This is a genomic window from Streptomyces sp. NPDC014801, from assembly GCF_043082085.1.
In the GTDB taxonomy this organism is placed as follows: domain Bacteria; phylum Actinomycetota; class Actinomycetes; order Streptomycetales; family Streptomycetaceae; genus Streptomyces.
On the sequence record NZ_JBIBXG010000005.1, the window covers coordinates 57672 to 114257 of the forward strand.

A 56586-nucleotide genomic window follows, 5' to 3' on the forward strand; every position below is an offset into this window, starting at 1 on the left:
GGAACAGGTCTCCGGTTGTGCGTCAACTGACGTGAGACGTACGGCTCATAGTGTGGACACCCTTGACAGCGAGGGGAAACCGGCCCGTACAGTCGTGCGACGGCCCTGCTGAGGGGCTCGGCCGTAACGCGCCCCGCGGCGCGTCCCGTGTGAAGGCACCACCCGTGTTCGACCCATCTGGTCACGGAGCCTTCGCATGTCTTCCGACACCCTCGCCCAAGCCCCCGCCGCCTCCGGCATCCCCGAACAGGCCGACGTCCCGCGGATCGTGCCGCGGCGCCGCTACGGCCAGTGGACGGCGGCCGCCGCCGTCCTCGCCCTGCTCGGCCTCGCGCTCACGTCCGTCCTGCGCAACGACGCCTTCCAGTGGGACGTCGTCGCCGAGTACTTCACCACCGCCTCCGTCCTGCGCGGACTGTGGCTCACCCTGTGGCTGACCGCCGTCGTCATGGCGCTCGGCTTCGCCCTCGGCACCCTGCTCGCCGCGGCCCGCATGTCCGCCAACCCCGTCCTGCGCTGGGTCGGTTGGGGCTACGTCTGGCTGTTCCGGTCGATCCCGATCCTGGTGCAGCTGCTGCTGTGGTTCAACATCGGCGCGCTCTACCCGCGCATCCTCGGCGTCCGCACGGTCGACCTGCTCGGCCCGGTCGCCGTCGCCGTCGTCGGCCTGACCCTGCACGAGGCCGCCTACGCCGCCGAAGTGGTCCGCGGCGGCATCCTCTCCGTCGACCGAGGGCAGATCGAGGCCGCCCAGGCGCTCGGCCTGAGCCGCCGGCGCCGCTGGTGGCGGATCGTCCTGCCGCAGGCGATGCGCTCCATCGTGCCGCCCGCCGGGAACATGCTGATCGGCACCCTCAAGGGCACCTCCATCGTCAGCGTCATCGCGGTCAACGACCTGCTGTTCTCCACGCAGTTGATCTACCACCGCACCTACCAGGTGATCCCCCTGCTGATGGTCGCCACCCTCTGGTACACCGTCGTCACCTCGCTGCTGTCCGTCGGCCAGTACTACGTCGAGAAGCGCTACGCGCGCGGAGCGGAGCCGCGGCGATGAGGCCCGCCCTGGTCATCGTCGGCGCCGGCCCGCGAGGCACCGGCGTCATCGAGCGGATCGCCGCCAACGCGCCCGAGCTGTACGCCGGTTCGGGACTCGACATCCACCTGGTCGACCCGCACCCGCCGGGCGCCGGACGCGTCTGGCGCACCGCCCAGTCACCCCTGCTGTGGATGAACTCGCACGCCGCCGACGTCACCATGTTCACCGACGACACCGTCGAGATGGCCGGCCCCGTGCGCCCCGGGCCCACCCTGCACGAATGGGCGGGCCTGGACGGGCGCACCTTCGCCGACCGGCAGATCCAGGGCCGCTATCTGCGCTGGGTGCACCAGCAGACCCTGGCCGCCCTGCCGCCCGAGATCACCGTCCACCATCACCGGCGCCGCGCCGTACGGATCGGCGGCCCCCGCGACGGCCGCCAGCAGGTGTGGCTGGAGGGCCTCGACCGGCCGCTGGACGCCGACCTGGTGGTGCTCACCCTCGGCCACCTCGACGCCGAACCCGACGCCGAGCAGCGCGCGCTCACCGCGTACGCCCGCGCGCACGGCCTGGTCCACCTGCCGCCGGACTACACCGCCGACAGCGACCTGTCCGCGCTCGCACCCGGCCAGAGGGTCCTGGTGCGCGGCTTCGGACTCGCCTTCGTCGACCTGATGGTGCTGCTCACCGAGGGCCGCGGCGGCCGCTACGACGGCGACACCTACGTACCCTCCGGACGCGAGCCGGTGCTGTACGTCGGGTCGCGGCGCGGCGTGCCGTACCACGCCAAGCTCGGCTACGACCTCACCGGCGAGCGGCCGCCGCTGCCCCGCTTCCTCGGGCCCGCGCAGATCGACGCCCTGCGCGCCCGGCCGGACGGCTTCGACTTCCGGCGCGACGTGTGGCCCCTGGTGGCCCGGGAACTCGGCTTCGCCCACTACCACCGGCTGTTCACCGCCCACCCCGAGCGCACCACCGCCTCCTGGGCGGCCTTCGAGGAGAAGTACGCCGCAGCCGACGCCGCCGACCTCGACGCGCTGGTCGCCGCCGCCGTGCCCGACCCGCGCGACCGGCTCGACCTCGCCGCCCTCGACCGGCCGCTGGACGGCGTCCGCCACCCCTCGCACGACAGCCTCCAGGAGGGCATGCGGGCCTACCTGGAGGAGGACCTCAGACGCCGTCACGACCCGGCGCACAGCCCGGACCTGGCCGTCTTCTACGCGCTGCTGTCCGTCTACGGCCAGCTCGTCCGGCTCGGCGACGTCGGCCCCTGGTGGCACGGCTTCTTCAGCTACCTCGCCTCCGGGCCGCCCGGGCCGCGGCTGCGGCAGCTCCTCGCGCTCTCCCGCGCCGGCGTCGTGCGGTTCGTGGGCGCCGACATGCGGGTGGCCGCCGAGGACGGGGTGTTCCGCGCCTCCAGCCCCACCGTGCCCGGCCTGCACATCGAGACCCGCGCGCTGGTCGAGGCACGGCTGCCCGGCCCCACCGTCCGGCGCAGCCGCGATCCGCTGCTGCGCGCGCTGCACGCCGACGGGGCCGCCGAGACCCCCGACGGCCTGCTGCGCGTGGACCCCGCCGACGGGCGCGTCCTCGACCGGGCCGGGCGGCCGCACCCGCGCCGCTTCGCCCTCGGCCCGCACACCGACGCCCGCTCCTCCGGGGCGTTCACCCGGCCCCGCACCGGCGGGCCCGCATTCCGGCAGAACGACGCCACCGCGCGCGCCGCGCTGACCTTCCTGCGGTCGCTCACCGAGCGCGCCGCCGCCTGACCCTCTCCCGCTCCGACCCCCGAAGGAACCCCCTATGAGCGTCATGGTCGACATCCGGTCCGTCCACAAGAGCTTCGGCCCGCTGAAGGTGCTCGACGGCATCGACCTGCAGGTGCGCACCGGTGAGGTCACCGTCGTGCTCGGCCCCTCCGGCTCCGGCAAGTCCACGCTGCTGCGCACCATCAACCACCTGGAGAAGGTCGACCGGGGCGCGATCAGCGTCGACGGCGCGCTCATCGGCTACCGCCGCTCCGGCGACCGGCTGCACGAACTGCCCGAACGGGAGATACTCACCCAGCGCACCCGGATCGGCTTCGTCTTCCAGAACTTCAACCTCTTCCCGCACCTGACCGTCCTGGAGAACATCACCGAGGCGCCGGTCGCCGCCCTGGGGCGCCCCAAGCGGGAGGCCGAGGAGACCGCCCGCCGGCTGCTCGCCCGGGTCGGGCTCGCCGACAAGGCCGATGCCTACCCCCGCCGGCTGTCCGGCGGCCAGCAGCAGCGGGTCGCCATCGCGCGCGCCCTCGCCCTGGAGCCGCGGCTGCTGCTGTTCGACGAGCCGACCTCCGCGCTCGACCCCGAGCTGGTCGGCGAGGTCCTCGACGTCATCAAGGACCTGGCCCAGCAGGGCACCACGATGATCGTCGTCACGCACGAGATCGGCTTCGCCCGCGAGGTCGCCGACACCGTGGTGTTCATGGCCGACGGCCGGATCGTCGAGCAGGGCCCGCCGGGCGAGGTGCTGGACGCCCCGCGGCACGAGCGCACGCGCGCCTTCCTGTCGAAGGTGCTGTGACGGACGGTGCGGGCAGGGGGAGTACGCAGGGGCGGGCTGCTGCATCTCGGCGCCGCGATCGACCAGCCGCGGGTGTACGACGCCGGGGCCTACGCCGAGCTGGCGCGGCTCGCCGAGCGCGGCGCGCTGGACTTCGTGACGCTGGACGGCACGCTCGCCGGACCCGGACCCGGACCCGGACCCGGACTCGACACGACGGGGGTGCTGGCCCGGGTGGCCCACGAGACCGGCCGGATCGGCCTGGTCCCCGTGGTGACCACGGCGGACGGCACTCCGGACACCGTCGCGGCCCTCGACCGGGTCAGCGGCGGCCGGGCCGGCCTGCTCACCCGGCACGCCGAGGAGCGCGGGCCCGCACGGGACCGGACCGGTCACCGGGCCGGCGAGCCGGGGCTCTCGGCGGACGGGATCGGTCACCCGGTCGACGAGCCGGCGTCCGCCGTCCGCGTGACCGGCGGACCCGGGGCCCCGCCGGGGCGGGTCGTGCGCTTCGCCGACGTCACCGACCGGCACACCGGCGCGGTGGCGGCCCGGCACGCCGACGTCGCCCTGATCCGGGCGGTGAACGCGGCACAGGCCGCCGACCTGCGGGAGCAACTGACCGCACGGGCCGCGGAGTACGGCCGGGCCCAGGGCGAGCCGGCCGTGCTGGCGTGTCTGCGGATCGACCTCGGCGACGGCGAACGCGCCGCCGAGCCCGGCCACGGGGGAGGGGGACCGAGGCCCGGCCCGCAGGGCCCGCTGTACCGGGGCGGGCCCGTCGACCTGGCCGAGCTGATCGCCGTATGGCATGCGCAGGGGGCCGTCGACGGCTTCCACCTGGTGCCCGTCGAACCGCGCCGGGACCTGGAGCGGCTGGTCAACGGCACGGTGGCGGTGCTGCAGCACCGGGGGCTGTTCCGCACCTTCTATCCGGGCGGGACGCTGCGCGAACACCTGGCGCTGGCGCGGCCGCCGGCCGTGCGCTTCGCCGGGAGCGCGGGATGAGCCGGCGATGCGTCGTGCGCTGCCGCTGTACGGCCCGGGTTGGGCATGAGGGGTTCGCGCAGGTCCCTCGGTCCGGCTCCGGGGAGTTCGTGGACCGTGTCGTGCCGCTGCCGCGGCGGTGCGGTGCGTTCGGTACGGAATACGCGGGCGCCACGCCGCGCTCGCAACGGGGGCTTGTGGCCCCGGTGGGAAAGGGATGAGCACATGACGGATCAACTGGCGCCGGACGTGGTGGACGAGTGGAAGCGGTGGCACGAGCGCCGCGTCGAGAGCGTGTCGGCGCCCTACGGGCCGCTCGCGCTCGTCGGCACCCACTGGCTGGAGGACTTTCCGGAGGGGCGACTTCCGGACATCCCCGGGCACTGGGCCGCCGGGGACGACGGGGTCGTGCTGACGGCCGCCGCCGGGGACGGGCTGACGCTGGACGGGGAGCCGTTCGACGGACAGGTGCGGCTCGGCGCGGACCCGGGAGCGGTCGCCGCGGCGCGGGTGGCCTGGGGCGACCGGCGGCTGGTGGTGCTGGTGCGCGAAGGCGTGTGGGGGGTAAGGGACTTCGACCCCGGCGCCGGGGCACGACAGGAGTTCCGCGGGATCGACGCCACGCTCCACGACCCGCGCTTCGTGCTGCCCGGGCGCTTCACACCGTACGCCGAGAGCCGCACCGAGCGGGTCGAGAACGCCGACGGGCGGCGGCGGGGGCTCGGGCTGGGCGGTGAGCTGGCCTTCACCCTCGACGGGCGGGAGCGGACGCTGAAGGTGTCGGTGCAGGACGACGGGACGCTGTGGGCCGTGTTCGCCGACGCGACCAGCGGGACCAGCAGCTTCCGCTTCCGGTTCCTGTACGCGGCCGCGCCCGACGCGCAGGGGAGGACGACGGTCGACTTCAACCGGGCCCAACTGCCGCCGTGCGCCTTCGCGGACCACTTCATCTGCCCGTTCCCGCCGCCGGGGAACACCCTCGACGCCGCCGTCGAGGCGGGGGAGCGAACCCTGCGCTGACCTGGGCGGACGCGGCGCCGGCTGCGCCACCGGCGGGTGGCGTCGTCGTGGCGGGGGAGCGGGGGCCGCGCGGAGCGACTCCGGGCCCCCGGAGGGAAGTTGAAGGCTGGACGGCCGAAAGGCACCCTTGCGCCGACCGGCCGTTCGGCCGAATACTCCCCCTCAGCGCTTGTCAGGGGCATGTGGAATCCCGGAACCCGGGCGTCCGGGCCTCTGGCTGCGCCTCACGGGCCCCGACCCCACGCGGGCCCCCGACTTCCCATGGAGGGAACGACACGTGAGGATCAAGCGCACCACTCCCCGCGCCGGCCTTTCGAGACGGACCCGGCTGATCGCCGTCTCCACCGGACTCGTGGCCGCCGCCGCGATCGCGATCCCCAGCGCGAACGCGTCCGACGCCCCCACCACCTTCAGCGCGGCGCAGCTGACCAAGGCCAGCGACTCGGTGCTGAAGGCCGACATCCCGGGCACCGCCTGGGCCGTCGACAGCAAGAGCGGCCGTGTGGTCGTCACCGCCGACAGCACGGTGACGCAGGCCGAGATCGCCAAGATCAAGCAGCAGGCCGGGGCCAACGCCGGCGCGCTCACCATCAAGCGCACCCCGGGCAAGTTCAACAAGCTGATCTCCGGCGGCGACGCCATCTATGCGAGTAGCTGGCGCTGCTCGCTGGGCTTCAACGTCCAGGACTCCAGCGGCAACTACTACTTCCTGACCGCCGGTCACTGCACCGACGGCGCGGGCACCTGGTGGTCGAACTCCTCGCACTCGACCACGCTCGGATCCACCGCCGGCTCGTCCTTCCCGGGCAACGACTACGGCATCGTGCGCTACACGAACTCCTCGGTGACCAAGTCGGGCACCGTGGGCAGCGTGGACATCACCAGCGCGGCCACGCCCTCGGTCGGCACCACCGTCTACCGGCGTGGCTCGACCACCGGCATCCACAGCGGGCGCGTCACCGCGCTCAACGCGACCGTCAACTACGGCGGCGGCGACATCGTCTACGGCCTCATCCAGACCACGGTCTGCGCCGAGCCCGGCGACTCCGGCGGCCCGCTGTACTCCAACAGCGGTGTGGCCTACGGCCTGACCTCCGGCGGCAGCGGTGACTGCACCTCCGGCGGAACGACGTTCTTCCAGCCGGTGACCGAGGCGCTGAGCGCCTACGGAGTGCACGTCTACTGACGCACCGGCACGGCACGTCTGCTGACGCACCGGCACGTTCCGGCCCCCGCACGCGGTTGCGTGCGGGGGCTTCGTGTGGTGCGGGGCGGCCCCGGCGGGACAGATCGGTTTCGGACAGGCGTAGACCTCCTGTGAGTGTGAGGGGTTACTCGCTCGTAGTGTTTGCGGAGTGAACGTACGGGGCGTCACCGGTGGTGAGGTGAGGGCGCGTTGGATGAATGTGCGTACGCCGGTTGACGTATGCACGTCCAGAACTCGACCTTGTGCGCGCCCCGCGGGGTTGGGAAGAGTGACGCTCGTCAACCGGCCTTCCGGCCCGCCCGGGTCCCCACAACCTCGGCGGGCCGTCCCCCCACAGGAGGACGTGAGTTGAAGCACCGACGCATACCCAGGCGGCGGGCAGCCGTGGCGGGTGCGGGCATCGCCGCACTGGTCGCCGCGGGAGTGACCTTCCAGACTGCGAACGCCAGCGAGTCGACGACCGCCGTCCAGCCGAGGACCCTGTCCGTCGCCGCGGCCGGAAAGCTCGCCTCGACGCTCGGCGAGGACCTCGGCACCGACGCGGCGGGCACGTACTACGACGCGCGGGCACACCGGCTCGTCGTGAACGTGCTCGACGCCGACGCCGCCAAGACCGTCGAGCGGGCCGGCGCGCAGGCCAGAATCGTCGCCCACTCGCTCGCCGAGCTGAAGAGCGCGCGGACGTCACTGAAGAGCAAGGCCGCCCTACCCGGGACGTCGTGGGTGACCGACCCGCGCACCAACAAGGTGGTCGTGACCGCGGACCGGACCGTGTCCGCGGGGGAGTGGGCCACGCTGAAGTCCGTCGTGGACGGGCTGGGGACGGTGGCCGAACTGCACCGTTCCGGCGGTGAGTTCAAGCCCTTCATCGCCGGCGGCGACGCCATCACCGGGTCCGGCGGGCGCTGCTCGCTCGGGTTCAACGTCGTCAAGGACGGTCAGCCGTACTTCCTGACCGCCGGGCACTGCACCCGGGCGATCTCGACCTGGTCCGACGCCGGCGGCAAGCAGATCGGGACCAACGCGACGTCGAGCTTCCCCGACAACGACTTCGGGCTGGTGAAGTACACGGCGTCGGTCGAGCACCCGAGTGCGGTGGATCTGTACAACGGGTCGACCCAGGCGATCTCCGGCGCGGCCGAGGCGACGGTCGGCATGAAGGTCACGCGCAGCGGGTCCACGACGCAGGTGCACGAGGGCACGGTGACCGGGCTCGACGCCACCGTGAACTACGGCAACGGAGACATCGTCAACGGGCTCGTTCAGACCGACGTCTGCGCGGAGCCGGGGGACAGCGGGGGGTCGCTGTTCTCGGGGGACAAGGCGATCGGGCTGACGTCGGGGGGCAGCGGGGACTGCACCTCCGGTGGTCAGACGTTCTTCCAGCCGGTGACGGAGGCTTTGGCCGCTACGGGGGCGCGGATCGGCTAGCGCCGGGCTGAGCCTTGGGCAAGCCCCGTCCCACGCGAGGGTGCGCGGGGGCGGGGCTTGCTGTGTCTGTGGGGGTGGGTGCGGGTTTGCATGCCGGGTGCGGGTCCGTCGTGGTTGATCGCGCAGTTCCCCGCGCCCCTAGGGGGTTGCAGTCGCCGTCCACTCAGTACGCGGGCATGCGTGCCGCCTGGGGCGGCACGGGTGGGCGCGGGCGGCACCCCGCAAGCGCCGGGCTGCGCACCCCACGGCGTCCACCCCGGCGCCGGGCGCCGAGGCAGCGAGGGTGCCGCACCCCACGGCGGTCACCGCAGCCCGGGTACCTCACCCCGTCGCTTCGGCCGGGGCCGCCGTTCGCGCTGCCGTTCGTTTGCGGCGCAAGGTCGCTGCTGCGAGGGTGACGATGATGCCGCCCAGGGCCCACGCGCCGAGCGTCAGCAGGGCGGACGTCATCGCGTTGCCGTGGAAGTAGGCGATCGAGCGCGCCGCCCACGTGCCCGCCCCCGGCGGCAGCGCGGGACCGATCGCCCGCCAGAACGGCGGCAGCAGCGGCCACGGGAAGGCACCCCCCGCACTCGGGTTGCCCGCGATCACGATCAGCAGGATCGCCAGGCCGATGCCGACCACCCCGAAGAGCCCCTGGAGGGCGAGCGTCGCCGCGCCCACCGCGAAGGTGATCAGCGCACCGAGTCCCCACAGCGCCGCCACGCTGCCGGGCAGGGCGTCCAGGATCGGCCCGACGATGAGCGCGCCGCCGAGCCCGCCGATGATCGCGACGCCGGCCATCGTGACCAGCCGGATCGCCGCCCGGCGCGGGTTGGCCGGCCGGGCGCCGGCGCTGATCGCCAGGATCGAGGCGCACAGGTAGCCGCCCACGCACCAGCCGACGACCAGGTAGAACGACGACAGGCCGTTGAAGTCGGTGGCGGACGCCGCCGCCACGTCGACCGTACGGACCGTGCGCCGCTGCGACGCCTCCAGCACCGTGGTTAGGTTCTCCAGCGCCGTGGCGAGCACCCGCCCGCCGCCGGAGGCGACCAGCAGGGTGTCGGTGGGACCCGCCGGGTTGATCACGAGGGCGCCGTCGATGTCCCGGTTCTCGATCTGCTCGCGGGCCGCCGCCTCACTGGCCACCGCGCGCGGGTCCAGGGGGGAGCCGGGCAGCTTGCCGAGACTCTCCACGGCCTGCCCGGACACCGCCCGGGGCGCCACCACGCCGAAGGGGATGTCCTGCGCCTTGGGGTGGTGCAGCGCTCCGACGTAGGAGGCGATGAAGAGCAGCTGGAGGGCGATCACGCCGATCACCAGCAGGGTGGCCCGGGGGGTGACGGCGTCCTTCAGCTCGCTGAGGGCGGAACCTTCGGAAGGGCTACGGGGCGTGTCGGGGCCGGTGGTCTGCGTCATGCCCCCACGGTCCGTCGCGCGAGGGCGTTTGCGCAGGTGGGACACGGCCGAACGGATGTCGTACACATGTTCGGGGATGGGGGTATGGTGGTGCTGTTGGGAACTGATGTTCGAGGAGGTGTGTGTGCCGGGCTTTGCGCATCTGCACACCGTCTCCGGGTTCTCCCTGCGGTACGGGGCCTCGCACCCGGAGCGCCTGGCCGAGCGCGCCTCCGAGCGGGGCATGGACGCCCTCGCGCTCACCGACCGCGACACCGTCGCCGGGGCCGTGCGGTTCGCCAAGGCGTGCGCCAAGGCGGGGGTCCGGCCCCTGTTCGGCGTGGATCTCGCCGTACGCCCCCAGGACGGGGGTGCGCGCGGCGGCAGGCGGCGCACTCCGGTGCGGGGCGGGGCGTTCGTGGACGAGTCGGCCCCGCGGGTCACCTTTCTCGCCCGGGACGGGGCCCGGGGCTGGGCCGGCCTGTGTCGCATCGTCACCGCCGCGCACGCCGGGGACGGCCCGGCGCCGCTGCTGGGCTGGGACGACCACCGGGGCGACGACGGGCTCGTGGTCCTGCTCGGCCCCGACTCCGACGTGGGCCGCGCGCTGGCCGCGGGCCGGCCCGACCGGGCCGCCCGGCTGCTGGCGCCGTGGCGGGAGGTCTACGGCGACGCGCTGCGGCTGGAGGCCGTCTGGCACGGGCGCGAGGGCACGGGTCCCGGATCGCTGCGGCTCGCCGCCCGCACCGTCGGCTTCGCCGCGGACCAGGGAGTGCGGCCCGTGCTCAGCAACGCCGTCCGCTACGCCGACCCGGGGATGGGGCCGGTCGCCGACGTGCTGGACGCCGCGCGCCGGCTGGTGCCGATCGCCGGGGACCTGGACTCCGGTGAGGCATGGCTGAAGGGCGCGCAGGACATGCTGCGGGTCGCCGAGCGGGTGGTGGAGGCCGCCGGGTTCCGCCGGGACACCGCGCACCGTCTGCTGGAGCAGACCCTGGCCACCGCCGCCGAGTGCCGGGTCGACCCCGAGGACGACCTGGGCATCGGCACGGTCCGCTTTCCCGAGGCCCACCTGGTGGGCGCGGGGCGGCGCACGGCACAGCGGGCGCTCGCCTCACGGGCCGTGGCGGGCATGCTGCGCCTGGGGTACGCGGGACGGCGTGCCTACTGGGAGCGGATGCACCACGAGCTCGACATCATCGCCCACCACGGTTTCGCCTCCTACTTCCTGACGGTCGCTCAGGTCGTCGACGACGTACGCGGGATGGGCATCCGGGTCGCCGCCCGGGGCTCGGGCGCGGGGTCCCTCGTCAACCATCTGCTGGGGATCGCCCATGCCGACCCGATCGAGCACCGGCTGCTGATGGAACGCTTCCTGTCCAAGGAGCGGGTCGTCCTGCCCGACATCGACATCGACGTGGAATCCGCGCGCCGGCTGGAGGTCTACCGCGCGATCATCGACCGGTTCGGCACCGAGCGGGTCGCCACGGTCGCCATGCCCGAGACCTACCGGGTGCGGCACGCCATCCGCGACGTGGGTGCCGCGCTGTCCATGGACCCCGCCGAGATCGACCGGGTCGCCAAGTCCTTCCCGCACATCCGGGCCCGGGACGCCCGCGCGGCCCTGGACGAGCTGCCGGAGCTGCGCCGGCTCGCGGCGGAGCGGGAGAAGTACGGGAAGCTGTGGGAGCTGGTCGAGGCGCTGGACGCCCTGCCGCGCGGGGTGGCCATGCACCCGTGCGGGGTGCTGCTGTCCGACGCCTCCCTGCTCGCGCGGACGCCGGTGATGCCCACCAGCGGCGAAGGCTTCCCGATGTCGCAGTTCGACAAGGACGACGTGGAGGAGCTCGGGCTGCTCAAGCTGGACGTGCTCGGGGTGCGGATGCAGTCGGCGATGGCACACGCGGTCGCCGAGGTGGCCCGGGCGACGGGGGAGCGGGTCGACCTCGACGCGGTGCCGGAGGGCGACCCGGCCACGTACCAGCTCATCCGGTCCACCGAGACCCTCGGGTGCTTCCAGATCGAGTCGCCGGGGCAGCGCGACCTGGTGGGGCGGCTGCAGCCGGCCACCTTCCAGGACCTGGTCGTCGACATCTCGCTGTTCCGGCCCGGTCCGGTCGCCGCCGACATGGTGCGGCCGTTCATCGAGGCGCGGCACGGGCGGGCGCCGGTGCGCTATCCGCATCCCCATCTGGAAGGGCCGCTGAAGGAGACGTACGGGGTCGTCGTCTTCCACGAGCAGATCATCGACATCGTCGACATCATGACCCGCTGCGGGCGCGGCGAGGCCGACCGGGTGCGGCGCGGGCTGTCCGATCCGGAGTCGCAGGGGCGGATCAAGGTCTGGTTCGCGCAGCGCGCCACGGAGAACGGCTACGACGCGGAGACCGTCCGGCGCACCTGGGAGATCGTCGAGGCCTTCGGGTCGTACGGCTTCTGCAAGGCGCACGCCGTCGCCTTCGCCGTCCCCACCTACCAGTCGGCCTGGCTGAAGGCGCATCACCCGGCCGCCTTCTACGCCGGGCTGCTCACCCACGACCCGGGGATGTACCCCAAGCGGCTGTTGCTGGCGGACGCGCGGCGGCGCGGGGTGCCGATCCTGCCGCTGGACGTGAACGCGTCCGGTGCCGCCCACCGGATCGAACTGGTGTCCGATCAAGGGGTGTGGGGGCTGCGGCTGGCCCTGTCCGACGTGCACGGCATCAGCGAGGCCGAGGCGGCGCGGATCGCCGACGGCCAGCCGTACGCCTCCCTGGTGGACTTCTGGGAGCGGGCCCGGCCCAGCAGGCCGATCGCCCAGCGGCTCGCCCAGGTCGGCGCGCTGGACGCGTTCGGCGCCAACCGGCGCGACCTGCAACTGCACCTGACCGAGCTGCACCGGGCCTCCCGGAGCGGACGGGGAGACCAGCTGCCGCTGGCCGGCGGCCGCAAGACGGCCGCCGCCGGACTGCCCGACCTGTCCGACGCGGAGAAACTCAGCGCCGAACTGGGTGTGCTGTCGATGGACGCCTCGCGCAACCTGATGGACGACCACCGCGCGTTCCTCGAGGAGCTGGGCGTGGTGTCGGCGCGGCGGCTGCGCGAGGCCCGGCACGGCGAGACCGTGCTGGTCGCGGGCGCCAAGGCGGCCACCCAGACCCCGCCGATCCGGTCCGGCAAGCGGGTCATCTTCTCCACGCTGGACGACGGCACGGGCCTGGTCGACCTCGCCTTCTTCGACGACTCGCACGACGCCTGCGCGCACACCGTCTTCCACTCGTGGCTGCTGCTGGTGCGCGGTGTGGTGCAGCGGCGCGGGCCGCGCAGCCTGAGCGTGGTGGGGTCGGCCGCCTGGAACCTCGCCGAGCTGGTCCAGCTGCGCGCCGAGGGCGGGCTCGAGGAGGTCGCGGCCCGGCTGGCCGAGACGCCCGGCCCCGCCGACGGCTCCCCGACCGGGGACGGCGACGGCCCGGCCCGCGCCCGGCTCGCCGGGTCGGAGGGGCGCCCGGCGCCCGCGGGTTCCGCGGCCCGCGACCCGATGGAGGACCGGAAGATCCGCATGTCCACGGGGTACGAGATGCACCCCTGGGCGGATCTGCGCCCCGCGGGCGAAGGGCCCGCGGTGGGACGGAAGTTGTGGCACCAGAGTCCGGGGAGTGCGGGATGACCATCCTCTGCGTCCGTTTCCAGCTGCCGCCGACGGACGAGGCGGCCCTGCCGGAGCTGCTCGGGTTGCTGGAGGAGTTCACCCCGGTCGTCGAGGCGCTGCCCCCGGACGGGGCGCTCGCCGATCTGCGGGGCGCCGAGCGGTACTTCGGGCGCACCGCCGTGGAACTGGCCTCGGTGATCCGGGTGCGCGCCCTCGCCCGGTACGGCGTCGACTGCGTGATCGGCGCCGGGCCGGGACCGATGCTGGCCCGCATGGCCCTGCGCGACGCCCGGCCCGGGGTGACCTGCGCGGTGTCCCCGGACTCGGCGGCGGAGTTCCTCGCCGGCAAGCCCGTCGGGGCACTGCCGGGCGTGGGACCCGCCACCGCCCGCACCCTGTGCGCGTACGGCCTGGACACCCTCGGCCGGGTCGCCGGCACCCCGCCGGCCACGCTCCAGCGGCTGCTCGGCGCCCGCGCCGGGCGCGAGCTGCACGAGAAGGCGAACGGCGTGGACCGCGGCCGGGTGGTGCCCAACGCCGTCTCCCGGTCGCTGGCGACGGAACGCCCCTTCGACCGCGACGAGCTGGACCCCGGCCGGCACCGCCGCGCCCTGCTGTCGGCCGCCGAGGAGATCGGTGCCCGGCTGCGGGCCGTGGACAAGGTGTGCCGGGTCCTGACCCTGACGGTCCGTTACGCGGACCGGTCGGCGACCACCCGCACCCGCACCCTGCCGGAGCCCACCGCGCACACCCCGGCGCTGACCCGGGCGGCGTACGGGATGTACGAGGCGCTGGGTCTGCAGCGCGCCCGGGTGCGCGCGGTGGTGCTGCGCGCCGAAGCGCTCGGGCCCGCCGAAGAGGCCCCCCACCAGCTCACCTTCGACCCGGTGGACGAGCGGGTCCGCCGGATCGAGGAGGTCGCGGACCGCGCGCGAGCCCGGTTCGGACCGCGCGCGGTGATCCCCGGGGCGCTCGCCGCGTAGGGGGCGTCTCTAGCACAGCGTCCCCGGCGAGGGGCGGTTGACGCTGGAAGTTTTTACTGACGCGTAACTTCACACGTGAGCTACTCGTTCGTAACTTGACGAATGAACAGCATCCCGTGATCCGGATCACAGGGCGTCCCGTCGTCGTACTCCCTTGAGCCGCAAGGAGATCACCCGATGCTGCCCTGGAAACGCCTGCTCAGACCCCTGGCCGCGGTGCTGCTGACCGCCGCCGCCGTCACCGCCCCCGCCACCGCCGCGCACGCCGCCGCCCCCAGCACCGGCTGGAACGACTACACCTGCAAGCCGTCCGCCGCCCACCCCCGGCCCGTCGTCCTGGTGCACGGCACCTTCGGCAACTCCGTCGACAACTGGCTCGGTCTCGCGCCCTATCTGGAGCACCGCGGCTACTGCGTCTTCTCCCTCGACTACGGCCAACTGCCCGGCGTCCCCGTCTTCGACGGCCTCGGCCCCATCGACCGCTCCGCCCAGCAGCTCAAGGAGTTCGTGGACGGGGTGCTCGCCGCCACCGGCGCCGCCAAGGCCGACCTCGTCGGCCACTCCCAGGGCGGCATGATGCCCCGCTACTACCTCAAGTTCCTCGGCGGCGCCGACCGGGTGAACGCCCTCGTCGGCATCGCGCCCAGCAACCACGGCACCACGCTGAGCGGGCTGACCAAACTGCTGCCGTTCTTCCCCGGCGCCGAGGACCTGCTGAACGCGGCCACCCCCGCACTCGCCCAGCAGATCATCGGCTCCGACTTCCTGACCAAGCTGAACGCGGGCGGCGACACCGTGCCCGGCGTCCACTACACCGTCCTCGCCACCCAGTACGACGAGGTCGTCACCCCGTACCGCAGCCAGTTCCTCGACGGGCCCGACGTGCGCAACGTACTGCTGCAGGACCTGTGCCCGCTCGACCTGTCCGAGCACGTCTTCGCCGGCCTGACCGACCGGATCGCCTTCCACGAGGTGGCCAACGCCCTCGACCCGGCCCACGCCACCCCGACCACCTGCGCGTCCGTCGTCTCCTGACGCCGCCCCCGCCCAGGGGCCCGACCGGCCTGAGCCGCCGGTCGGGCCCCTCGGCTCACCTGCGGATCCCCGCCCTGCGGCGCACCGACGCGAACAGCGCCGCCGAGCCGAGGGCCAGCGCCGCCGCACCGCCCACCGCGACATACGGCATGCTGCCGTCATCGCCGGTCTCGGCGAGGTGCTCGCCGGCCCCGGCCGCCCTGGGCGCGTTCGCCCCCGGAGCCGTGGGCGCGCCGGCCCCCGGAGCCGTCGACTCCGCGGCCGTGCGCGTGTTCTTCGCAGCGGACGTGGGCCGTGCGGACGTGCGCGCGTCGGCGTCCCCGTGCCCGTGGTGCTCGATCGTCGACCGGCCCTCGCCCGCAGCGATCTGCTCGTCCGACGGCGCGGACGCACTCGGCGCCGGGGCGCCGCCGCCGGAGGACGCCGTACCCCCGGAGGAGGCCCCGCCGAAGGTGACGTCCGAACAGGAGTAGAACGCCTCCGGGCTGTCCGAGCGCTGCCACACCGCGTACAGCAGCTGCCGGCCCGTCCGCTCCGGCAGGGTGCCGCCGAAGGTGTAGAAGCCGCCCGACGCGACCGGGCCGGTGGCCGTCGCCACCGGATGCTCCAGGTCCAGGTCGGACCAGGCCAGTGGGCGGGCGGGGTCGTAGCCGGGCTTGGTGAGGTAGACCGTGAAGGTGCCCCTGTGCGGGGCCGTCACCCGGTACCGGAACGTGTACGCGCCGCTGCGCACGGCGGTCGCGGGCCAGTCGGCGCGGGCCAGGTCCAGTCCCTTGAACTCCGCGTTGTTCGCGCTGCACAGCTTGCCGTCCGGGATCAGCTGCCGGTGACGGCCGGCCGCGTCGCCGATCCGGACGCCGTTCCAGTCGTACAGCGCCTGGGTGCCGCCGGCCGCCACGGCCGCCTTGCACGCGTCCGACGTCGGGCTCTCGGGTCCCTCGGCGTAGCACTGCGCCACCCGGCTGACCGGATCGCCCATCGTGCCGTGCGCGGCGGCCGGCGCGGCCGCGAGAGCGGTCAGGGCGAGCGGGGCGAGCCCCAGGGCGGCGACGGCGGCGGCCGTACGGCGCCGGGACCTCCCCTGCACGGACGGGGACGAGAGCGCGGGGAAGGACATGCGGCGAACTCCTCGGAAACAGGGACGGCTCGGGACCGGAAACCCGTGGGGGGTGATCCGAAGCTAGCCCCGCAGAGGCGCGAAATCGCCTGCGCAGAGCGGCTGGAGGAGATCCTTATGGTGGCGTTAAGGGAGTGCTCAGCCTGCGCTCAGGTAGCTACCGTGCACCCATGATCGAGCACGACATCCGGCCGGCCGTCGCCGCCGACGTCCCCGCGGTGAAAGCCGTCACCGACGCCGCCTACCACCCCTACATCGAGCGCATCGGTGTGGTCCCGCAGCCCATGGAGGCCGACCACGCGGCCGAGGTGGCGGCCGGGAAGGTGTTCGTGACGGGTGATCCGGTCCTCGGCCTGGTGGTGGTCGAGGCGTTCGCCGACCATCTCTTCCTCGACAGCATCGCCGTCCACCCCGACGCGCACGGCACGGGCGTGGGGCGGCTGCTGCTGCACTTCGTCGACGCCCACGCGCGTGCGCTCGGGCTGCCCGAAATCAGGCTCTACACCAACGCGATGATGTGGGAGAACCAGCGGATCTATCCGCGCTACGGCTACGAGGTCGTGGAACGGCGAGTGGACGGGCCCTACGACCGCGTCCACTACCGCAAATCGCTCGGCTGAGGGGGCGCGTGGGGCGCCGGCCCGCTCACCCGTCGGGCCACCAGGTGCGCGCGATGTCCTTTCGCACCTCCGGCCGGCCGGCGGGGCGCTCGTCGCTCTCCTCGCGGATCCGGCGGGATTCCGTCTTCTTCAGGGGCTTCTGCACGGTCATGCGGCGCATGGCGGCCTCCTTCAGCGGTCCACCGGGTTCCGCGTTTTCACGGAGGTAGACCCTTTCGGTGAGAGTTCCTCATCGGCGGCCCCCCTGTCAGTGGCGGCCGTCACGATCCGGGATGTCAGAGGCGGGTGTCATGGTGGGCCTCATGCCAAACACGACCGACGCTCAGATTCCGCGACCCGTCGACTGGAACGCCGGGGCGGCCGCCTTCGACGACGAGCCCGATCACGGGCTGCGCGCCCCCGAGGTGCGCGCGGCCTGGGCGGACCGGCTGCGCGCCTGGCTGCCCGGACCGCCGTCCGACGTGCTGGATCTCGGCTGCGGAACCGGCAGCCTGTCGCTCCTCGCGGCCGAGCAGGGACACCGCGTGACCGGAGTGGACAGCGCGCCCGCCATGCTGGACCTGGCCCGTGCCAAGCTCGCCGGGCGTGACGCCGAGTTCCTGCTCGGTGACGCCGCGGAACCGCCCGTGGGGGAGCGGCGCTACGACGTGGTCCTCGTCCGTCACGTGCTGTGGGCCCTGCCCGAGCCCGCGCGGGTGCTGCGGCACTGGCGGGGCCTGCTGCGGCCGGGAGGACGGCTGGTCCTCGTGGAGGGCGTGTGGGGCACGCGCAGCCCGGTCGGCATTCCGGCGCACCGGCTGACCGGGCTGCTCGCCCCGCTCGCCACGGAGATCCGCCTGGAGCGGCTCTCGGACGACCCGCGCCTGTGGGGGCGGCCGGTGGACGACGAGCGGTACGCGGTGGTGGCGGTGATCTGACGGTCCCGCACCACGGCGCCGAGGCGCGCCCCCTCACGGCGCCGGCGGCGCGCTCCTCCCGGCGCCGAGGGTGGCCCTCCCATTCCCGGCGCCGAAGTGCGGTGACGCCCATCCGGCCCGGCCCCGGGGGTGCGGCCCCGGACGGGCTCAGGCCAGCAGCTCCGTGAAGCGGTCGCCGCGGGCCAGGGCCTCCAGGGTGTCGAGGGCGGCCACCGCGGCGGCCGCCGCCCGAGGGTCCCTCTCGCTCAGCCCGCTCGCCTCGAACTCGTCCTCGTCCAGCCGGCGGACGTCACGGCCGTCGGCGGACCGCCACAGGTCCAGGTCGAGGTCCTCCACGACGAGTTCCGTGCCGGTCAGCGTGGCCGGGCGGGTGATGTCGCAGTACCAGCCCTTCAGCCCGCCCGCCGCGTCACGGACTTCCTTCACCGAGTACCACCGGTCCCGCCAGTAGTACTCGGTGAACACGTCCCCCGCCTCGAACCGCACGAAGCCGAAGTCGCGGACCGTGTCGCCCGCCCACGGCGCGCGCACCGCGATCCGGGTGCCGTCGTCGGCGAGCAGGCCGGCCGGGTAACGGATCTTCGTGCGGCCCGCCTTGACCAGGACGACGTCCACCGAGCGGGCCGGCTCAGCCGAGTTCCCGGACATACCTGACCTCCGTGCCGCAGATCTCGTACCCGAACCACTTGTTGACCGCGAGCATGGGGCCGTTGCCCGTGTCGTTGCCGGTGAACGCGTGGCGGTAGCCGGCCGCGCGGGCGCGGTGCAGTGAGTCGTTCTTGGCGAGCTTGGCCAGCCCCCGGCCGCGGTGGGAGCGCGCGGTGCCCGTCATGCCGGTGGCGTAGCGGGTGCCGCCGTCGGTGCGGGCCGCCGTGAACGCGACGGGACGGCCGTCGGCCACCGCGACCGTGGTCAGCTCGGCGTCGAACAGCGGATGCCGCCACGTCTCCTCGACCCAGGTGTCGAAGTCGGTGAACTCGAAGTCGATGTCGCTGGGTTCGTCGGCCGTGGTCTCCGCGTCGAGCGCGAACAGCGGGCGCAGGTCGTCGGCGAAGTCGGAGCCCTTGCGCAGTTCCACGCCGGGCGGCGGGTCCTGCAGGGGCGGCAGCGTGCCGTCGGCCAGGTCCAGGCGCAGGAAGTGCGCGGACCGGCTCGCGCGGTAGCCGTGCCGCTCGGCGAAGGCGCGGTTGCGGGGCTCGTCCAGCACCCAGGACAGCAGCTTCCTCGCCCCGTGGGCGGTCAGGTGCTCCTCGGCGGCCCGCAGCAGCAGCGTGCCGACGCCGTGCCCGGTGTGCTCCGGGTGCACGTAGATGTTGACGTTGCCCTGGCCGGGCTCGGTGCTGTCGTGCGCGAGGAACACCTGCGCCGTGCCGATCACCTCGCCGTCCCGTACGGCGACCAGCGGCCGGTAGTGGGCGTCGGGGTGCATGCGGGTCAGGTCGTGGGTGAGCGACTGGGGGGTGATCAGGATGAACGGCAGCGCCAGGTGCCGTACGAGGGCGAAGCCCTCCAGGTCACCGGCGGCGCCGGGGCGCAGTTCGCGGACGGTCACTGTCATGGGGGCGCACGCTACGGGGCGGGGCGGGGCGGATGCCTCTCATTTTCCGCCGGGTACGGGACAATCGGCCCGTGAGCCTGAAGATCCGCATCGATGACAGCGCGCCGCCGTACGAGCAGGTGCGGGCCCAGATCTCCGAACAGGCCCGGTCGGGCGTGCTGCCGGTGGGCTACCGGCTGCCGACCGTGCGCGGTCTGGCCGAGTCGCTGGGACTGGCCGTGAACACCGTGGCCAAGGCGTACCGGGCGCTGGAGGCCGACGGCGTGATCGAGACCCGCGGCCGCCACGGCACGTATGTGGCCGCCGCCGGTTCGGCCGCCGAGCGGGAGCTGGCCACCGCCGCGCAGACCTACGTGGAGCGGGCACGCCGCCTGGGCCTGCCCGAGGAGGCGGCCCTGGCCGCGGTGCGGGACGCCCTGCGGGCGGCGTACGGCGAGCAGGGCAGCTGACCGCGGGCACCCTGCCTCACGAGGTCACCGGCGTGCGGGGACCGCGCCCTTGACCCACGGGTGTCCGCGGGCCGGTCGCGACGAGGTCACCGGCGTGCAGGGGCCGCGGTCTTGACCCACCAGGTCTCAGCGGGCCGGCAGCGTCGAGGACACCGGCGTGCAGGTACCGCGCCCTTGACCCACCGGTGTCCGAGGGCCGGCCGCGTCGAGGTCACCGGCGGTGCGCGAGCCCCGGAGTCCGGGTCACCGTCAGGCCCGCCTTCCGGGCCGCGCGGGCGAACGTCTCGGCGTCCCCCACGGCCGCCGCGTTCGGGTCGTTGTTGAAGTAGGCGTACACGTCGTGGTCGTCCGCCCAGGTCGTCGCGATGCGGTCCACCCAGGTCTCCAGCGAGCGGCGGCCGTAGTGCGGCCAGGCCGCCGCACGGCCCTGGTGGAAGCGGACGTAGCCCCAGCCGGTGGTCCGCCACAGCGGTGTCACCGGGCGGGCCAGCACGTCGGCCCAGCACAGGGCCGCGCCCCGCGACTCCAGCACCGCGCGCACCTCGGGGATCCACCACGAGTCGTGCCGCGGCTCCACCGCCACCCGGGTGCCCGGCGGGAAGCAGGCCAGGCAGGCGTCCAGCAGCGCCGGGTCGCAGCGCAGCGTCGGCGGGAGCTGGAGCAGCACCGGACCCAGCCGGTCGCCGAGGCCCGCCGCACGGCTCATCAGCCTCTCGACCGGCTCCTCCGGCTCCTTCAGCCGCTTGATGTGGGTCAGGTAGCGGCTCGCCTTCACCGCGACCACGAAGTCCTCCGGGACCCGCGCGGCCCACGCCTCGAACGTCTCCCGGGCCGGCAGCCGGTAGAAGGCGTTGTTCACCTCGACCGTGGCGAAGGCGGCCGTGTACTCCTCCAGCCACAGCCGCTGCGGCAGCCCGGACGGGTACAGCACGCCCCGCCAGTCCCGGTACTGCCAGCCCGACGTACCGACGAAGAGGGTCATACCCCCATCAAAGCATCACAGGTACAGCCCCGCGTCCGTCCCGCCCCGCGGCTCCGGCACCGCTGTCGGCGAGGAGCCGCGCCGCAGCGCGTACAGCTCCGCCAGCGTCGCCCCGTCCCGGCCGACGCCCTCCTCGGTGCCCAGCCACGCCACCGACTCCGCCCGGGTGAGCCTGCCCACCTCGATCCGGGCCAGGCAGCGGCCCGGCCGGACCACCGCCGGGTGCAGCCGCTCCAGGTCCTCGTTGGTGGTCACCCCGACCAGGACGTTGCGGCCCTGGCCGAGCAGCCCGTCGGTCAGGTTCAGCAGCCGGGACAGCGCCTGGCCCGCCGTGTGCTTGGCCTCGCCCCGGATCAGTTCGTCGCAGTCCTCCAGGAGCAGCAGCCGCCAGCGGCCCTTGCCCGTCGCGTCCTCCTCGCCGATCGCGATGTCCATCAGATAGCCGACGTCGGAGAACAGCCGCTCCGGGTCCAGCACGCAATCCACCTGGCACCAGTCCCGCCACGAGCGGGCCAGCGTGCGCAGCGCGGACGTCTTGCCGGTGCCGGGCGGACCGTGCAGCAACAGCAGCCGGCCCGCGATGTCCTCGGGGGTCGTCTTCATCAGGCGGTCCATGGCCTCGGCGACCGGCGCGGTGTAGTTCGCCCGCACCTCCTCCCAGGTCCCGGCGGAGATCTGCCGGGTGGTGCGGTACGGGCCGCGGCGCGGCGAGACGTACCAGAAGCCCATCGTGACGTTCTCCGGCTGCGGCTCGGGCTCGTCCGCCGCGCCGTCCGTGGCCTGGTCGAGGACCTGCTGCGCCAGGTCGGCGCTGGTCGCGGTCACCGTCACGTCGGCGCCCCGGTTCCAGCGGGAGACCAGCAGCGTCCAGCCGTCGCCCTCGGCGAGCGTGGCGCTGCGGTCGTCGTCGCGGGCCACGCGCAGAACCCGCGCGCCCGGCGGCAGCAGCGTCGCGCCCGAGCGCACCCGGTCGATGTTCGCGGCGTGCGCGTACGGCTGCTCGCCCGTCGCGAAGCGGCCGAGGAACAGCGCGTCGACGACGTCGGAGGGGGAGTCGGAGTCGTCGACGGTGAGCCGGATCGGCAGGGCGTCGTGCGGGTGTGCAGGCATGGCGCCCATGATCCGCCACCGGGACCCGGCGTGCACCCGGTTTCCTCCCCAATTCTCCGCAGGAGACCGGCTGCGCGTGGTTTCCCCCCGGTGCGGCCGCCGTTACTGTTGCCCCCGTGGGGGGACGTCATGGGTGGAATTCGGGGGAACTGCGGTGGAAGGTCACCGCGCTGCTCGGCGTGGGCGCGGCCGCCCTCGCCCTGATCCTGACGCTGATCACCACCCTCCCCGGCGGGGGCGGCACGGCCGGCACCACACCCGACGGCGCGAAGGTGCACGGCACGCCGGCGCGCCCCACCGGGCGCCCGGTCCCGGACGTCGGCTGGGGCTTCACGCACACCCAGTTCAGCGCCGACCAGGGCAGCCCGAGCGCCGTCTCCCGGGTCGAGGACCGGCTGAAGGAGAGCCGGCTGCCGCAGAACCAGGCCCTGATGGGCTGGGGCGCCGACAACCCCGAACCGGTCGAGGGCCGTTACGACTTCGGCGCCCTCGACCGCCGCGTCGACTTCATGCGCGCCTCCGGCGCGACCCCCGTCATCACCCTCTGCTGCGCCCCGGACTGGATGAAGGGCGGCACGCCCGGCGCGGACAGGACCGACTGGAGCCGGACGGCGCTGGAGACCGCGCCCCGCCCGGAGCACTACGCCGACTTCGCCGCCCTCGCCGCGACCGTCGCCCGGCGTTACCCGGACGTGCGGCACTTCCTCGTCTGGAACGAGTTCAAGGGCTTCTGGAACGACCGCCGCGCCCGCTGGGACTACGAGGGCTACACCCGCCTGTACAACCTTGTGTACACGGCGCTGAAGAAGGTCGACCCGAACATCATGGTCGGCGGCCCCTACCTGGTGATGGACAGTCTGGATCCGCGCGCGGCGGAGGCCTCCGCGACCTTCCGGGGGCCGTGGGGCGCCATGGACCAGCGGGTGCTGGACGCCTTCACGTACTGGAACCGGCACAAGGCGGGCGCCGACTTCGTCGTCGTGGACGGCTCCAGCTACACCAACGACGACGAGCTGCTGCCCGACGCGTTCGCCGCCACCGACAAGTTCACCGCGGTGAGCCGCTGGGTGCGGCAGCAGACCGGCGGCCTGCCGCTGTGGTGGGCCGAGTACTACGTCGAACCCGCCGACGGCAACGACGAGCGCAAGGCGTGGCCCGAGCAGCGCCGGGTCGCCGTGCAGGCCGCCGGGATGATCGCGCTCGCCAGGGGCGGTGCGTCCTCCGCCTTCTACTGGAACCCGGAGAAGGAGCAGGGCACCGCCTGCCCCGGCTGCCTGTGGACGCCCACCGGCACGGAGTCCGGCGGCGCCGCGCTCCCCCTGTACGACCTGCTCGCCCGCTTCTCCCGCGCCTTCCCGCCGGGCACCCGCTACGCCACCGTGCCGGTCGCCCCGGACGACGTGCCCCACGTCCGGGTCCTGGCGAGCGACCGGACGGTCCTGGTCGTCAACACCCTGGACCGGCCGATCAGCGCGCAGGTCGACGGCCGGCGGTTCGACCTGCCGGCGTACGGACTGAAGTGGCTCACCCGCTGAACCGGCCCGCGGCACCCCGCGCGCTGAACCGGCCCCCGGCACCCCGCGCGCTGAGCCGATCGCCCGCACCCGCGCGCCGATCCGATCGCCACCGGCGCGCCGGGCCGGGCCGCCCTCACTTCATCGTCAGGAACCGCTGCACCAGCGAGGCGAACACCACCGCCAGCAGCGGCAGCGCGAACCAGAACGTGCTCTGCAGCCACCGCAGCCGCCGCACGCTCGGCCGGGCCGCCACCCGCACCACCTCACGCGCCGTCAGCAGCAGGATCAGCGCGACGGCGGCGAGCGCGCCGACCACCGACCACGGCGTCCAGGTGATCTGCGGCCCGATCGGGCCGGGGTCGGGCCGGGGCACGGCGTCGGCCGGCTGCTGCCGCAGCGCGTACACGGTCGCGTCCGCGTTGGCGTACACCCGGGTCAGCTCGGGCCGCTTGTCCAGGTTCCGCAGCAGCCGCGGCTGCCAGGTCGCCGAGTAGCCGGCGTCCAGCTCCAGATAGGTGACCTGACTGCGGTTGATCATCAGATACGAGTTCGGGCCCGCGTCCTTGAGCGCCTTGACCAGGCCCGACACCAGGACCGGGTCGCCGGGCGCGAGGGTGGGCACGTACGTCACCTTCTCCATGTCCCGCGCGCCCCACGGCAGCGCCGGCGTCACGTCGTTGACGGGGTCGCTGCTCAGCCACAGCAGCCGCACCGTCGGCTCGTCGTGGGCGTACACGAAGTCCATGGCGGCGACCTCGCCGACCCGGGTGCGCTCGAACGGCTCGTTGCCCCACCGGGCCACCAGGAAGCCGCCCATCAGCAGCAGTCCGGCGACCAGCGCGGCCAGCGGCGCGAGGCTCACCCGGTCCTTCTCGCGTTCCTTCGCGGTGACGCCGGTGCGCGGGAAGAGGGCGAGACCGCCGAGCAGCGCGGCGCCGGGCAGCGCGAACAGGAAGACCCGCAGCGCCATCTCACCGCCGTAGGACTGCATGCCGAAGCCGAGGAACGGCACGAAGGTGAGCACCAGCAGCGACCGCTCCCGGTAGCGGTGCTCGCGCCGCCGCCACCAGCCCCAGCAGGCGAACGCCAGCACGCCGCCGGCCAGCAGCACCCGCGTGTACAGCACCAGCTTGTGCGTGGAGCTGCCGCCCTCGATGCGGCCGGAGACGGACGAGGAGACATTGCCGCCGACCCCGCCGACCCCGCCGAACAGGTCGTCGAAGTGCCCCGACCAGTACGGCTCGGCCATGAAGCCGACCCACACCGCGACCAGCACGGCGAACAGCAGCGGCAGGCCGCGCAGTTCGGACTTGCCGATCAGGACGAGGGCGGCCAGCACGCCCAGCATCACGAACGGGGTGAGCTGGTGCGCGGGCACGCTCGCCGCGTACAGGCCGATCAGCACGCCCAGCAGCACGGCCCGCTGACGGCGGTTCGCGGGCTCCACCTCGGCCTCGCCGGGCCGCCGTCCGGTCCACAGCACCCGCGGGGCGCGGAACCAGACCAGCAGGATCGCCACGAACATCAGGTACAGCAGATAGGTGAAGCCCTGCGGGGAGAAGTAGTCCTGGCCGACCCAGCCGCCCAGCACGAAGATCCACACGCCGGTCCACTTGGCCCGCCAGCTCGCCCGCATCGAGCGCACCAGCAGGAACATCGGGGCCAGGTAGAGCAGCTGGACGGCGGTCGGCCACCAGCGGATCACCCCGGTGAGGTCGTCGATCCCGCACGCCTTCAGCACGAACGCGGCCGCCGCGAAGAACCCCGGCCAGCTCCAGCGGGCGTCCAGGTCCGGGACGGCCGAGCCGGTGCGGTCGATGTAGTCCAGGAAGCCCAGGTGCTGCCAGGCGGTGGCGAAGCGCGGCTGCGTCTCGATCACCGCGGGCAGCGCGTGCAGCGACACGACCGTGGCGAGCAGGGTGACCAGCAGCAGCGCCTTGTGCTCCCGGCCCAGCCACAGCAGCGAGGCGAAGACGGTCACCAGCAGCGCCGCCCCGGCCAGCGTCGGCGCGGGCAGCACCGAGATCAGCCCGAGCCCGCCCATCCGGTCCAGGTCGGCCTCGCCCAGCCGCAGCGCGGGCACCCAGTACAGCAGCAGCGCGGCGGCCAGCAGACAGCCGAGCACCAGGCCGGGACGGGTCGGCACCGGACGCCCGCGGGAGACGGGCGGCTCGGCGGCCACCGGCTCGTCCGCCGCCCCGGGCGCGTCCCCTCCAGCGACGGCCGCCTCCTCCCGTACGACCGCCCGGCCCGCCTCCGCTTCCGCCGCGGTCTGCGCCTTGGCCGCCGCGCCGAAGCCCGCGTCGAAGGCCTCCTCGAACGGGGCGTCGATGTCGGCGGGGCCGAGGGAGGCGTCCGACCCGGGCCGGCGCTCCTCCACGGGCAGTCCGAGCGCCCACTCGGGCACCGTCGGCGTCCCCGCCGGGGGAGTGCCGGGGCCGGGGCGGACGTCGGGACGGCGTTCCTGGTGGTCGAAGTCGACGTGCACGCCGAGCGCGAGGGTGTCCTTGTCCAGCGACCAGGCGGGCCGGCGCGCCCGCACGGGGACCGCGTCCTCGGGGGCGCCCAGGTCCGCGAGGTCGCCGTCGGGCGCGGCCCGGTCCGAGGGCGCCGGCCGCTCCCGGACCGTCCGGTACAGCCGGGGCGCGGCGATCGCGACGATCACCGCCAGCGCGGAGATCTCGGCGACGCCCGCGCCGGTCAGGCCCATCCGCGGGAGCAGCAGCAGCGTCAGCCCGAGCACCAGCACGCACAGCAGGCCCTGCAGCCAGGCGAGTCCGGCGGTGCGGCTCTGCGCGCGCAGCACCGCGAAGTACGTCTCCATCACGACCCGCAGGACCGCGCCGACGGCGAACCAGCGCAGCAGCGGGGTCGCCGCGTCCGCGTAACCGGGCCCGAACACGCCGAGGATCCAGGGGGCGCCGACGAACAGCGCCCCGGCGACCGGCAGCATGATCCGCGCCATGCGCCGCAGCGCGGCGCGGGTATGGGCGGCCAGCCGGGCCGGGTCGTGGGAGCCCTCGACGGTGAGCGAGGCGCCCATGTTGATGGCGAGGAGGTTGCAGGTGCCGCCGATGGTGGTGGTGATGTAGAAGTACGCGTTGTCCCGGGAGCTGACCTGGGAGGCGACGATCACCGGCACCAGGTAGACGACCGCGAGGGAGAACAGCGAGCCGGTGTAGTCGCCGGCCAGGAACCGCCCGATCTCGCCGGGTGTCGGCGGAGCCGCGTGCTCCTCGGTCGCCGCGGCGTGCCGCGGCACCAGCCGGCGGAAGACCAGCCAGCCCAGCGGCAGCACCGAGAAGGCGATCGCGGCGACCCAGGAGACGAACACGCCGGTCGTCGGGATCGCCACCGCGAACGCGACCAGCAGCGCCAGCTTCACGGCGGAGAACACCGTGTTGCCGACCGGCACCCACAGCGCGCTGCGCAGCCCGGTGAGCACCCCGTCCTGCAGGGTGAGGACGTTCCAGGCGACGACGGCCGCGACGAACCCGAGCCCGTTGAGGGTCCCGTGCAGGAAGCGGTACGACGGCCCCCACACGTCCAGCGTGAGCAGGAAGACCCCGGCCGCCAGCGCCACCACCACGGAACTGGCCGTGTAGGTGCGGAAGACGAACCGCCCGGTCGCGCGGCCCGCGACCGGGATGAAGCGGGCGAGGGCGCCGGTGAGGGTCACCGCGGTCAGGCCCGCGAGGAGCTTCATCGCGGCGATCGCGGCGGAGCCCTGCCCGACGGCCGACGCGTCGTACCAGCGGGCGGCGGCCAGCCAGAAGCCGAGGCCGAGCACCGCGGAGATGCCGGTGTTGAGCATCAGCGCGTACGCGTTGCGGAACAGCTGGCTGCCGCCGGGGGAGCCGCCCCGACCGGGCAGCCGCAGCCGGCGCCCCGGCGGCTCGGGTCCGGCCGGCCCGCCGGCCGCTTCCTGGGCTGTGGTCGTCGTGTCAGACACGGGATCTGCTGGCCTTCCGGCGGATCTGGCGGGCTCTGCGGACCATGGCGTACCCCTTGGTCAGGGCGCGGTCCCGGACGAAGGCGCGGGCGATCGCGCGGCCCCTGAGCAGCCGTTCGAACTCCTCGGCGCCGGTGGTGCGGCGCACGGTGACCCGGTGCAGGGCGTACGGCCCCTGACGGCGCCGCGCGAGCGCGTTGCCGACGGCGAGCGCCTGGGCGTACCCGGCGCGGCGGACCGCCTGCCGGACCCGGCGGCTGGAGTAGCCGTAGGGGTAGGCGAACGACACGGGCGGGGCGCCGGTCTCCCCGGCGACGATGTCCCGGCAGCGGGTCAGCTCGCTGTCCAGGCCGGCGTCGCCGAGCTGGTCGAGCTGCGGATGGGTGTGGCTGTGCCCGCCGATCTCCACCCCGGCGCCGGCGAGGGCGCGGACCTGGTCCCAGTCGAGCATGGTGTCCAGGCCGCCGCCCGTGTCGTGCGCGCCGCGCAGCCAGCCGGTGGTGACGAACAGGGTCGCCGGGAAGCCGTGCTCGGCCAGGACCGGCAGGGCGTGCCGGTGCACGCCCTCGTAGCCGTCGTCGAAGGTGATGAGCACCGGCCGCGCCGGCAGCGGGGCGCCGGAGCGCCAGTGCGCCGCCAGCGCCGCCGTGGTGACCGGGGTCAGGCCCAGGTCGCCGACCAGCGCCATCTGCTCGGCGAACGCCTCCGGCGCCACCGACAGGGCACGGGTGGCGTCGCTGGGGGCGGTGGCCACCGAGTGGTACATGAGGATCGGCACGCTCGCCTCAGGCATCGGCGCCTGCCCGGGTCCGCTCCGGTTCGGCGGGCTCGATCCGGCCCACCGAGAACGTCATGGCGCCGCGGCGCGCCCGCACGCTGCCGACGACGTAGCCGCCGGCCGCCGTGAGCACCCCGGCGACGATGGCGCCGGCCCTTCGGGCGCCGCCCGGCCGGCCGAGCAGCGCGTCGCGCAGGCCGCGGGCCACCCCGGCGGGCAGCACCCGTGTGGTGTACCGGCGTTCGGACTCCAGGCCCTTGTCCGCGCCGACGCTGCGGGCCACGAGGGCCTTGGACAGGCCCTCGGCGTAGGTGCGGGTGCGGAAGTAGCCGAAGCGTTCGCGGGCGGCGGGCACCCGGTGGTGGATGACCGCGCGGTCGTCGAGGAGCAGCACCGCGTCGGGGCGGGCCCGGCTGAGCCGGATGCACAGCTCGGTCTCCTCGCAGCCCAGCGGCCGTCTGTCGCCGTCGCGTCCGATGCCGGTGGCGAATCCGCCGGCCGCGTCGAAGGCCGTACGCCGGAAGGAGGCGTTGCCGCCGAGGACGTTGCGCACCCGGGCGCGGCCGCGCGGCAGGCCCTTGTAGGCGCAGCCGACGACCCAGTCGAACTCCTCCGGGAACCAGGCCGGCCGCCGCCCGGACGCCCACACGGGCACGGTACGGCCGCCGACCGCCATGACCCGCGGGTCGGCGTAGCCCTCGGCGAAGTGCCGCAGCCAGTCGCGTTCGGCGACGGCGTCGTCGTCGAGGAAGGCGATCACCTCGCCGCGGGCGGCGGCGATGCCGGTGTTGCGTCCGGCGGACAGGCCGCGCGGCCCGGTGTTGGCGAGGACGCGGACCCGCGGAGTCTCCTTGTACTCGCGGGCGAGGCGGTCGCGCAGCGCCGGGTTGTGGTCGACGACCAGCAGGGTCTCCAGGGCCGGGTACGACTGGGCGCCGACCGAGGAGACCGCCGCGAGGATGTCCTCCCAGCGGTCCTCGGTGTACACGCAGACGACGACCGAGACGGCAGGGGAGTGCGCCAAGGTGCCCGGCGTGCTCAAGACGCCTCTCCCCGGGCCGGGCCGGCCGTGTCGAGCAGCGGCGACTGGCGTTCCTGGCGGCGCAGTTCCCGCCGGTTGGAGCGCTCCTTGAGGATGACCTTCAGCACCCGCAGCCCGTCTCTGACGGCCCGCAGGTTGCTGGTGCCGTGGATGCGCAGGTACTCGTGGCTGGGGATCTCCTGCACCTTCAGACCGGCCTTGACGACGCGGATGTTCATCAGCGTCTCCACTTCGAAGCCGGTGCAGTCCAGCTCGATCTTGTCCAGGCAGTGCCGCCAGAAGGCGTTGTAGCCGTAGCACAGGTCGGTGTACCGGGCGCCGAACTTGCGGTTGACGGCCGTGCACAGCGCCCAGTTGCCCAGCTTGCGGACGAGCGTCATGTCGTCGGTGCCGCCCCCGTTGGCGAACCGGGAGCCCTTGGCGAAGTCGGCGCCGGAGACGAGCGCGGAGACGTAGGAGACGATCTCGCCTCCGTCGGCGGAGCCGTCCGCGTCGACCATCACGATGATGTCGCCGGTGGCGGCCTCGAACCCGGTGATCAGGGCGTCCCCCTTGCCCTTGCCGTGCTGGCGCACGACCTTGACGCCGGGCCACAGGTCGCGGGCGACCTCGACGGTGCCGTCGGTGGAGTTGCCGTCGACCAGGACCACCTCGTGGATCCAGTCCGGCAGGGTCTTGAAGACGTACGGCAGGTTCTCGGCCTCGTTCATGGCCGGTATTACCACGCTGACCGGCGGTGTGATGGCCAGATGCGAGGAGATGGGCCGGTACTTGCCCTCGGTGTGCCCGCCGGGCGTCCGTGCGGCCTCGCTGGGCGACGGCAGAACTGAGCTCATGGTCGGTGTCCCTCTCGTCCGGCGGACCGCCCGCCCCTGGGGCGGCCGCTGAGTGTCCGGTTCGAAAGGGGGGTCCTCACACGCGAAAGGGCGGCATGGCGCCGGTTCTTCGCGGGTGAGCTGGCAAAGCTGGCCGGGCCGCCGCGGAGGGGCGGCAACCGGTCGCGCGGCACGACTCGGTCACAGCAACGGTCACCGAGCACCCCCCTACCGCGCCCCGCCCGGAACGTCGCGGTCCTGAGCCCTCCCCCTGAGCCGCTTGGTGACGGACCGATGCGAGTGAGATATATGACGGTATTGACGATTGAACCATTATGGCAAGACCTGGACGAGGTCTCACGTTTTTGTTGGTTTGACCGTTACCTCCGTCCGGTCGCGCCGGTGTCGGACCGTCACCAGGGCGAGCGTGAGCACGCTGAGCGCGGTCACGGCGACGACTCCGCCGCGCACCGACCAGCGGTGCACGGCGAGCATGCCCTGGGCCACCAGCATGTTCGAAACGATCGCGCCCGCAACGGCGCCCAGCAGCCGACCGAACGGATCCAGCCCGCGCAGCGCGGCGCCGATGGCGGCGGCGGGGGCCGCGAGCAGGAAGAACAGGGTGCACGGGCCGCGCAGCGGCGTGCCGGCGTCCAGCAGTGCGAGCGTCGCACCGATGGCGCCCACGGCCGTGGCGGCGCCCGCGAGCAGCGGTGACAGGTCCCTCCCCGGTCCTGTCCGCGCTCTGTCCGCCCCGTCCGCCGAAGCCGTTGAACCTGTCTTGATACGGATGGTCTGCATTGGCGACTTTGCCCCCCGAAGCGCCGGATGCCGGGCTTCAGAGTCGCGCAGTCGCGAAGGGGCGTCAAGACGCCGACGGGGGCGGCCCCTTGGTCGTCCGGAGTTGAACGACGCATGACCGCCGAAGGAGCGCCGGGGCCCGATTGTGAAGGCTTCCGGGAATTCTTGACATGGACACTTCCCGTCAACACGCGTAGTTGGTACCACGGTTACGGCAGAGATCCTGCTAAAGGGAGGTTCCATGAGACGTTCCCGACTTGTCGTATTCGTGAGCTCGCTCCTCCTCGCCGCGGGCGCCGCCCTCACCGGCGCCGGCGTGGCCCACGCCTCCGAAACCGCCGCGGCCACCGGCTATGTGGCCCTCGGCGACTCCTACTCCTCCGGCGTGGGTGCCGGCAGCTACATCTCCTCCAGCGGTGACTGCGACCGCAGCACGAAGGCGTACCCCTACCTGTGGAACGCCGCCCACGCACCCTCGTCGTTCGCGTTCGTCGCCTGCTCGGGCGCCCGGACGGATGACGTGATGGCGAACCAGATCGGCTCGCTCAGCACCTCCACCGGACTGGTCTCGATCACCATCGGCGGCAACGACGCCGGCTTCGCCGACGTCATGACGACGTGTGTGCTCCAGTCCGACAGCGACTGCATCGCCCGCATCAACACCGCCAAGGCGTACGTGGACTCCACGCTGCCCGGCAAGCTCGACACGGTCTACTCGGCGATCAGCTCCAAGGCGCCCAACGCGCACGTCGTCGTCCTCGGCTACCCCCGCTTCTACAAGCTCGGCACGACCTGCCTCGGCCTGTCCGAGACCAAGCGCTCCGCGATCAACGGCGCGTCGGACTACATCGACGCCGCCATCGCCCGCCGCGCCGCCGCCCACGGCTTCACCTTCGGCGACGTCCGCACCACCTTCACCGGCCACGAGATCTGCTCCGGCAGCTCCTGGCTGCACAGCGTCAACTGGCTCAGCGTCGGCGAGTCCTACCACCCCACCGCCGCCGGCCAGTCGGGCGGCTACCTGCCGGTCCTGACCAACTCCTGAGACCGGCCGGCTTCCGCCGGCCGCGCGCACCCGCCCGAGACCGGCCCGCCGGGTCCCGACTCCTCACGGGGATCCGGAGGCCGAAGGCGTGGGGGAGGTCCCGCCCGTCGGGGTCTCCCCCACGCACGTCACCGAGAACGGCACCTGGTTCGAGGTGACCCGCACCGGCGCGCGCACCTCCACCCCCAGCGCGTTGCGGTACGTGCCGGTCGCGTCGTACGTCGTCACGCTCACCCGGTCCTGCCGCGTCCGCTCCCCGCCCTCGGGGAACGACAGCGTCTTCCAGCCGGTGTCCGTCACCTCGCCGTCCCGCGCCACCCACCGGTACTCCACCTGCGCGGGCAGCCGCCCCACCGTGAACGTCGCCGTGAACGCCGGCGCCCCGGCACCGGGCGGCGGGCACGTGCCGGTGTAGTCCGTGTGCCGGCCCGTGACCGTCACCGTCACCGACTGCGGCGGCGCGGACGACGTGGGCGGGGCGCTGCTGCGGCCGGCCGTCGGGCTCGGTGTGTCCTGCCGCCGCGTCTGCTCCTGGCTGGGGGCCGGCGAGGGGGTCTGCCGCGCCGTCGTGGCCGCGGCGCTCCCGCCGCCGTGACCGCCGTTCCCGTGCAGCAGGGCGTACGTCAGCCCGCCGGCCGCCAGCGCGAGGGCGGCCAGCCCCGCCACCAGCAGGCCGGCGCCCCGGCGGCGGCGCTCCTCCGGCTCCGCCTCCTCGTCGTACACGGGCCCGGGCGCGGGCAGCGGCGGGGTGGGCGGCGGCTCCTCGCGAAGGCCCGCCGGCACCGGGGCGTACGGCCCGAGGGCCACCGTCCGCGCGCGGGAGTCGCCGCCCGCCGAGGGAGCGCCTCCGGCGCCGATCACCCGCAGGTCCCGCTCGGCCACCTCCGCCGGCAGCCGCTCGGCCGGGTCCTTGCGCAGCAGCCCGGCGATCACCGGGGCGAGCGGGCCCGCCCGGTGGGGCGGCGGCAGCTCCTCGTCGACGATCGCCCGCAGCGTGGTCAGCGGAGTGTCCTGGCGGAACGGGGAGTGGCCCTCGACCGCCGCGTACAGCAGCACGCCCAGCGACCACAGGTCCGACTCCGGGCCCGGCCTGCGGCCCAGCGCCCGCTCCGGCGCGAGGAACTCCGGGGAGCCGATCACCTCACCGGTCATGGTCAGCGCCGAGCTGCCCTCCACCAGCGCGATGCCGAAGTCGGTCAGCACCACCCGGCCGTCGTTGGCCAGCAGCACGTTCGCCGGCTTCACGTCCCGGTGCAGCACCCCGACCTCGTGCGCGGCCCGCAGCGCGGCCAGCACCTCGGCGCCGATGTGCGCGGCCCGCTGCGGGGTGAGCGGCCCCTCCGCGTCCAGCAGCTCGGCCAGCGAGATGCCGCGGACCAGCTCCATCACGATCCAGGGGCGGCCGTCCTCGGTGGCCACGTCGTACACCGTGACCACGTTGCGGCTGGTCACCCGGGCCGCCGCCCACGCCTCGCGCTCCAGGCGGGCGTACATGCGCTCCACGTCGGAGGCCGGCAGCCCCGCCGGGGCGCGCACCTCCTTGACGGCGACCTCGCGGTGCAGCACCTCGTCACGGGCCCGCCACACCGTGCCCATGCCGCCCTGGCCGAGCGGGGACAGCAGACGGTAGCGACCCGCGATCAGCCGTTCACGGCCCGGATCTCCGGACACGGGCGCCCCCATTCGCATCCGGGCGGACATCCCTGCTCCTTCTTGAAAGTAACTCACCCGAGGGCCGTTGCCGCCCCTTTGAGCAGCAATCCGGCGCCCAGGGCCACGACGACGGACGCCGACCCCAGCGGCGCCGCCCGCCGCACCAGTGCCGCCGCCGGACCCCGGGACCAGCGCGGCCGCCGCTCCAGCGCCCGCGCCGCCGTGCCGCCCAGCCGCACCACGGCCACCCCGGCCGCGGTGAGCGTCAGGGCGAGCCCGGCGCCGTACGCCACGACCAGCAGCAGCCCGAACCAGGCCCGGCCCAGCGCGGCCGCCCCCACGAGCACGACCACGGCCGAGGGACTGGGCACCAGCCCGCCGGCGAACCCGAGCAGCAGGGTGCCGCGGAGCGTGGGGGAGGCGGGGGCGTGCTCGTGGTGGTGGTGACCGCCACCGTGACCGTCACCATGACGCTGACCGTCACCGTGACGGTGGTGATCCCCAGGGCCATGGTCGTGGCCCCCGTGGTGGTGGTCGTGGTCCCCGTGGTGATGGCCGTGGTCCCCGTGGTGATGGTGGTGCGCCCGGCCCCGCCACGCCCGGCGTACGAGGGTCACGCCCGCCGCGGTCACCAGGGCGCCGCTCATGACGCCCAGCCAGGCGATCACCGAGGGCGCCGCGGCGGAGCCCGCGGTGACCAGGAGGCCGAGGACGACGACACCGAGGGTGTGCGTGACCGTGACGGACGCGGCGAGCGGCAGGACGTCGCGCAGCCGCGCCCGGCCGCCCCGTGCGGTCGCCGTCGCGGCCATCACGGTCTTGCCGTGGCCCGGCGCCAGCGCGTGCAGCGCGCCCAGCGCCACCGACGCGAGCAGCGCCAGCGCGGCGAAGGAGGCGGTGAGGTCGTGCCGGGCGACCAGGCCCTCCAGGGCGCGGGTGAACCGGTCGGCGCCGCGCGGCAGCACCGAGGCGGCCGGCGCGTCCGGGGCCGCACGGTCCGCGGCGAGGGCGGGTCCGCCGGGCCGCACGCGCAGGGACGCGGTCGTGGTGTGCGCCGGGGAGGAGAGCAACTCCTGCGGATACACCGTCAGTTCGCGGGACGGGGAGACCTCGGGCACGTCGGACGCGGTGAGCGTCGTCCGGTCGCCCCGCGCGGTGATCTCCCGCCAGCCCGGCCCCGAGGAGGTGTCCGCGCCGCGGAAGCCGACGGCGACGGCCCGGCCGCCGGGGAGAGGAGCCGTCAGCCGGCACCGCACGCGCAGCGTGTGCAGCCCCGCCTGCCCGGGCCGCAGCCGGGCCTCCGCGTGCCCGGCGGTCAGGGCGACTCGGCGGCCGTCCACGGTGACCCGGCTGCCCTCGGCGGCCGCGGCGCACCGGGCGCGGGCCCAGCCGTCCAGGCCCAGCCGCTCGATGTCCGGCCGTGCCTGGGTCGCCGGGATCTCGGCGAGGTCCTCGACATGGTCGACGCGCAGCGTGCCGGGGGCGGCGACGAGGCCGTCGTACCGGTTGACGGTGAAGTTGCCGAGGGGGTGCGCGCTCGCGTCCGCGGCCGGCAGCAGTGCGAGCGCGGCGGCCGCCAGCAGGACGGCGGCGCCCGGGAGGAGCCTCACCGCGTCACCTCCGCGCGGGCCGTGCGGGCCCCCAGCGGGGAGAACCCCGGGTTGAGCCTCAGCGCCGCCGCGAGGTGGGTGCGCGCCTCGGCGTGGTGGCCGGTGGCCCGCTCGATCATGCCCAGGTGGTAGAGGAACACGGCGTTGCGGTAGCCGGTGGCGACGGCCCGCCGGGCGTGCGGCAGGGCCTCGGCGTCCCGCCCGTCGACGTGCAGCGCCCAGGCGAGCGCGTCCTCGGTGTGCACGGTGCGGCGGCGGGCCCACTCGGCGCGCGCGGCGCGCAGGGCGGCGGCCCGGTCGCCGTGGTCGGCGGCCGCGAGCGCGGTGTCCAGGTCGGCGTTCACGCCGTTGGCGCGGGCCAGCGCGGTCCACGCGTCGACCAGGGCGTACTGCTCGCGGGCCTTGCCCCGCTCGCCGCGGTCCTCGTACAGCTCGCCGAGCGCGACCAGCGCCGCGGGCAGGGGAGCCCGGGAGACGACCTGTTCCAGGTCCCGGATCGCGGCGTCCCGGTCGCCGAGCGCGGCCCGGGCGCGCGCCCGGCCCTCCAGGGCGGGCAGATAGCCGTCGTCGGCGGCCAGGGCGCGGGCGTAGTGCCGCAGCGCGCCCGGGTAGTCGCCCTGGTTCCAGGCGAGCTGGCCGAGCTGCGCGGAGACGTAGGCGATGTCGCCGGGCGCGGTCGCCGACGCCAGGGCCTGCTCCAGCACCCGGCGGGCCGTGGCCACGTCACCGCGCAACTCCCGCACGTACGCGTACCGCGTGAACACCGGCACCCCGGGCCGCCGCGCGTCCGCGGTGTCGGCGGCCCGTACCGCCTCGTCGTACCGGCCGAGTTCGACGAGGGCGTCGATCCGGCTGCACAGGGCGCGCTCGCCGTACGGGTTGCGCGCGAGCGCCCGGTCCGCGTCGGCGAGGGCACCGGCGAAGTCGTGCCGGGCGGCGGCGAGCGCGGCCCGGCCGGCCAGGGCCGCGTCGTTGCCCGGCCGCAGGGCCAGTGAGCGGCGCAGCGCCTGCTCGGCCCGCGGGTAGCGGGAGGGATCGGCGGTGGTGCGGGCCTGCTCGACGTACGCCAGGCCCAGAGTGGCCCAGCCGGTCGCGTCCCGGGGCTGGGCGCGCAGCCGGGACTGCAGGGCCGTGACGGTCGCGTCCAGGTCGCCGTGCAGCAGGGCGGGCTCGGACACGGCGCCGGGCGCGGCGGCGACGCTCACGTCCGTGCCGTCCCGCGCGCCGCCCAGCGCGATCGACCCGCCGGTCAGCGCGACGGCCAGCAGGGCGGCGCAGCCAAGGCCGCGCACCAGTCCTTCCGGCTTCCGAACAATCATGAGCGTCTCCGTGGTCCGGTTCAGTACGGCCGCCGCACGCGCCGGCGCCACCACGCCAGGCCGGTGCCGATCAGCAGGACGCCGGCGGCGCCCGAGGCGGCGGACGCGGCGATCAGAGTGGTGTTCCGGGACTCCCCGGCGGGCTGCAGCGCGTCGCCGAGCCGGCTGCGCACGTCCGTTCCGCCGCTCGTGCCCTTGGCGAGCGGTCCGCGCGAGCCCTCGGTCGGCTCGGCCAGATACGGGAAGGTGTGGCCGAACTCCTTGTCGTTGGCGTCGACCGCGTCCCCCAGGTCGTTCTTCGATCCGACCAGTTCGCCCTCCACGACCTGCAGGGCGGCGTCGACCACGTCGTCGGTGAGCCGGCGGCCGTTGGGGAAGCCCGCGGTGTCGCCGTCGAGGACGCCGAGCCGCTTGGGGTGCATGGCCGGCTTGACGGAGGTGTTCAGCCGCAGTTCCTCGGCCGGGGTGACGTGCGGCGGCTGGTTGAGGCCCGGCACGCCCTTGAGGAAGACGTCGACGAGGTCGTTGCGCGGTTCGGCCGGCGCCTTGATCTTGTAGATCGACTCGATGAGCCTGGGCAGCTCGGGGTTGGTGACATTCTTCAGGAACCGCGCGTCCTGCCACGGCGAGGAGGCGTTGAAGGTGTCCTTGTCCTTCTGCGGGTTGACGACCTCGTTGACGAGCGGGTTGCCGAGCCGGGAGACCTGCGCGTACGAGCCGTGCGCGGTGCGGCGCTGGGTGGTGGACCAGATGCCGACCACCGGCTGGTGCGCCGACTCGGTGAGCAGGTGGGTGGGGACCTGCAGGGCGATGGAGTTGACGTTGTAGCCCTTGAGGGTGTCGTTGCCGACCTCGGAGAGGTTGCCGCCGTACAGCAGGTCGAAGACGCGCAGGTCGAGGAAGAACGGGTCGTCCGCCTGCCCGGCGAACGTCACCGCCCCGTTCGGGAGTTGGTGCACGGCCTGGTCGCGCAGCTTGCCGTAGTCGGGCATGGACGCCTTGCCGACGTTCGACGGCGCCACCGGGACGTCGTCGGCGATCTTCGTCTTGGACATCACGTGCTGGTTCCTCAGCCGGATCAGCTCGATGTCGTACGTCTGCGTCACGTTCAGGTCGGGGTCGTCGAGGCTGTCGACCGGGCCGGTGTTGTAGAGGAACGTGTGCTTGTTGCGCACATGGGTCTTGAAGGTGTACCGGAAGAGCAACTCCCCTTGCGCGTCGCCGTTGTTGTCGATGTGCAGGTCGTACTGGGCGTCCTCGGCGAAGGGGTAGAAGTTCGGCCCGCCGGCCGGCTCCTCGAAGGGGATCCAGTCGGCGACGATCGTCGTGGTGTCCGGCCGGTCCGGGCTGACGAACGCGTACAGGTCCGTGTTGTCGTACTGCGGGGTGCCGGAGATCAGCGGGGCCTCGCGATGGCTGGAGGCGTGCGCCGCCTGCGGGGTCAGCGCGGTGGTGCCGGCGGCCGCGAGCCCGCCGGCCGCCAGTGCCCCGCAGATCAGCGCCGCGAGACCGCCGCGCGTGCGGCCCTTGCTGGAGATGGGTGTCATACCGTCCGTCCTGTGTGCCGGCTTGCCTGACATCCGGGATTCGCGGTGGCCGGGCGTGCGGATTGGTCCGGCCGGGAAATTCATCTCGCGGCCGTGGGACCCGCGTTTTCGCGCCGCTGATCCGTAACACCGTCCGGAGGTGCGTTCGGTGCGGATGCATGGAGTGCGGGGACGGGGCGGCCGGTGCGGCCGGCGGGAGGGGGACCGCGTGGCGGCGGACGAGCTGCTGGTGCGGGTGGCGGGCGGTGATCAGCTCGCCTTCGAGGAGTTGTACGGCCTGGTCGCCGGGCCGGTGTTCGGGCTGGTGCGGCGCGTCGTGCGGGACACGGCCCAGGCGGAGGAGGTGGCGCAGGAGGCGCTGCTGGAGCTGTGGCGGTCCGCCGCCCGGTTCGACCCCCGGCGCGGCAGCGCGCTCGCCTGGGTCCTCACCCTCGCCCACCGCCGGGCCGTGGACCGGGTGCGCAGCGCCCGCGCGGCCGGCGAACGCGAGCAGCGCGAGGCCCTGCGCGCCTCCTCGCCCGCCTTCGACCAGGTCACCGAGGAGGTCGAGGCCGGTCTGGAACGGGAGTGGGTGCGCCGCTGCCTGGACCGGCTGACGGCCCTTCAGCGGCAGTCTGTCACCCTCGCCTACTACGACGGCTACACCTACCGCGAGGTGGCCGAGCGCCTGTCCCTGCCCCTTGGCACGGTCAAGACACGGATGCGCGACGGGCTGACCCGCCTGCGCGAGTGCCTCGGGGGTGCGGCATGAGCCGCCCCGGACGGCCGCGCGCGCCCCGCGGGAGCCTGCTCGCCGCACGTCGCCGGTGCGTCACCGGCCGCCGTCGTGACCGCGCCGGCTGCCGCGTCCCGTCGGTCTCGCCGCTCGCCGCCCCGGAGGGTGCCGTATGAGTGTGTTCGGACGGCTGCTGCGGCGCGGGGAGCCGCACTCCCTCGCCGCGCCCTACGCCCTCGACGCCCTGGAACCCGCCGAACGGATCCGCTTCGAGCGGCATCTCGCCCGCTGCGCCCGGTGCGCCGCCGAGGTGCGCGACCTCACCGAGGACGCCGTACGGCTCGCCTGGTCCGCGGCCGCCCCGGCGCCGCCCGCGCTGCGTGAACGGGTGCTGGCCGCCGTACGCGCCCTACCGCAGGAGCCGGCCGCGGAGCGGGACGGGGCGTCCCGGCTGCCGCCGCATGTGTGGGGCACGCAGCCACCCCCGGCGCGCACCCGTGCGCCCCGGCCGCGCCCCCTGCTGGTGCCGCTGGCCACCGCGACGGCCGCAGCGGCGCTCGTGGTCGCCTCCCTGTTCGCCGTCCAGGCCCAGCAGACCCGGGACCGGCTGGACGCCGAGCGGGACCGGGGACGTGAGATCGCCCACGTTCTGGCCGCCCCGGACGCCCGGGCGGCGACCGGCCGGGACGCGAAGGGCCGGACGATCGGAGTGATCGCTTCCGTATCCGAGGGCCGGGCCGTGATCACGCTCCGCGGATACGGGACCCCGCCCGGCGGGCGCGTGCACCAGCTGTGGCTCATGCGCCCCGGCGCACGGCCCCGTTCCCTCGGGCTCCTCGGCGGCGACACGCCCTTGGTCGCCACCGGTCTGACGCAGGAGGCGACGTCACTCGCTGTGACCGTCGAGCCGGGCGGCGGCTCAGCGCAGCCCACCAGCAGGCCCGTTGTCCAACTCGCCCTGGATTCGGTCGGATTCGGAGAGTAATCAAAGTGGCATCGTCAACCCCCTTACAGGGAAGGTGAATCCTGTGGCCGCGATACACGGGTGCCCCACCGGGGCGATAGGGTTACCCTGCCCGGGCCGGGTGGACTCGTACGGGTGGGGAGTGACATGGAACAGATAACGATGCGCAGCAGGGCCAGGGTCCCTGCGATCACCTGCGGGAGCAGCGCGACCAGTTCGCGCCTCGACCGCCACCTCTCGGTGCTCGGCGGCCCCGCCATACCGCAACGCGAGACGGTCGAGGCGACCTCGCTGATGCGTGAACTGACGACGCGTGACACCGCGCACGGCGGCACCGCCCGGCGGTCCCGGGTGAGCGGCGTCTCGCTGTTCGCACCGCTGCGCCGGCTGCGCCGCTCGCTGTTCGGCGGCAACCGGCACTGACGGTTCGCGCTCAGGCGGCCACACCGTCCCGGCGAAGCGCTGCGATCTCGTCGTCCGTCATCCCCACGGCGCGCAGCACCGCCGAGGTGTGCTCGCCGAGCGCGGGCACGTCCCCCATCCGCGGCTCCGTCCCGCCCGGCAGCGTGATCGGAGGCAGCAGCGCCCGCAGCGGCCCGGCCGGCGACCCCACCTCACGCCACCGCTGACGGGCCGCCAGCTGCGGATGCTCCGCCAGCTCGGTCAGGTCTCGCAGCCGCGCGCAGGCGATGCCCGCCGCCTCCAGCCGCGCCAGCGCCTCGTCGGTGTCCAGCGTCGCCAGCGCCGCGCCCACCAGCTCGTCCGTCCGCTCCCGGCGCGCCACCCGCGCCGCGTTCGTCGCGAACGCCGGATCGGTTCCCAACTCCGGCCGCCCGAGGACCTGTTCCGCCAGCCGCCGCCACTCCCGGTCGTTCTGCACCGACAGCAGCACCCGCCCGCCGTCGCGCGTCGGATAGGCGTCGTAGGGCGCGATGACGGCGTGCGCGAGTCCCGTGCGCGCCGGGGGAGTGCCGTCGTGCAGCACATGGTGCAGTGGATGGCCCATCCACTCCGCGAGCGCCTCCAGCATCGACACCTCCACCGGCCCGCCCCGGCCCGTCGCACCGCGCCGCACCAGCGCCGCGAGCACCCCCGAGAAGGCGTACATGCCGGCCGCGATGTCGGCCGCCGGGATGCCCGCCTTCACCGGCTGCTCCGGTGTGCCCGTGACCGACACCAGCCCGGCCTCGCACTGCACGAGCATGTCGTACGCCCGCTTGTCCGCGTACGGGCCGCTCGCGCCGTAGCCGGAGACGTCCACGGCGATCAGCCGCGGGTCGGCCGCGCACAGCGTCGCCGCGTCCAGGCCGAGCCGGGCGGCGGCGCCCTGGGCGAGGTTCTGCACGAACACGTCCGCCCCGGCGATCAGCCGCCGCACGACGGCGAGGCCGCGCGGGTCCTTCAGATCCAGCGCGACCGATTCCTTGCCGCGGTTGCACCACACGAAGTGCGAGGCCAGACCGCGCGCGGCGGTGTCGTACCCACGGGCGAAGTCACCGCCGTCGACCCGCTCGACCTTGATCACCCGGGCGCCGAGGTCGGCGAGCTGACGGGTGGCGAACGGGGCCGCGACGGCCTGTTCCACGGCGACGACGGTGATGCCCTCCAGGGGCAGCGGGAGCTGGTCCATGGACCGGATCATGACCCGCCGCCCCTGCTTTGTCAGCAGTGATTCAGCTCTCCCCGCGCGCGTACCGGCGCACGGCGAGCGGCGCGAACACCGCGATCAGCACCGCGCACCAGGCCAGCGACCCGGCGACCGGATGCGCCACCGGCCAGGCGGCGCCCTCGGGGACGGCGGCGTTGCCGAACAGGTCGCGCAGGGCCGTCGTCACCGCGCTGATGGGGTTCCACTCGGCGAGCGTGCGCAGCCAGCCGGGCAGGCCCTCGGTGGGGATGTACGCGTTGGACAGCAGTGGCAGGACGAAGGTGGCGCCGCCGAGCTGGCCGGCCGCCTCCTCGTTGCGGCTGAGCAGGCCGAGGAAGATGCCGGCCCAGGAGCAGGCGAAGCGGAAGAGCAGCAGCAGGGCGAGCGCGGCCGCCGCCTCGGGCACCGAGCCCTCGATCCGCCAGCCCACCAGCAGCCCGACCAGCAGGAACGGCACCGTCCCGGCAGCCGTGACGACGAGGTCGGCGACCGCCTGGCCGAGCGGTACGGCGGCCCTGCTGACCGGCAGGGTGCGCAGGCGGTCCGTCACGCCCCGGTGGACGTCCTGCGCCGCCTGGAACATGCCCGTCATCAGCCCGTTGGCGGCGGTGGCCACCAGCAGGCCCGGCACCAGGAAGGACCGGTACTGCGCGCCGGGGGTCGCCAGGGCGCTGCCGAAGACGTACCCGAAGAACAGCAGCATCGTGATCGGCATCGTCTGGGTCAGGATCAGCAGACCGGGGTTGTGGCGCAGCCGGCGCAGCTGCCGGCCCAGCATCGCCGTCCCGTCGTACGCGAGCGCGTTCATGCCGCGACCTCCGTCCGGTCCGTCAGCCTGAGGAACACGTCGTCGAGCGTGGGCGGCCGGATGCTCGCGTCGAGCAGGGGCACACCGGCCGCGTCCAGTTCGCGCACCAGGCGGGGAAGGGTGAGCGTGGTGTCCCGGGTGACGGCCGCCACGGCGTGCCGGTCGCGGTCGAAGGCCGGCGCCGCGCCGGTCAGCCGGTCGAGCACGGCCGCAGCCCGCTCCAGGGCGTCCGGGTCCGCGACGACCACCTCGGCCTGCGCGCCGACCAGTGCCTTCAGTTCGGCGGGGCTGCCGGTGTGCGCGACGCGCCCGCGGTCCATCAGGGCGATGTCGTCCGCGAGCTGATCGGCCTCCTCCAGATACTGCGTGGTCAGCAGCACGGTCGTGCCCTGCCGCCGCAGCGCGCGCACGGCGTCGTGGATCGCGGTGCGGGCGGCCGGGTCGAGTCCGGTCGTCGGCTCGTCGAGGAAGAGCACCTGCGGGCGGCACACCAGGCTCGCCGCCAGGTCCAGCCGACGGCGCATGCCGCCCGAGAGGGTGGACGCCGGGCGGTCCGCGGCCTCGGTCAGGCCGAAGCGCTCCAGCAGCTCGTCGGCGCGCGCCGCCGGGCCGCGCACCCGGTGCAGCCGGGCGAACAGCCGCAGGTTCTCCCGCCCGGTCAGATCGCCGTCGACCGACGCGTACTGCCCCGTGACGCCGATCCTGCGCCGCACCTCGCCGGCCGCGCGGACCAGGTCGTGCCCGGCGACCCGCGCGGAGCCGGCGTCCGGCCGCAGCAGCGTGGTCAGCAGCCGTACCGCCGTCGTCTTGCCCGCCCCGTTCGGGCCGAGCAGGCCGCACACCGTGCCCTCGGCCACGGCGAGATCGAGGCCGCGCAGGGCCCGCACCTCGCCGAAACGCTTCTCCAGACCTTCACTAAGTACAGCGTACGTAGAAGTCATGGCAGGACCATACCGCACTACGTACGCCGTACGTAACTACGATGGGGGGCGAGGTGATGATCGATGGCGGGCCGAGCGGCCGTACCCGAAGTGATCTGGGCGCGCCCCGAGCGGACCGGGCGCGGTCCCAGACCGGCGTACACCCGCGCCGGCATCGCGGCCGCCGCGGTGCGGGTGGCCGACGCCGAGGGGCTGGACGCGGTGTCGATGCGCCGCGTCGCCGCCGAACTGGGCTGCGGCACCATGTCGCTGTACAACTACGTCCCCCGCAAGGAGGACCTGTACGAGCTGATGGTGGACGCCGTCAGCGCCGAGCACGAGCTGTGGGAGCCGAGCGGCGACTGGCGCGCCGACATGCTGCGCGTCGCCCACCAGACCCGCGCGCTGATGCACCGCCACCCCTGGATGCCCGCCCTGATGTCACCGGTCTACGGCTTCAGCCCGCACGCCCTGCGCTACCTGGAGCACTGCCTGGCCTGCCTGGACCCGCTGCCCGCGCCCTACGGCACCAAGATGGAGCTCATCGCCATGCTGAACGGCGTGGTGACGACGTACACGGCGAACGAGCTGGCCACCGCCGAGCGCACCCGGGCGCTGCCCTGGTCCCCGCAGGAGGAGACCGCGGTACGGATCGCCTACCTCGGCGGGCAGCTGGCGAGCGGCGCGTACCCGCGGATGGCGGCGGCGTTCGCCGAGGACTCCGGGCCCATCGACCTGGAGGCCGTGTTCGAGCGGGCGCTGGGGCGCGTGCTGGACGCGTTCGAGCCGAAGGACTAGGGGGTGTCTCGTCGATCAGGCCAGGCGTCGCGAGCCCGGCGTGATCGACGAGACACCCCCTAGCGCCCGCAGGGGAGTGCCGGCGGGGCCTACAGCAGCGCCAGCTGGCCCTCCGGGCCCTCCTCCCGGGCGTCCAGGACCGACGCCGGGCGGCGGGCGGCGTCCGGCACCGGCAGCACCCCCGCCGCGCGCAGGTCCGGCGCGGTGACGGGCTCGGTCAGCTCCCACCCGGCCCGCTGCGGCCGCAGCTCCGCCAGCAGCGCCAGCACCGTGATCAGCTCCAGCAGCTCCGACGTCCACGCCTGCGGCCAGAGAGCCGGGCGGATCGCCTCCAGGGTGCCCGGCTCGCCCTCGGCGATCCGCGCCGCGAACCACTGCTCCAGGACGCGCGTGCCGTCCACCGTGCAGTCCCACGCCTCGGGCGGCACCGGCGCGATCCGGCCCTCGTCGAGGTGCAGGGCCTCCTCCTCGCGGTCGTAGTGCAGCGACAGCGGCCGGGAGGGGAGCGGGGCGCGCACGTAGGGGCGGCGGCCGCCGGGCAGCTTGGGCCGCTCGCCGTCGCGCCGCATCAGCCACAGCGCCCGCCGGCCCAGCTCCACGCCGTGCTCCCACAGGCCGGCGTCCTCGGTGAGCGGAACGGGGTGGCCGGGGCGGACATCCGTGAGCGTCCAGGCGACGATCCAGGCCAGGACGTCCGGGGCGGTCACCGGCCGGCCGAGGCGGGCCGTGAGGTGCTCCGGCAGGCCGGGGGCGACATTGGGCTCCCGGCCGCCCGGACGGCGGTACAGGGGGCGCACCCGGCCCGCCCGCACCAGCGGGAAGCACGAGGTGGCCAGCAGGGCCTCCGGCAGCTCCACCACGAACACCTGCCGCTCGTCGGCCACCCGCCACAGCTCGGGCCGGGCCGCGTCGATCAGCCGGTGGTCGGGGATCAGCCACTGCTCGTCGAACGGCCCCACCAGGGCCCGCACCGGCTCCGGGCACGGACCCGAGGCCCGGGCGAGCCGCTCGGTGCCGGCCCGCTGCCCCGGCAGCTGGCCCACCGCCGAGTGCAGGGTGCGGGCGCGGGAGGGCTCGAACAGCGCCTCCCGGTCGGACGCCCCCGCCGCCAGCAGCGCGTCCCAACGGGCTCTCAGGGACGCCGCGTCGGGGCCCGCCGGCCATGTGCGGCCGAGCCGCGGCGGTGCGACGGACCACGGCATGAGGTCCGCCAGCAACGGAGCGTCGTCGTACGTCACGCCCGGCATCGTACGACGGGCTCAGTGCGCCTCGAGCGTCACGGTGAAGGAGAAGCGGTCGCCGCGGTAGTGGATGACGACCACGTCCAGCACCCGGCCCTGCGGGTCGTAGGTGACGCCCGTGTAGTGCAGGATCGGGCTCAGCAGCGGCACTTGGAGCAGCCGCGACGTCTCCGGGTCGGCGAGCCGGGCCTCGACCGTGTCCGTGATCCGGCTGATGTCCGCGCCCACCACGTCCCGCAGCACCTTCGTCATCGGCCAGCGGGCCAGGTCGTCCGGGTCGATGCGGTCGGCCAGTTCGGGCCGCACCCAGTTGCGGGCGTGGTTGGTCGGCTCACCCGTCTTGTCGTCGCTGCGCAGCCGGTGGTACGTCGCCGCCTCCGCCAGCCCCGGGAAGTAGCCGGCGAGTTCGGCCGGGACCGGACCGCGGCCGTGCTCCAGCAGCTCGGTGACCATGCCGGACTGCTGGGCCACGATCGCGTCCACCGAGCCCAGCAGCCGCACCGGGGCGCCCCGCTGTGCCGTGGGCTCGATGAACGTCCCGCGCCGCCGGTGCCGGGTGATCAGCCCCTCCTCCTCCAGCTCCTTCAGCGCCTGCCGCATGGTCAGCACGCTCACGCCGTAGTGCCCGGCCAGCTGCTCCTCGGTGGGCAGGCGCAGCGGGTCCTGGGGCGAACGGCCGAGTATCGAGGCGCGCAGCGACTGCGACACCTGGTACCACAGCGGCAGCTTGCGGTTCAGGACGATCGAATCGGGAGCGAAGGAGGTCACGGGGGTCATCCGTACCGGTCGCGGCGGGTCAGTGCAAGGGGCGGAAGTGACGCTCCAGGCCGGCCCACACGTCGTCGTAGCGCTGCTGGAGGTGCTCCGCGCGCGCCGCGTGCGGGGTGAGCGTCACCGGCCAGCGGGTCTCGAACATGAACGCCAGGCCGTCGTCGAGCTTCTGCGGTTTCAGCTCCGCGCCGCTCGCCTTGTCGAAGGTCTCCCGGTCCGGGCCGTGCGCCGACATCATGTTGTGCAGCGAGCCGCCGCCCGGCACGAAGCCCTCCGCCTTGGCGTCGTAGGCGCCCTCGATCAGGCCCATGTACTCGCTCATCACGTTGCGGTGGAAGTACGGCGGCCGGAAGGTGTCCTCCCCGACCAGCCAGCGCGGCGCGAACACGACGAAGTCGACGCCGGCCAGCCCGGGGGTGTCGCTCGGCGAGGTCAGCACGGTGAAGATCGACGGGTCCGGGTGGTCGTAGGAGATCGTGCCGATCACATTGAAGCGGCGCAGGTCGTAGACGTACGGCACGTGGTTGCCGTGCCAGGCGACCACGTCCAGCGGGGAGTGGTCGTAGGTCGCGTGCCAGAGGTTGCCGCAGAACTTGTTCACCACCTCCACCGGGCCCTCGACGTCCTCGTACGCGGCGACCGGGGCCTGGAAGTCCCGGGCGTTGGCCAGGCCGTTGGCGCCGATGGGGCCGAGGTCCGGCAGACGGAAGGGGGCGCCGTAGTTCTCGCAGACGTAGCCGCGGGCGCTGTCGTCGAGCAGCTCCACGCGGAAGCGCACCCCGCGCGGGATCAGCGCCACATGGCCGGGCTCGGCGTGCAGCAGGCCGAACTCCGTGCGCAGCAGCAGCCCGCCGCGCTCCGGGACGATCAGCAGCTCGCCGTCGGCGTCGCTGAAGACCCGGTCCATGGAGGCGGTGGCGTGGTAGAGGTGCACGGCCATGCCGGTGCGCTGGGTGACGTCACCGTTGCCGCCGAGCGTCCACAGGCCGGCCAGGAAGTCCGTCCCCGGCTCCGGCTCGGGCAGCGGGTTCCAGCGCAGCCGGTTCGGGTCGGGCGCGGTCTGCGTGAACGGCGCCGTGCGCAGCATGCCGTTGCCCGTGCGGGTGAACGCCGGGTGGGCGGCCGAGGGGCGGATGCGGTACAGCCACGAGCGGCGGTTGTGCGCCCGGGGCTCGGTGAACGCCGTACCGCTCAGCTGCTCCGCGTACAGCCCGAGGGGGGCGCGCTGGGGGGAGTTGCGGCCGACGGGCAGGGCGCCCGGGACGGCCTCCGAGCTGTGCTCGTTGCCGAATCCGGAGAGGTAGGCCAGCCCCTCGGCCGTCTTGCGCGCGTCCCCGCTCATGCACATCGCTCCCTTGCGCCGCTCTTGGGTGTCCGGATGCCCGGCGCGTCCGGCCGCCGGACGGTCGGCTCGCCGGGGTGGTCTCCGGGCGATCCTGATTCCTATGCATCACCGTAGGATTCCCGTTCGGGCGGGCGCAAGAGGGATACCCGCCCTACCTCAGGACTACGGCCGGAACCCGACCTCAGGGGGATCCGGGGCGCCGCACCCGCGCCCTACGCTTGGCGGACATGACGTGGTGGCGCGGGCTCCTCGCCGCGCTCGTGGTCGGTGGCCTGCTGTTTCTCGGCTCGGCGGGCTGCGGCTCGGGCGGGGCCGGGGGCCGGGAGAAACAGGGCACGCAGGACACCGCCCAGCCGGTGGGCAAGGTCCTCGACGAGACGGACGAGGAAGGACGGCACTACCGGGAGATCGGCGGAAAACACGCGCCCGAGGTGGGCATCCAGGTGCAGCCCGGCCCGGGCGGCGCGTGGGAGATACGGCTGACCCTGCACCGCTTCCGCCTCTCGCCGGCCGGCGCGAGACCCGAGGCGGTGGCCGGGCGCGGCACGGCGCGCCTGTCCGTCGACGGCCGCCGGGTGACCGACCTGCGCACCGCCGCCTGCCGGCTGCCGGCCCGTCTGATGCCGCACGGCCTGCACCACGTCAGGGTCCGCCTCTACGCCGACGACGGCACCGTCTGGGCGGTGGACGGCAAGCCGGTCCAGAGCACCGCCGCCATCACCGTCTCCGGCGAGGGCGCCCCGGCGGGCGCGGGCGGCGGGGGCGCCGCGAGCGGGGCGTTGAGTGGCGCGGGGGCCCCGATGCGTACCGGGGGGCGAGGTTCACCGGACCCCGGCGGAAAGGCATCATGATGCCCGTGCCCCACGCGACCTCCCTGCGCCGCGCGCCCGTCCAGCGGCGCAGCGCCGAACGGCTGACCAGGATCCTCGACGCATGCGCCGACCTGCTCGACGAGGTCGGCTACGACGCCCTGAGCACCCGCGCGGTCGCGCTGCGCGCCGGGGTGCCCATCGGCTCGGTCTACCGGTTCTTCGGCAACAAGCGGCAGATGGCGGACGCACTCGCGCAGCGCAACCTCGACCGCTACACCGAACGCGTCACCGAGCGGCTGGGCACGGTCACGCGCGGGGACTGGCGGGCCGCGATGGACGCGATCCTGGACGAGTACCTGGCGATGAAGCGCACCGCGCCCGGCTTCTCCCTCGTCGACTTCGGCAACCAGATACCCATCGGCACCCCCCACGCCGAGCCCAACCTGCGGGTCGCCGGCCCGCTGACGGACCTGCTCGCGGAGTTCCTCGGCCGGGAGCCGGACGAGGGGCTGCGGCGCACGTTCCTGGTGGCGGTGGAGACGGCCGACACGCTGGTGCACCTGGCGTTCCGGATGGACGCCCAGGGGGACGAGGGCATCATCGCGGAGACCCGGGAACTGCTGCGGGCGTATCTGGGCCGGGTCCTGGACTGATCCGGCCCCGCGCGCGGGCGTCGCCGCTCACCCCTCCCCATCGGCCATACCGGTCGGTATGCTCGGCTCGTCCGTGCGTCACCCGGTGACGCCGCGCCGCACCCCGGGAGGACCCGTGTCCCGCACCGCCCTGCGTATCTGCCCCCTGTGCGAGGCCACCTGCGGGCTGACCCTGACCATCGAGGGCAGCCGGGTCACCGGCGCCCGCGGTGACCGGGACGACGTGTTCAGCAAGGGATTCATCTGCCCCAAGGGCGCCTCCTTCGGGGCCGTCGACGCCGACCCCGACCGGCTGCGCCGGCCCCTGGTCCGCCGGGACGGGGAACTGCGCGAGGCGACCTGGCAGGAGGCCTTCGACGCGGTCGCCGCCGGCCTGCGCCCGGTGATCGAACGGCACGGACCGCACGCCGTCGGCATCGTCCTCGGCAACCCCAACGTGCACACCATGGCCGGGGGCCTCTACCCGCCGGTCCTGCTCGGCGCGCTCGGCACCCGGAGCCTGTTCACCGCCTCCACCGTCGACCAGATGCCCAAGCACGTCTCCAGCGGCCTGTTGTACGGCGACGCCAACCTGATCCCCGTGCCCGACCTCGACCGCACCGACCACCTGCTGCTCCTCGGCGCCAACCCGCTGGAGTCCAACGGCAGTCTGTGCACCGCCCCCGACTTCCCCGGCCGGCTCAAGGCGCTCAAGGCCCGCGGCGGCACGCTCACCGTGATCGACCCGCGCCGCACCCGCACCGCCCGCCTCGCCGACCGGCACCTCGCGATCCGGCCCGGCACGGACGCCCTGCTGCTCGCCGCGATGGCACACGTCCTCTTCGAGGAAGACCTCGTCCGCCTGGGCGACCTGGCACCCCACGTCCAAGGCGTGGACGAACTCCGCGACGCGGTGAAGGACTTCACGCCGGAGGCCGTGGCCGCCGCCTGCGACGTCGACGCCGGCGTCATCCGCACCCTCGCCCGCGAGCTGGCCGCCGCCGAGTCCGCCGCCGTCTACGGCCGGATCGGCAGCTGCACCGTGCCGTTCGGCACGCTCGGCAGCTGGCTGGTCGACGTCCTGAACATCCTCACCGGCAACCTCGACCGCCCCGGCGGCGCGCTCTTCCCGCTGGCCGCCACCGACAGGGCGCCCCGCCCGGCCGGTCCCGGCCGCGGCTTCCAGCTGGGCCGCTGGCACTCCCGGGTGAGCAAGTACCCCGAGGCCAAGGGCGAGTTGCCGCTGTCCGCGCTGGCCGAGGAGATCGACACCGTCACCGCGCACGGCGAGCCGGTGCGCGCACTGATCGCGATCGCCGCCAACCCGGTGCTGTCCGCGCCCGACGGCGACCGCCTCGACAAGGCCCTCGCCTCCCTGGACTTCATGGTCAGCGTCGACCCCTACCTCAACGAGACCTCGCGCCACGCCGACGTCGTGCTGCCCCCGCCCCCGCCCGCGCAGAGTCCGCACCACGACTTCGCCTTCAACACCCTCGCCGTGCGCAACCAGGTCCGCTACACCCGCCCCGCCGTCCCGCTGGAGCCGGACCGGATGGCCGAGACCGAGATCCTCGCCCGGCTCGTCCTCGCGGCGAGCGGCATGCACGGTGCCGATCCGTCGGCGGTGGACGCCCTGGTGATCGACCAGACCCTCGCCAAGGCGGTCCGCGACCCGCACTCACCCGTGCACGGCCGCGAGCCGAAGGAGCTGGCGGCGCAGCTCACTGGTGACAACGGCCCCGAGCGCCGGCTCGACCTGATGCTGCGCCTCGGCCCCTACGGCGACGGCTTCGGCGTACGGCCCGACGGGCTGAACCTGGAGAAGCTGCTGGCCCACCCGCACGGCATCGACCTCGGCCCGCTGCGGCCCAGGCTGCCGCAGCCGCTGAAGACAGTCAGCGGCAAGGTCGAGCTGCTGCCCGCGCCGATCGCCGGCGACCTGCCCCGGCTGCGGGCCGCCCTGCGTGAGCGCGCCGACGGGCTGGTCCTGGTCGGCCGCCGCCATCTGCGGTCCAACAACAGCTGGATGCACAACATCCCGGCCCTCACCGGCGGCTCCAACCGCTGCACCCTGCACATCCACCCCGAGGACGCCGAACGCCTGGGCGTGCGGGACGGAGCGGCCGTACGCGTCAAGGGCGCCGGGGGAGAGGTCACCGCGCCCGCCGAGGTCACCGACGCGGTGCGCCCCGGCGTCGTCAGCCTCCCGCACGGCTGGGGCCACGACCGCCCCGGCACCCGGCTCGGCCACGCCGCCGCCGACCCCGGCGCCAACGTCAACCAGCTGCTCGACGGCAGCCTGCTCGACCCGCTCTCGGGCAACGCGGTCCTCAACGGCGTGCCCGTCGAAGTGTCCGCCGTGACCGAAAAGCTCAGCCGGTTGACCTCGGCAAAGCTGTGACCTGGAGTTTTGCGCTTATTGCTCGCACGTCAACGTCTTGTTAACGCTGTTTGACGCGACCTAACGTCGTCGCACCGCCGGCCCCCTGGTGGGATGTTCAAGGGCGAACGTTAGGTATCCACTCATGCTGACCATCCTCGGCTTCGCCATGATCGCGACCTTCCTGGTCCTGATCATGCTGAAGAAGATGTCGCCGATCGCGGCGCTCGTGCTCATACCCGCACTGTTCTGTGTCTTCGTGGGCAAGGGCGCCAAGCTCGGCGACTACGTCATCGACGGAGTCACCGGCCTCGCCCCCACCGCGGCGATGCTGATGTTCGCGATCGTCTACTTCGGTGTGATGATCGACGTCGGGCTCTTCGACCCGATCGTGCGCGGGATTCTGAAGTTCTGCAAAGCAGATCCGCTGCGGATCGTCGTGGGCACCGCCGTGCTCGCCGCGATCGTCTCGCTCGACGGTGACGGCTCGACCACCTTCATGATCACCGTCTCGGCGATGTACCCGCTGTACAAGCGCCTGAAGATGAGCCTGGTCGTGATGACCGGCGTCGCCGCCATGGCCAACGGCGTGATGAACACGCTGCCGTGGGGCGGCCCCACCGCCCGCGCCGCGACCGCGCTGAAGCTCGACGCCGGCGACATCTTCGTGCCGATGATCCCGGCCCTCGCCATGGGCCTGCTGTTCGTCCTCGCCCTCTCCTACGTCCTCGGCCGCCGCGAGCGCAAGCGGCTCGGCGTGCTGACGCTGGACGAGGTGCTGGTGGAGGAGCCCGCCGAGCAGGAGACCGTCCTCGTGGGCGCCGGCTCCGGCAAGGGCGCCAAGGGCGCGACCGGCGGCTCGGGAACGGGCAAGGGCGGCGCGAGCACGGCCGGCGGCTCCGGCGCCGGCGCGGACCTTCCCGAGGAGGCCGAGGAGGAGGGCTTCCAGGGGCTCGACCCCCACCGGGCCACCCTGCGCCCCAAGCTGTACTGGTTCAACGCGCTCCTCACCGTCGTCCTGCTGACGGCCATGATCATGGAGTGGCTGCCGATCCCGGTGCTGTTCCTGCTCGGCGCCGCGCTCGCGCTGACCGTCAACTACCCGCACATGCCCGACCAGAAGGCCCGCATCGCCGCGCACGCCGAGAACGTCCTCAACGTCTCCGGCATGGTCTTCGCCGCCGCCGTCTTCACCGGCGTCCTGCAGGGCACCGGCATGGTCGACCACATGGCCAAGTGGCTGGTGGGCAACATCCCCGACGGCATGGGCCCGCACATGGCCTTCGTCACCGGCCTGTTGAGCATCCCGCTGACGTACTTCATGTCCAACGACGGCTTCTACTTCGGCATCCTGCCGGTCCTCGCCGAGGCGGGCCAGGCGCACGGGGTCCCCGCCGTCGAGATCGCCCGCGCCTCGATCATCGGCCAGCCGCTGCACATGTCCAGCCCGCTCGTCCCGGCCGTCTACGTCCTGGTCGGCATGGCCAAGGTCGAGTTCGGCGACCACACCCGGTTCGTCGTGAAATGGGCCGCGCTGACCTCGCTCGTGGTCCTCGGCGCGGGAATCCTGTTCGGGATCATCTGACCTTCGCACACAGGAGGAAACCATGGCGCCCGGTGGGAACCGCGGCTGGCTGCTCCGCCTCGTCATCGCCTTCGGCTTCGCGCAGGGGGCGGTGTCGATGGCCCGGCCCGCCGTCTCCTACCGGGCCCTCGCGCTGGGCGCCGACGAGCGGGCGGTCGGCGTCATCGCCGGTGTGTACGCGCTGCTGCCGCTCTTCGCCGCCGTACCGCTCGGCCGCCGCACCGACCACGGCCGGTGCGCGCCGCTGCTGCCGGCCGGTGTCGTCCTGATCGCCGGCGGCTGCGCGCTCAGCGGGCTCGCCGGGTCGCTGTGGACGATGGCGGTGTGGAGCGGGGTGATGGGCCTCGGCCACCTCTGCTTCGTGATCGGCGCCCAGTCGCTCGTCGCCCGCCAGTCCGCCCCGCACGAACAGGACCGCAACTTCGGCCACTTCACCATCGGCGCCTCCCTGGGGCAGCTCGTCGGCCCGATCGCCGCGGGCGCCCTGATCGGTGGCGCCGACCGGGCCGGCAGCAGCGCCCTGGCCCTGCTCGTCGCGGGCGCGGGCGCGGCGGCCGCGTGCACCTCGCTGTGGCGCATCGAGCACCGGAACACGGCGGCCGCGCCGGGCAAGGGGCCGGGCGCGCGGGTTCCCGTCGGCGGCATCCTGCGCACCCGGGGCGTGCCGGCGGGCATCCTCGTCAGCCTCGCGGTGCTGTCCGCGACCGACATCCTGACCGCCTACCTGCCGGTGGTCGGCGAGCACCGCGGGATCGCGCCGAGCGTGATCGGCGTGCTGCTGTCGCTGCGGGCGGCGGCCACCATCGCCTGCCGACTGGTCCTCACCCCGCTGCTGCGGCTGCTCGGCCGCACGGTGCTGCTCACCGTGACGTGCGCGCTGGCGGCCGTGCTGTGCGCGGGGATCGCGCTGCCGCTGCCGGTGTGGGCGCTCGGCGGGGTGCTCGCCGTCCTCGGGTTCTGCCTGGGCGTGGGGCAGCCGCTGTCGATGACGACGGTCGTGCAGGCGGCGCCCGACGGCGCCCGCTCCACCGCGCTCGCCCTGCGGCTGACGGGCAACCGGCTGGGCCAGGTGGCCGCGCCCGCGGCGGCCGGACTGGTCGCCGGGGTCGCCGGGGTGGCGGCGCCGTTCGTGATGCTCGGGGCGTTGCTGCTGCTGTCCTCGGGCGTGGCGCTGCGGGCGCCGGGCGACGGGGGCCGCCGGGACGGTGCGGGGACGGGACGGGCGCCCGGTGAAGGGACGGATCGGGCCCCGGACGAAGGGACGGGACGGGCGCCGGGGAAGCCGCGTGGGCGGTCCCGAATGCGCCGCACGAGCGATATCTGACGGCGCGCCGGGTGTCGTTGCCGGGCGTCGTCGGCCGGGTGTCGCAGAGTCCAGGGCGAAAGAGCGATTTGTATGAAAATCGTCCTGACTCGGAGGAACCGTATGCCCACCCTGACACGTCCACGTCCCTTCGCCTCCCGTGCAGGCGCTGCCGTCGTCCTCACCGCCCTCGCGGCGTCCGGCGCGTCCTGGGTCGCGGCGCCGGCCGCGGTGGCTCAGGGGGAGAACGGCGACATCCGCATCCACCGGGCGTACCCGGAGCGCGACGGCCAGATGCGCTACGACGGCTCGAAGGAGGACTCCGTCGTCTGCCAGTTCTACCTGGACGCGGTCAACTTCGACGGGCTGCCGACCATCGCCTACACGATCGAGCCGAAGCCCCCGCTGCCCAGCGCCGCCACCACCGCCGGCACCATCCAGCTGGGCGGCGGCGCCGGTCACAGCGAGGTCATCGGGCTGGCCGACGGCCAGTACACGCTCTCGTGGACCGCCGGAACGCGCCATGAGAAGGTGTTCCGCGTCAAGTGCCCCGAGAAGAACAACCGGTCGCACGGCCCCGGCCAGATCGAGGACCACGAGCAGCGCGGTGACGCGGCCTGGGGCCGCGACCAGAACGGGCCGCGCGGCGGCGTGCACGCGGGCGGCGGCGGACTCGTCGACACGGCGGCCGCCTACACGCCGGTGACCGCCGCGGCGGGTGTCGGTGTCGTCGCGATCGGCGCCGCCGTCTACTTCCGGATGATGCGCCGGCGCACCCATGGTGCCGCCTAGGCGCAGACGCAGGCCCTGGCACCGGACCCGTGCCTACCGTCTGACCAGGACGGCCGTACTGACGGTCGTCCTGGTGACGATGGGGGTCCGGTGCGCGGGACACGACCGGCCGGCCGCACCCGCGCAGGCGGGCGGACCGGACGCGGTGGCGGTCGCCGGGCCGCCCCCGGGCCGGGCCGGCGATCCCGGCACAGCGCGGGCGAGCGCCGAGCCCGCCCGGCCCGCCGGCAGCGCCTCGCCGGCCCGGCCCGCCGGCAGCCCGACGGCGGTCCGGCCGAGTCCCGAGGTGACCCGCGTCAGGGCCCGGCCCGCACCCCCGGGCGGGCCGCTGCCCCGCTCCCGGCCGACCACCTTCCGCGTCCCGTCCCTCGGGATCGACGCCCCGGTCACCGGGCTGCGGCTGAACCAGGACCGGGAGCTGCAGACGCCGCCGGTCGACCGGCCCAGGCTCGTCGGCTGGTACCAGGGCGGGCCCACGCCCGGCGAGCCGGGCACCGCGATCGCCGTCGGGCACCGCGACACCACCAAGGGCCCCGCCGTCTTCGCCGGGCTCGCGCTGGTCAAGCCCGGCAAGCCGATCGAGGTGGGACGCGCGGACGGCCGTACCGCGGTGTACACGGTGGACCGCGTGCGGGTGTTCGACAAGTCCGGCTTCCCGGACAAGGAGGTGTACGGCCCGTCCCGGCGCCCGGAGCTGCGCGTGATCACCTGCGGCGGCCTCTTCAGCCGGCGCACCGGATACACCAGCAACGTGGTCGTCTTCGCCCACCTCACGGCGGTGAAGTGACCCACGGGGCGGGACGCCCGGCACACTTCGGGCGCTCCGCCCCGCGGCGCGCCCGCTCCCCGCGGTGCGTGCGCTCCCGGCGGTGCGTCGCCCCTCACACCGCGTGGGCCCCCGGCGGTGCGCTCGCCCCGGGGGGCGTCCGCCCACCGCGGTGCGTCCGCCCCTCCCGCGGTGCGTCCGCCCCTCCCGCGGTGCGTCCGCCCACCGCGGTGCGCCGTCCGGCGCCCCGCGACCCGCCGTGCAGGCACTCCGCACTCCGCACTCCGCACCCCGATCGCCGTCGCACGTTTCCCCCAGGGGGCTGAATCCTGCCGTCCGCTTTCTCACCAGCTGGACGGAAGCGGCAGGATGACGCCCGGTGTCTTCCCAGCGCCGTGTGCGTTCCGTTAACTTCCGTGACCCACAGGCCCCGTACATCCCGCACGGGGCGTCCGACCGCGGAGCACCAGCGCCCCCGTCTGCCCCCAGGGACGACACCATGACACGCGCCATCTCCCTGCACGACATCAGCAAGGTCTACGCGAAAGGCGCCCGTGTGGTGGACCGGCTCACGCTGGACATCGCGCCGGGCGAGTTCCTCGTCCTGCTCGGCCCCTCCGGATGCGGCAAGTCCACCGTGCTGCGCATGATCGCCGGCCTGGAGGAGATCACCGAGGGCACCCTGCGGCTGGACGGCGAGTGGGCCAACGACCTGCCGCCCTCCGCCCGGGACATGGCGATGGTGTTCCAGAACTTCGCCCTGTACCCGAGCATGACGAGCCGCGACAACATCGGCTTCCCGCTGCGCATCGAGTCCCCGAACGCGGACCCGGGCCCGCGCGTCGACGCCACCGCGCGGATGCTCGGCATCGAGGACCTGCTCGACCGCTTCCCCGCCCAGCTCTCCGGCGGCGAGCGCCAGCGCGTCGCGATGGGCCGGGCCATCGCCCGCCACCCCTCGGCGTTCCTGATGGACGAGCCGCTGTCCAACCTCGACGCCAAGCTGCGCAACCACCTGCGCGC

Annotated in this window: 49 protein-coding genes (1 of these 49 cut by a window edge); 27 read left to right on the top strand and 22 right to left on the bottom strand. The window is 74.1% G+C overall.

From position 1 onward, the window contains the following. Positions 1-196 precede the first annotated feature (196 nt). The 7 genes from ACF1AL_RS12605 (at position 197) to ACF1AL_RS12635 (ending at position 8225) form a co-directional block, all read left to right on the top strand. Positions 197-1054: an amino acid ABC transporter permease gene (locus tag ACF1AL_RS12605; RefSeq protein ID WP_366836271.1), complete on the top strand. Its 858-nt coding sequence runs from the start codon at positions 197-199 to the stop codon at positions 1052-1054. Then, positions 1051-2805 (top strand): FAD/NAD(P)-binding protein, encoded by a 1755-nt coding sequence (locus ACF1AL_RS12610; RefSeq protein WP_391780528.1) that lies wholly within the window; start codon positions 1051-1053, stop codon positions 2803-2805. Before ACF1AL_RS12605 ends, ACF1AL_RS12610 begins: the two co-directional genes overlap by 4 nt. 34 nt (positions 2806-2839) lie before the next feature. Beyond that, positions 2840-3601, top strand: a complete 762-nt coding sequence (locus ACF1AL_RS12615) for an amino acid ABC transporter ATP-binding protein (protein WP_366836269.1) — start codon at positions 2840-2842, stop codon at positions 3599-3601. Positions 3602-3607: 6 nt separating this feature from the next. Beyond that, complete coding sequence (locus tag ACF1AL_RS12620; RefSeq protein WP_391825909.1) at positions 3608-4588, top strand: FMNH2-dependent monooxygenase; 981 nt, start codon at positions 3608-3610, stop codon at positions 4586-4588. A 204-nt stretch (positions 4589-4792) separates the two neighbouring features. Beyond that, positions 4793-5587 carry a DUF1684 domain-containing protein gene (locus ACF1AL_RS12625; RefSeq protein WP_391821288.1) on the top strand — a complete coding sequence of 265 codons (795 nt, stop codon included), beginning with the start codon at positions 4793-4795 and terminating at the stop codon, positions 5585-5587. Between the two features lie 277 nt (positions 5588-5864). Continuing rightward, on the top strand, positions 5865-6773 hold the full coding sequence (locus ACF1AL_RS12630) for a S1 family peptidase (RefSeq protein ID WP_366836266.1): 909 nt from the start codon (positions 5865-5867) through the stop codon (positions 6771-6773). A gap of 369 nt (positions 6774-7142) precedes the next feature. Further along, positions 7143-8225 (top strand): S1 family peptidase, encoded by a 1083-nt coding sequence (locus ACF1AL_RS12635; protein WP_391825910.1) that lies wholly within the window; start codon positions 7143-7145, stop codon positions 8223-8225. Between the two features lie 321 nt (positions 8226-8546). Here ACF1AL_RS12635 and ACF1AL_RS12640 read toward each other — a convergent pair whose 3' ends face one another. After that, on the bottom strand, positions 8547-9626 hold the full coding sequence (locus tag ACF1AL_RS12640) for a DUF3533 domain-containing protein (protein WP_391825911.1): 1080 nt from the start codon (positions 9624-9626) through the stop codon (positions 8547-8549). Between the two features lie 124 nt (positions 9627-9750). Here ACF1AL_RS12640 and ACF1AL_RS12645 point away from each other — a divergent pair, with 124 nt between their 5' ends. From ACF1AL_RS12645 to ACF1AL_RS12655, 3 genes are all read left to right on the top strand, one after another. Further along, positions 9751-13251, top strand: a complete 3501-nt coding sequence (locus ACF1AL_RS12645) for a DNA polymerase III subunit alpha (RefSeq protein WP_386418806.1) — start codon at positions 9751-9753, stop codon at positions 13249-13251. Further along, positions 13248-14216, top strand: coding sequence for a hypothetical protein (locus ACF1AL_RS12650; protein WP_391825912.1), 969 nt, complete (start codon positions 13248-13250; stop codon positions 14214-14216). The genes ACF1AL_RS12645 and ACF1AL_RS12650 overlap by 4 nt, the downstream gene beginning before the upstream one ends. A 177-nt stretch (positions 14217-14393) precedes the next feature. After that, positions 14394-15251, top strand: a complete 858-nt coding sequence (locus ACF1AL_RS12655; RefSeq protein ID WP_384207656.1) for an esterase/lipase family protein — start codon at positions 14394-14396, stop codon at positions 15249-15251. Positions 15252-15306: 55 nt separating this feature from the next. Here ACF1AL_RS12655 and ACF1AL_RS12660 read toward each other — a convergent pair whose 3' ends face one another. Continuing rightward, positions 15307-16368 carry a lytic polysaccharide monooxygenase gene (locus ACF1AL_RS12660; protein WP_391825913.1) on the bottom strand — a complete coding sequence of 354 codons (1062 nt, stop codon included), beginning with the start codon at positions 16366-16368 and terminating at the stop codon, positions 15307-15309. 170 nt (positions 16369-16538) lie between these two features. Between ACF1AL_RS12660 and ACF1AL_RS12665 the strand changes: the two genes are divergently transcribed. Further along, positions 16539-16988 (top strand): GNAT family N-acetyltransferase, encoded by a 450-nt coding sequence (locus tag ACF1AL_RS12665; RefSeq protein WP_391825914.1) that lies wholly within the window; start codon positions 16539-16541, stop codon positions 16986-16988. Positions 16989-17013: 25 nt separating this feature from the next. On the opposite strand, the gene ACF1AL_RS12670 is transcribed toward ACF1AL_RS12665, so the two are convergent. Next, positions 17014-17148 (bottom strand): hypothetical protein, encoded by a 135-nt coding sequence (locus ACF1AL_RS12670; protein WP_391660660.1) that lies wholly within the window; start codon positions 17146-17148, stop codon positions 17014-17016. Positions 17149-17290: 142 nt separating this feature from the next. On the opposite strand from ACF1AL_RS12670, the gene ACF1AL_RS12675 reads away from it, so the two are divergent. Then, on the top strand, positions 17291-17905 hold the full coding sequence (locus ACF1AL_RS12675) for a class I SAM-dependent methyltransferase (protein ID WP_391825915.1): 615 nt from the start codon (positions 17291-17293) through the stop codon (positions 17903-17905). Positions 17906-18052: 147 nt separating this feature from the next. On the opposite strand, the gene ACF1AL_RS12680 is transcribed toward ACF1AL_RS12675, so the two are convergent. Next, entirely contained in the window at positions 18053-18553 is a 501-nt protein-coding gene (locus ACF1AL_RS12680) for a DUF402 domain-containing protein (RefSeq protein WP_391821296.1), read from the bottom strand. Beyond that, a complete protein-coding gene (locus ACF1AL_RS12685; protein ID WP_391703012.1) occupies positions 18534-19463 on the bottom strand; it encodes a GNAT family N-acetyltransferase in 930 nt (309 codons plus the stop codon). Before ACF1AL_RS12685 ends, ACF1AL_RS12680 begins: the two co-directional genes overlap by 20 nt. A 71-nt stretch (positions 19464-19534) precedes the next feature. On the opposite strand from ACF1AL_RS12685, the gene ACF1AL_RS12690 reads away from it, so the two are divergent. Then, complete coding sequence (locus ACF1AL_RS12690) at positions 19535-19912, top strand: GntR family transcriptional regulator (RefSeq protein ID WP_384207667.1); 378 nt, start codon at positions 19535-19537, stop codon at positions 19910-19912. Between the two features lie 211 nt (positions 19913-20123). Here ACF1AL_RS12690 and ACF1AL_RS12695 read toward each other — a convergent pair whose 3' ends face one another. Then, positions 20124-20894, bottom strand: coding sequence for a DUF72 domain-containing protein (locus ACF1AL_RS12695; protein ID WP_366836252.1), 771 nt, complete (start codon positions 20892-20894; stop codon positions 20124-20126). A 15-nt stretch (positions 20895-20909) separates the two neighbouring features. Beyond that, a complete protein-coding gene (locus ACF1AL_RS12700) occupies positions 20910-22004 on the bottom strand; it encodes a DUF5925 domain-containing protein (RefSeq protein WP_391703018.1) in 1095 nt (364 codons plus the stop codon). Between the two features lie 116 nt (positions 22005-22120). On the opposite strand from ACF1AL_RS12700, the gene ACF1AL_RS12705 reads away from it, so the two are divergent. Further along, on the top strand, positions 22121-23539 hold the full coding sequence (locus ACF1AL_RS12705) for a xylan 1,4-beta-xylosidase (protein ID WP_391821297.1): 1419 nt from the start codon (positions 22121-22123) through the stop codon (positions 23537-23539). Between the two features lie 115 nt (positions 23540-23654). Here ACF1AL_RS12705 and ACF1AL_RS12710 read toward each other — a convergent pair whose 3' ends face one another. From ACF1AL_RS12710 to ACF1AL_RS12730, 5 genes are all read right to left on the bottom strand, one after another. Next, on the bottom strand, positions 23655-27473 hold the full coding sequence (locus ACF1AL_RS12710; RefSeq protein ID WP_391825916.1) for a lipopolysaccharide biosynthesis protein: 3819 nt from the start codon (positions 27471-27473) through the stop codon (positions 23655-23657). Next, positions 27466-28266 (bottom strand): polysaccharide deacetylase family protein, encoded by an 801-nt coding sequence (locus tag ACF1AL_RS12715; protein WP_391780536.1) that lies wholly within the window; start codon positions 28264-28266, stop codon positions 27466-27468. The genes ACF1AL_RS12710 and ACF1AL_RS12715 overlap by 8 nt, the downstream gene beginning before the upstream one ends. Further along, positions 28259-29293, bottom strand: a complete 1035-nt coding sequence (locus tag ACF1AL_RS12720) for a glycosyltransferase (RefSeq protein ID WP_391780537.1) — start codon at positions 29291-29293, stop codon at positions 28259-28261. The genes ACF1AL_RS12715 and ACF1AL_RS12720 overlap by 8 nt, the downstream gene beginning before the upstream one ends. Then, positions 29290-30129, bottom strand: coding sequence for a glycosyltransferase family 2 protein (locus ACF1AL_RS12725; RefSeq protein WP_391825917.1), 840 nt, complete (start codon positions 30127-30129; stop codon positions 29290-29292). The genes ACF1AL_RS12720 and ACF1AL_RS12725 overlap by 4 nt, the downstream gene beginning before the upstream one ends. Positions 30130-30465: 336 nt before the next feature. Beyond that, positions 30466-30795: a hypothetical protein gene (locus tag ACF1AL_RS12730; RefSeq protein ID WP_391703036.1), complete on the bottom strand. Its 330-nt coding sequence runs from the start codon at positions 30793-30795 to the stop codon at positions 30466-30468. Positions 30796-31150: 355 nt separating this feature from the next. Between ACF1AL_RS12730 and ACF1AL_RS12735 the strand changes: the two genes are divergently transcribed. Continuing rightward, complete coding sequence (locus ACF1AL_RS12735; protein ID WP_391825918.1) at positions 31151-31954, top strand: SGNH/GDSL hydrolase family protein; 804 nt, start codon at positions 31151-31153, stop codon at positions 31952-31954. A gap of 63 nt (positions 31955-32017) precedes the next feature. Here the strand turns inward: ACF1AL_RS12735 and ACF1AL_RS12740 are convergent, their stop codons facing one another. From ACF1AL_RS12740 to ACF1AL_RS12755, 4 genes are read right to left on the bottom strand one after another with little or no spacing between them, the layout of a single operon-like run. Continuing rightward, positions 32018-33643, bottom strand: coding sequence for a serine/threonine-protein kinase (locus tag ACF1AL_RS12740; RefSeq protein ID WP_391826114.1), 1626 nt, complete (start codon positions 33641-33643; stop codon positions 32018-32020). 35 nt (positions 33644-33678) lie between these two features. Then, positions 33679-35217 (bottom strand): nickel transporter, encoded by a 1539-nt coding sequence (locus ACF1AL_RS12745; protein WP_391825919.1) that lies wholly within the window; start codon positions 35215-35217, stop codon positions 33679-33681. Next, entirely contained in the window at positions 35214-36590 is a 1377-nt protein-coding gene (locus ACF1AL_RS12750; protein WP_391780540.1) for a tetratricopeptide repeat protein, read from the bottom strand. The genes ACF1AL_RS12745 and ACF1AL_RS12750 overlap by 4 nt, the downstream gene beginning before the upstream one ends. Next, a complete protein-coding gene (locus ACF1AL_RS12755; RefSeq protein WP_391780541.1) occupies positions 36557-38083 on the bottom strand; it encodes a DUF4331 domain-containing protein in 1527 nt (508 codons plus the stop codon). The genes ACF1AL_RS12750 and ACF1AL_RS12755 overlap by 34 nt, the downstream gene beginning before the upstream one ends. A 208-nt stretch (positions 38084-38291) precedes the next feature. On the opposite strand from ACF1AL_RS12755, the gene ACF1AL_RS12760 reads away from it, so the two are divergent. The 3 genes from ACF1AL_RS12760 (at position 38292) to ACF1AL_RS12770 (ending at position 40185) form a co-directional block, all read left to right on the top strand. Beyond that, the gene (locus tag ACF1AL_RS12760; RefSeq protein ID WP_391825920.1) at positions 38292-38834 is read left to right on the top strand and encodes a sigma-70 family RNA polymerase sigma factor; all 543 of its coding nucleotides are present in this window, start codon (positions 38292-38294) and stop codon (positions 38832-38834) included. Between the two features lie 136 nt (positions 38835-38970). Next, a complete protein-coding gene (locus ACF1AL_RS12765; protein ID WP_391780543.1) occupies positions 38971-39783 on the top strand; it encodes an anti-sigma factor domain-containing protein in 813 nt (270 codons plus the stop codon). A 126-nt stretch (positions 39784-39909) separates the two neighbouring features. Continuing rightward, positions 39910-40185 (top strand): hypothetical protein, encoded by a 276-nt coding sequence (locus ACF1AL_RS12770; protein WP_384207691.1) that lies wholly within the window; start codon positions 39910-39912, stop codon positions 40183-40185. Positions 40186-40195: 10 nt separating this feature from the next. Here ACF1AL_RS12770 and ACF1AL_RS12775 read toward each other — a convergent pair whose 3' ends face one another. The 3 genes from ACF1AL_RS12775 to ACF1AL_RS12785 are packed head-to-tail and all read right to left on the bottom strand — an operon-like array spanning position 40196 to position 43159. Further along, positions 40196-41392: a CaiB/BaiF CoA transferase family protein gene (locus ACF1AL_RS12775; protein ID WP_391703051.1), complete on the bottom strand. Its 1197-nt coding sequence runs from the start codon at positions 41390-41392 to the stop codon at positions 40196-40198. Between the two features lie 43 nt (positions 41393-41435). Further along, complete coding sequence (locus tag ACF1AL_RS12780) at positions 41436-42218, bottom strand: ABC transporter permease (RefSeq protein WP_391703054.1); 783 nt, start codon at positions 42216-42218, stop codon at positions 41436-41438. Beyond that, positions 42215-43159 carry an ATP-binding cassette domain-containing protein gene (locus tag ACF1AL_RS12785; RefSeq protein ID WP_391825921.1) on the bottom strand — a complete coding sequence of 315 codons (945 nt, stop codon included), beginning with the start codon at positions 43157-43159 and terminating at the stop codon, positions 42215-42217. The genes ACF1AL_RS12780 and ACF1AL_RS12785 overlap by 4 nt, the downstream gene beginning before the upstream one ends. Positions 43160-43222: 63 nt before the next feature. On the opposite strand from ACF1AL_RS12785, the gene ACF1AL_RS12790 reads away from it, so the two are divergent. Then, positions 43223-43936 carry a TetR/AcrR family transcriptional regulator gene (locus tag ACF1AL_RS12790; RefSeq protein WP_391825922.1) on the top strand — a complete coding sequence of 238 codons (714 nt, stop codon included), beginning with the start codon at positions 43223-43225 and terminating at the stop codon, positions 43934-43936. Between the two features lie 89 nt (positions 43937-44025). Here ACF1AL_RS12790 and ACF1AL_RS12795 read toward each other — a convergent pair whose 3' ends face one another. From ACF1AL_RS12795 to hmgA, 3 genes are read right to left on the bottom strand one after another with little or no spacing between them, the layout of a single operon-like run. Then, positions 44026-45183, bottom strand: coding sequence for a type ISP restriction/modification enzyme (locus ACF1AL_RS12795; RefSeq protein WP_391703063.1), 1158 nt, complete (start codon positions 45181-45183; stop codon positions 44026-44028). A gap of 12 nt (positions 45184-45195) precedes the next feature. Continuing rightward, a complete protein-coding gene (locus ACF1AL_RS12800; protein WP_366836231.1) occupies positions 45196-45945 on the bottom strand; it encodes a GntR family transcriptional regulator in 750 nt (249 codons plus the stop codon). Positions 45946-45973: 28 nt separating this feature from the next. Beyond that, positions 45974-47290, bottom strand: coding sequence for a homogentisate 1,2-dioxygenase (gene hmgA / locus ACF1AL_RS12805; RefSeq protein WP_391825923.1), 1317 nt, complete (start codon positions 47288-47290; stop codon positions 45974-45976). 230 nt (positions 47291-47520) lie between these two features. Here hmgA and ACF1AL_RS12810 point away from each other — a divergent pair, with 230 nt between their 5' ends. The 8 genes from ACF1AL_RS12810 to ACF1AL_RS12845 form a co-directional block, all read left to right on the top strand. Next, complete coding sequence (locus ACF1AL_RS12810) at positions 47521-48144, top strand: hypothetical protein (protein ID WP_391825924.1); 624 nt, start codon at positions 47521-47523, stop codon at positions 48142-48144. Then, complete coding sequence (locus tag ACF1AL_RS12815; RefSeq protein ID WP_366836227.1) at positions 48141-48758, top strand: TetR/AcrR family transcriptional regulator; 618 nt, start codon at positions 48141-48143, stop codon at positions 48756-48758. Before ACF1AL_RS12810 ends, ACF1AL_RS12815 begins: the two co-directional genes overlap by 4 nt. A 115-nt stretch (positions 48759-48873) precedes the next feature. Continuing rightward, positions 48874-51138, top strand: a complete 2265-nt coding sequence (locus ACF1AL_RS12820) for a molybdopterin oxidoreductase family protein (protein WP_391825925.1) — start codon at positions 48874-48876, stop codon at positions 51136-51138. 124 nt (positions 51139-51262) lie between these two features. After that, positions 51263-52702: a CitMHS family transporter gene (locus ACF1AL_RS12825; protein WP_386913828.1), complete on the top strand. Its 1440-nt coding sequence runs from the start codon at positions 51263-51265 to the stop codon at positions 52700-52702. Positions 52703-52724: 22 nt separating this feature from the next. Next, complete coding sequence (locus ACF1AL_RS12830; RefSeq protein WP_391825926.1) at positions 52725-54026, top strand: MFS transporter; 1302 nt, start codon at positions 52725-52727, stop codon at positions 54024-54026. A gap of 102 nt (positions 54027-54128) precedes the next feature. Next, the gene (locus ACF1AL_RS12835; RefSeq protein WP_366836223.1) at positions 54129-54797 is read left to right on the top strand and encodes a hypothetical protein; all 669 of its coding nucleotides are present in this window, start codon (positions 54129-54131) and stop codon (positions 54795-54797) included. Further along, on the top strand, positions 54784-55584 hold the full coding sequence (locus ACF1AL_RS12840) for a class F sortase (protein ID WP_391825927.1): 801 nt from the start codon (positions 54784-54786) through the stop codon (positions 55582-55584). Before ACF1AL_RS12835 ends, ACF1AL_RS12840 begins: the two co-directional genes overlap by 14 nt. 478 nt (positions 55585-56062) lie before the next feature. Continuing rightward, positions 56063-56586, top strand: the 5' portion of a protein-coding gene (locus ACF1AL_RS12845; RefSeq protein ID WP_366836221.1) for an ABC transporter ATP-binding protein. It continues 814 nt past the right edge of the window; 524 of the gene's 1338 nt are visible here — the first part of the coding sequence; the start codon lies at positions 56063-56065; its stop codon lies off the right edge, out of view.

Excerpts from the sequence above, each read along its gene's own strand:
- ACF1AL_RS12615 (WP_366836269.1), top strand. The coding sequence starts at position 2,840 with ATGAGCGTCATGGTCGACATCCGGTCCGTCCACAAGAGCTTCGGCCCG.
- ACF1AL_RS12770 (WP_384207691.1), top strand. The coding sequence starts at position 39,910 with ATGGAACAGATAACGATGCGCAGCAGGGCCAGGGTCCCTGCGATCACC.
- ACF1AL_RS12655 (WP_384207656.1), top strand. The coding sequence starts at position 14,394 with ATGCTGCCCTGGAAACGCCTGCTCAGACCCCTGGCCGCGGTGCTGCTG.
- ACF1AL_RS12835 (WP_366836223.1), top strand. The coding sequence starts at position 54,129 with ATGCCCACCCTGACACGTCCACGTCCCTTCGCCTCCCGTGCAGGCGCT.
- ACF1AL_RS12685 (WP_391703012.1), bottom strand. The coding sequence starts at position 19,463 with ATGACAGTGACCGTCCGCGAACTGCGCCCCGGCGCCGCCGGTGACCTG.
- ACF1AL_RS12695 (WP_366836252.1), bottom strand. The coding sequence starts at position 20,894 with ATGACCCTCTTCGTCGGTACGTCGGGCTGGCAGTACCGGGACTGGCGG.
- ACF1AL_RS12775 (WP_391703051.1), bottom strand. The coding sequence starts at position 41,392 with ATGGACCAGCTCCCGCTGCCCCTGGAGGGCATCACCGTCGTCGCCGTG.
- ACF1AL_RS12795 (WP_391703063.1), bottom strand. The coding sequence starts at position 45,183 with ATGCCGGGCGTGACGTACGACGACGCTCCGTTGCTGGCGGACCTCATG.
- ACF1AL_RS12825 (WP_386913828.1), top strand. The coding sequence starts at position 51,263 with ATGCTGACCATCCTCGGCTTCGCCATGATCGCGACCTTCCTGGTCCTG.
- ACF1AL_RS12625 (WP_391821288.1), top strand. The coding sequence starts at position 4,793 with ATGACGGATCAACTGGCGCCGGACGTGGTGGACGAGTGGAAGCGGTGG.
- ACF1AL_RS12610 (WP_391780528.1), top strand. The coding sequence starts at position 1,051 with ATGAGGCCCGCCCTGGTCATCGTCGGCGCCGGCCCGCGAGGCACCGGC.
- ACF1AL_RS12665 (WP_391825914.1), top strand. The coding sequence starts at position 16,539 with ATGATCGAGCACGACATCCGGCCGGCCGTCGCCGCCGACGTCCCCGCG.
- ACF1AL_RS12755 (WP_391780541.1), bottom strand. The coding sequence starts at position 38,083 with ATGACACCCATCTCCAGCAAGGGCCGCACGCGCGGCGGTCTCGCGGCG.
- hmgA (WP_391825923.1), bottom strand. The coding sequence starts at position 47,290 with ATGAGCGGGGACGCGCGCAAGACGGCCGAGGGGCTGGCCTACCTCTCC.
- ACF1AL_RS12700 (WP_391703018.1), bottom strand. The coding sequence starts at position 22,004 with ATGCCTGCACACCCGCACGACGCCCTGCCGATCCGGCTCACCGTCGAC.
- ACF1AL_RS12780 (WP_391703054.1), bottom strand. The coding sequence starts at position 42,218 with ATGAACGCGCTCGCGTACGACGGGACGGCGATGCTGGGCCGGCAGCTG.
- ACF1AL_RS12725 (WP_391825917.1), bottom strand. The coding sequence starts at position 30,129 with ATGAGCTCAGTTCTGCCGTCGCCCAGCGAGGCCGCACGGACGCCCGGC.
- ACF1AL_RS12670 (WP_391660660.1), bottom strand. The coding sequence starts at position 17,148 with ATGCGCCGCATGACCGTGCAGAAGCCCCTGAAGAAGACGGAATCCCGC.
- ACF1AL_RS12650 (WP_391825912.1), top strand. The coding sequence starts at position 13,248 with ATGACCATCCTCTGCGTCCGTTTCCAGCTGCCGCCGACGGACGAGGCG.
- ACF1AL_RS12675 (WP_391825915.1), top strand. The coding sequence starts at position 17,291 with ATGCCAAACACGACCGACGCTCAGATTCCGCGACCCGTCGACTGGAAC.
- ACF1AL_RS12840 (WP_391825927.1), top strand. The coding sequence starts at position 54,784 with ATGGTGCCGCCTAGGCGCAGACGCAGGCCCTGGCACCGGACCCGTGCC.
- ACF1AL_RS12765 (WP_391780543.1), top strand. The coding sequence starts at position 38,971 with ATGAGTGTGTTCGGACGGCTGCTGCGGCGCGGGGAGCCGCACTCCCTC.
- ACF1AL_RS12790 (WP_391825922.1), top strand. The coding sequence starts at position 43,223 with ATGGCGGGCCGAGCGGCCGTACCCGAAGTGATCTGGGCGCGCCCCGAG.
- ACF1AL_RS12815 (WP_366836227.1), top strand. The coding sequence starts at position 48,141 with ATGATGCCCGTGCCCCACGCGACCTCCCTGCGCCGCGCGCCCGTCCAG.
- ACF1AL_RS12605 (WP_366836271.1), top strand. The coding sequence starts at position 197 with ATGTCTTCCGACACCCTCGCCCAAGCCCCCGCCGCCTCCGGCATCCCC.
- ACF1AL_RS12640 (WP_391825911.1), bottom strand. The coding sequence starts at position 9,626 with ATGACGCAGACCACCGGCCCCGACACGCCCCGTAGCCCTTCCGAAGGT.
- ACF1AL_RS12785 (WP_391825921.1), bottom strand. The coding sequence starts at position 43,159 with ATGACTTCTACGTACGCTGTACTTAGTGAAGGTCTGGAGAAGCGTTTC.
- ACF1AL_RS12715 (WP_391780536.1), bottom strand. The coding sequence starts at position 28,266 with ATGCCTGAGGCGAGCGTGCCGATCCTCATGTACCACTCGGTGGCCACC.
- ACF1AL_RS12740 (WP_391826114.1), bottom strand. The coding sequence starts at position 33,643 with ATGCGAATGGGGGCGCCCGTGTCCGGAGATCCGGGCCGTGAACGGCTG.
- ACF1AL_RS12735 (WP_391825918.1), top strand. The coding sequence starts at position 31,151 with ATGAGACGTTCCCGACTTGTCGTATTCGTGAGCTCGCTCCTCCTCGCC.
- ACF1AL_RS12830 (WP_391825926.1), top strand. The coding sequence starts at position 52,725 with ATGGCGCCCGGTGGGAACCGCGGCTGGCTGCTCCGCCTCGTCATCGCC.
- ACF1AL_RS12680 (WP_391821296.1), bottom strand. The coding sequence starts at position 18,553 with ATGTCCGGGAACTCGGCTGAGCCGGCCCGCTCGGTGGACGTCGTCCTG.
- ACF1AL_RS12660 (WP_391825913.1), bottom strand. The coding sequence starts at position 16,368 with ATGTCCTTCCCCGCGCTCTCGTCCCCGTCCGTGCAGGGGAGGTCCCGG.
- ACF1AL_RS12810 (WP_391825924.1), top strand. The coding sequence starts at position 47,521 with ATGACGTGGTGGCGCGGGCTCCTCGCCGCGCTCGTGGTCGGTGGCCTG.